Annotated in this window: 51 protein-coding genes and 2 tRNA genes (1 of these 53 running past the window's edge); 20 read left to right on the top strand and 33 right to left on the bottom strand. The window is 58.4% G+C overall.

What is annotated here, in order from left to right:
* The coding region (locus FIV39_RS33215) for a hypothetical protein (protein WP_261385468.1) at positions 1–413 on the top strand (413 nt) is incomplete at its 5' end.
* Between the two features lie 114 nt (positions 414–527).
* On the opposite strand, the gene msrQ is transcribed toward FIV39_RS33215, so the two are convergent.
* From msrQ to mrcB, 9 genes are all read right to left on the bottom strand, one after another.
* Entirely contained in the window at positions 528–1148 is a 621-nt protein-coding gene (gene msrQ, locus FIV39_RS23740; protein ID WP_090399809.1) for a protein-methionine-sulfoxide reductase heme-binding subunit MsrQ, read from the bottom strand.
* Positions 1148–2161 (bottom strand): protein-methionine-sulfoxide reductase catalytic subunit MsrP, encoded by a 1014-nt coding sequence (msrP, locus tag FIV39_RS23745; protein ID WP_090399807.1) that lies wholly within the window; start codon positions 2159–2161, stop codon positions 1148–1150. The genes msrQ and msrP overlap by 1 nt, the downstream gene beginning before the upstream one ends.
* A gap of 63 nt (positions 2162–2224) precedes the next feature.
* Positions 2225–3082, bottom strand: a complete 858-nt coding sequence (gene pssA, locus FIV39_RS23750) for a CDP-diacylglycerol--serine O-phosphatidyltransferase (RefSeq protein ID WP_027605398.1) — start codon at positions 3080–3082, stop codon at positions 2225–2227.
* 145 nt (positions 3083–3227) lie between these two features.
* The gene (gene ilvC, locus FIV39_RS23755; protein ID WP_003176099.1) at positions 3228–4244 is read right to left on the bottom strand and encodes a ketol-acid reductoisomerase; all 1017 of its coding nucleotides are present in this window, start codon (positions 4242–4244) and stop codon (positions 3228–3230) included.
* Positions 4245–4291: 47 nt separating this feature from the next.
* Positions 4292–4783 (bottom strand): acetolactate synthase small subunit, encoded by a 492-nt coding sequence (ilvN, locus tag FIV39_RS23760; protein WP_003176102.1) that lies wholly within the window; start codon positions 4781–4783, stop codon positions 4292–4294.
* A gap of 2 nt (positions 4784–4785) precedes the next feature.
* Positions 4786–6510, bottom strand: a complete 1725-nt coding sequence (locus tag FIV39_RS23765; RefSeq protein ID WP_090399826.1) for an acetolactate synthase 3 large subunit — start codon at positions 6508–6510, stop codon at positions 4786–4788.
* Positions 6511–6941: 431 nt separating this feature from the next.
* Positions 6942–7271: a YqcC family protein gene (locus FIV39_RS23770; protein WP_090399804.1), complete on the bottom strand. Its 330-nt coding sequence runs from the start codon at positions 7269–7271 to the stop codon at positions 6942–6944.
* Positions 7271–8005 carry a tetratricopeptide repeat protein gene (locus tag FIV39_RS23775; protein WP_090399802.1) on the bottom strand — a complete coding sequence of 245 codons (735 nt, stop codon included), beginning with the start codon at positions 8003–8005 and terminating at the stop codon, positions 7271–7273. Before FIV39_RS23775 ends, FIV39_RS23770 begins: the two co-directional genes overlap by 1 nt.
* 16 nt (positions 8006–8021) lie before the next feature.
* A complete protein-coding gene (mrcB, locus tag FIV39_RS23780) occupies positions 8022–10346 on the bottom strand; it encodes a penicillin-binding protein 1B (protein WP_090399800.1) in 2325 nt (774 codons plus the stop codon).
* Positions 10347–10464: 118 nt separating this feature from the next.
* Here mrcB and FIV39_RS23785 point away from each other — a divergent pair, with 118 nt between their 5' ends.
* From FIV39_RS23785 to FIV39_RS23795, 3 genes are all read left to right on the top strand, one after another.
* A complete protein-coding gene (locus tag FIV39_RS23785; RefSeq protein WP_090399798.1) occupies positions 10465–12021 on the top strand; it encodes a bifunctional aminoglycoside phosphotransferase/ATP-binding protein in 1557 nt (518 codons plus the stop codon).
* Positions 12022–12114: 93 nt separating this feature from the next.
* On the top strand, positions 12115–12459 hold the full coding sequence (locus FIV39_RS23790; RefSeq protein WP_090399796.1) for a pentapeptide repeat-containing protein: 345 nt from the start codon (positions 12115–12117) through the stop codon (positions 12457–12459).
* A 203-nt stretch (positions 12460–12662) separates the two neighbouring features.
* Positions 12663–12935, top strand: a complete 273-nt coding sequence (locus tag FIV39_RS23795; RefSeq protein ID WP_032884753.1) for a TfoX/Sxy family protein — start codon at positions 12663–12665, stop codon at positions 12933–12935.
* A 245-nt stretch (positions 12936–13180) separates the two neighbouring features.
* Here the strand turns inward: FIV39_RS23795 and FIV39_RS23800 are convergent, their stop codons facing one another.
* Genes FIV39_RS23800 through FIV39_RS23810 form a run of 3 tightly spaced genes read right to left on the bottom strand, consistent with a single transcriptional unit; the run spans position 13181 to position 15860 of the window.
* Positions 13181–13948 carry a heme ABC transporter ATP-binding protein gene (locus tag FIV39_RS23800; protein WP_090399793.1) on the bottom strand — a complete coding sequence of 256 codons (768 nt, stop codon included), beginning with the start codon at positions 13946–13948 and terminating at the stop codon, positions 13181–13183.
* Positions 13948–14931: a FecCD family ABC transporter permease gene (locus tag FIV39_RS23805; protein ID WP_186731552.1), complete on the bottom strand. Its 984-nt coding sequence runs from the start codon at positions 14929–14931 to the stop codon at positions 13948–13950. The genes FIV39_RS23800 and FIV39_RS23805 overlap by 1 nt, the downstream gene beginning before the upstream one ends.
* A gap of 50 nt (positions 14932–14981) precedes the next feature.
* On the bottom strand, positions 14982–15860 hold the full coding sequence (locus tag FIV39_RS23810) for a heme/hemin ABC transporter substrate-binding protein (RefSeq protein ID WP_090399789.1): 879 nt from the start codon (positions 15858–15860) through the stop codon (positions 14982–14984).
* Between the two features lie 156 nt (positions 15861–16016).
* Here FIV39_RS23810 and FIV39_RS23815 point away from each other — a divergent pair, with 156 nt between their 5' ends.
* The gene (locus FIV39_RS23815) at positions 16017–16334 is read left to right on the top strand and encodes a Rieske (2Fe-2S) protein (protein ID WP_090399788.1); all 318 of its coding nucleotides are present in this window, start codon (positions 16017–16019) and stop codon (positions 16332–16334) included.
* Here the strand turns inward: FIV39_RS23815 and sfsA are convergent.
* Positions 16331–17041, bottom strand: coding sequence for a DNA/RNA nuclease SfsA (gene sfsA, locus FIV39_RS23820; RefSeq protein WP_090399786.1), 711 nt, complete (start codon positions 17039–17041; stop codon positions 16331–16333). The genes FIV39_RS23815 and sfsA overlap by 4 nt on opposite strands.
* Positions 17041–18213 (bottom strand): pyridoxal phosphate-dependent aminotransferase, encoded by a 1173-nt coding sequence (locus FIV39_RS23825; protein ID WP_090399785.1) that lies wholly within the window; start codon positions 18211–18213, stop codon positions 17041–17043. The genes sfsA and FIV39_RS23825 overlap by 1 nt, the downstream gene beginning before the upstream one ends.
* A 321-nt stretch (positions 18214–18534) precedes the next feature.
* On the opposite strand from FIV39_RS23825, the gene dksA reads away from it, so the two are divergent.
* The 14 genes from dksA (at position 18535) to FIV39_RS23895 (ending at position 37962) form a co-directional block, all read left to right on the top strand.
* The gene (gene dksA / locus FIV39_RS23830) at positions 18535–18966 is read left to right on the top strand and encodes an RNA polymerase-binding protein DksA (RefSeq protein ID WP_053137742.1); all 432 of its coding nucleotides are present in this window, start codon (positions 18535–18537) and stop codon (positions 18964–18966) included.
* 83 nt (positions 18967–19049) lie between these two features.
* The gene (gene gluQRS / locus FIV39_RS23835; protein ID WP_090399783.1) at positions 19050–19937 is read left to right on the top strand and encodes a tRNA glutamyl-Q(34) synthetase GluQRS; all 888 of its coding nucleotides are present in this window, start codon (positions 19050–19052) and stop codon (positions 19935–19937) included.
* A gap of 62 nt (positions 19938–19999) precedes the next feature.
* Entirely contained in the window at positions 20000–20176 is a 177-nt protein-coding gene (locus FIV39_RS23840) for a hypothetical protein (protein ID WP_003176118.1), read from the top strand.
* Complete coding sequence (locus FIV39_RS23845; protein ID WP_167361081.1) at positions 20160–23114, top strand: sensor histidine kinase; 2955 nt, start codon at positions 20160–20162, stop codon at positions 23112–23114. Before FIV39_RS23840 ends, FIV39_RS23845 begins: the two co-directional genes overlap by 17 nt.
* Before the next feature lie 22 nt (positions 23115–23136).
* On the top strand, positions 23137–24576 hold the full coding sequence (locus tag FIV39_RS23850) for a sigma-54-dependent transcriptional regulator (protein WP_090399777.1): 1440 nt from the start codon (positions 23137–23139) through the stop codon (positions 24574–24576).
* 697 nt (positions 24577–25273) lie between these two features.
* Entirely contained in the window at positions 25274–26677 is a 1404-nt protein-coding gene (locus tag FIV39_RS23855) for a polynucleotide adenylyltransferase PcnB (RefSeq protein ID WP_090399776.1), read from the top strand.
* A gap of 2 nt (positions 26678–26679) precedes the next feature.
* Entirely contained in the window at positions 26680–27177 is a 498-nt protein-coding gene (gene folK / locus FIV39_RS23860; RefSeq protein WP_090399774.1) for a 2-amino-4-hydroxy-6-hydroxymethyldihydropteridine diphosphokinase, read from the top strand.
* Positions 27178–27391: 214 nt separating this feature from the next.
* Entirely contained in the window at positions 27392–28192 is an 801-nt protein-coding gene (gene panB, locus FIV39_RS23865; protein WP_090399772.1) for a 3-methyl-2-oxobutanoate hydroxymethyltransferase, read from the top strand.
* Positions 28189–29040 carry a pantoate--beta-alanine ligase gene (gene panC, locus FIV39_RS23870; protein WP_090399770.1) on the top strand — a complete coding sequence of 284 codons (852 nt, stop codon included), beginning with the start codon at positions 28189–28191 and terminating at the stop codon, positions 29038–29040. Before panB ends, panC begins: the two co-directional genes overlap by 4 nt.
* 223 nt (positions 29041–29263) lie before the next feature.
* Positions 29264–30928, top strand: a complete 1665-nt coding sequence (gene pgi / locus FIV39_RS23875) for a glucose-6-phosphate isomerase (protein WP_090399768.1) — start codon at positions 29264–29266, stop codon at positions 30926–30928.
* A 105-nt stretch (positions 30929–31033) separates the two neighbouring features.
* Positions 31034–32971, top strand: a complete 1938-nt coding sequence (acs, locus tag FIV39_RS23880) for an acetate--CoA ligase (protein WP_090399765.1) — start codon at positions 31034–31036, stop codon at positions 32969–32971.
* A gap of 16 nt (positions 32972–32987) precedes the next feature.
* Positions 32988–33857, top strand: a complete 870-nt coding sequence (locus tag FIV39_RS23885; RefSeq protein ID WP_090399763.1) for an oxygenase MpaB family protein — start codon at positions 32988–32990, stop codon at positions 33855–33857.
* 67 nt (positions 33858–33924) lie between these two features.
* The gene (locus FIV39_RS23890) at positions 33925–34941 is read left to right on the top strand and encodes a class I SAM-dependent rRNA methyltransferase (RefSeq protein ID WP_090399761.1); all 1017 of its coding nucleotides are present in this window, start codon (positions 33925–33927) and stop codon (positions 34939–34941) included.
* Between the two features lie 87 nt (positions 34942–35028).
* On the top strand, positions 35029–37962 hold the full coding sequence (locus FIV39_RS23895; protein WP_090399759.1) for a DUF748 domain-containing protein: 2934 nt from the start codon (positions 35029–35031) through the stop codon (positions 37960–37962).
* 180 nt (positions 37963–38142) lie between these two features.
* Here the strand turns inward: FIV39_RS23895 and FIV39_RS23900 are convergent, their stop codons facing one another.
* The 16 genes from FIV39_RS23900 to rlmE form a co-directional block, all read right to left on the bottom strand.
* Complete coding sequence (locus FIV39_RS23900; RefSeq protein ID WP_090399757.1) at positions 38143–38763, bottom strand: BON domain-containing protein; 621 nt, start codon at positions 38761–38763, stop codon at positions 38143–38145.
* A gap of 295 nt (positions 38764–39058) precedes the next feature.
* Positions 39059–41164, bottom strand: a complete 2106-nt coding sequence (gene pnp, locus FIV39_RS23905) for a polyribonucleotide nucleotidyltransferase (protein WP_090399755.1) — start codon at positions 41162–41164, stop codon at positions 39059–39061.
* Positions 41165–41359: 195 nt separating this feature from the next.
* Positions 41360–41629 (bottom strand): 30S ribosomal protein S15, encoded by a 270-nt coding sequence (gene rpsO, locus FIV39_RS23910; protein ID WP_003176135.1) that lies wholly within the window; start codon positions 41627–41629, stop codon positions 41360–41362.
* Between the two features lie 115 nt (positions 41630–41744).
* Positions 41745–42662, bottom strand: coding sequence for a tRNA pseudouridine(55) synthase TruB (truB, locus tag FIV39_RS23915; protein WP_014719950.1), 918 nt, complete (start codon positions 42660–42662; stop codon positions 41745–41747).
* Positions 42663–42665: 3 nt separating this feature from the next.
* Positions 42666–43061, bottom strand: a complete 396-nt coding sequence (gene rbfA, locus FIV39_RS23920) for a 30S ribosome-binding factor RbfA (RefSeq protein WP_003176137.1) — start codon at positions 43059–43061, stop codon at positions 42666–42668.
* A 159-nt stretch (positions 43062–43220) separates the two neighbouring features.
* Positions 43221–45746, bottom strand: coding sequence for a translation initiation factor IF-2 (infB, locus tag FIV39_RS23925; protein ID WP_146371620.1), 2526 nt, complete (start codon positions 45744–45746; stop codon positions 43221–43223).
* Positions 45747–45773: 27 nt separating this feature from the next.
* Positions 45774–47255, bottom strand: coding sequence for a transcription termination factor NusA (gene nusA / locus FIV39_RS23930; RefSeq protein ID WP_003212187.1), 1482 nt, complete (start codon positions 47253–47255; stop codon positions 45774–45776).
* Positions 47256–47302: 47 nt separating this feature from the next.
* Positions 47303–47761, bottom strand: a complete 459-nt coding sequence (rimP, locus tag FIV39_RS23935; RefSeq protein WP_003235029.1) for a ribosome maturation factor RimP — start codon at positions 47759–47761, stop codon at positions 47303–47305.
* Positions 47762–47901: 140 nt separating this feature from the next.
* A tRNA-Met gene (locus FIV39_RS23940) sits at positions 47902–47978 on the bottom strand.
* Between the two features lie 96 nt (positions 47979–48074).
* Positions 48075–48160: transfer RNA gene (locus tag FIV39_RS23945), tRNA-Leu, on the bottom strand.
* 22 nt (positions 48161–48182) lie between these two features.
* Positions 48183–48566, bottom strand: a complete 384-nt coding sequence (gene secG / locus FIV39_RS23950; protein WP_010206600.1) for a preprotein translocase subunit SecG — start codon at positions 48564–48566, stop codon at positions 48183–48185.
* Between the two features lie 4 nt (positions 48567–48570).
* A complete protein-coding gene (gene tpiA, locus FIV39_RS23955) occupies positions 48571–49326 on the bottom strand; it encodes a triose-phosphate isomerase (protein ID WP_015885920.1) in 756 nt (251 codons plus the stop codon).
* Between the two features lie 66 nt (positions 49327–49392).
* A complete protein-coding gene (gene glmM / locus FIV39_RS23960; protein ID WP_090399751.1) occupies positions 49393–50730 on the bottom strand; it encodes a phosphoglucosamine mutase in 1338 nt (445 codons plus the stop codon).
* A 16-nt stretch (positions 50731–50746) separates the two neighbouring features.
* Positions 50747–51598: a dihydropteroate synthase gene (gene folP / locus FIV39_RS23965; protein ID WP_090399749.1), complete on the bottom strand. Its 852-nt coding sequence runs from the start codon at positions 51596–51598 to the stop codon at positions 50747–50749.
* An 8-nt stretch (positions 51599–51606) separates the two neighbouring features.
* Positions 51607–53517 (bottom strand): ATP-dependent zinc metalloprotease FtsH, encoded by a 1911-nt coding sequence (gene ftsH / locus FIV39_RS23970; protein ID WP_010562674.1) that lies wholly within the window; start codon positions 53515–53517, stop codon positions 51607–51609.
* A 200-nt stretch (positions 53518–53717) separates the two neighbouring features.
* The gene (gene rlmE, locus FIV39_RS23975; protein ID WP_015885924.1) at positions 53718–54368 is read right to left on the bottom strand and encodes a 23S rRNA (uridine(2552)-2'-O)-methyltransferase RlmE; all 651 of its coding nucleotides are present in this window, start codon (positions 54366–54368) and stop codon (positions 53718–53720) included.
* Positions 54369–54473: 105 nt separating this feature from the next.
* Between rlmE and FIV39_RS23980 the strand changes: the two genes are divergently transcribed.
* Positions 54474–54782, top strand: coding sequence for a YhbY family RNA-binding protein (locus tag FIV39_RS23980; protein WP_017139256.1), 309 nt, complete (start codon positions 54474–54476; stop codon positions 54780–54782).
* Between the two features lie 9 nt (positions 54783–54791).
* Here FIV39_RS23980 and FIV39_RS23985 read toward each other — a convergent pair whose 3' ends face one another.
* The 3 genes in view from FIV39_RS23985 to carB are tightly spaced (at most 28 nt apart) and all read right to left on the bottom strand, a layout consistent with a single transcriptional unit that may run on beyond the window.
* Positions 54792–55196 (bottom strand): MFS transporter, encoded by a 405-nt coding sequence (locus tag FIV39_RS23985; RefSeq protein ID WP_090399747.1) that lies wholly within the window; start codon positions 55194–55196, stop codon positions 54792–54794.
* A 28-nt stretch (positions 55197–55224) separates the two neighbouring features.
* Complete coding sequence (gene greA / locus FIV39_RS23990) at positions 55225–55701, bottom strand: transcription elongation factor GreA (RefSeq protein WP_090399746.1); 477 nt, start codon at positions 55699–55701, stop codon at positions 55225–55227.
* On the bottom strand, positions 55698–57671 hold the 3' portion of the coding sequence (gene carB / locus FIV39_RS23995; RefSeq protein ID WP_090399744.1) for a carbamoyl-phosphate synthase large subunit. Its footprint extends 1248 nt past the window's final position; the window shows 1974 of its 3222 coding nt (coding positions 1249–3222); its start codon lies beyond the right edge, outside the window — the gene reads right to left on this strand; the stop codon is at positions 55698–55700. The genes greA and carB overlap by 4 nt, the downstream gene beginning before the upstream one ends.

The following is a 57671-nucleotide window of genomic DNA, read 5'->3' on the forward strand; positions in this document are numbered from 1 at the left end:
TAAGAAACCCTAAACTTGGCTCAGCAATCGTTGGTTATTCTTTGATTTCTCGCGGAGTAACTTGTGATGCTGATAATCTTGTTGACTATCAGTCTGACTCCACAAGCACCCACACGAATTGCTTGATTCAGTTGTTAAAGAGCGGTTGGTTAAGATCTTTCGTCTCAACCGAGGCGCGCATTCTACAGCAGCCTCATTTGCTGTCAAGTGATTATTTTCAGAAGCTTTCGAAGATTTCTTCAACAACTTCAACCACTTGCGCTTCCGATCTCTCGTTAGCGGGAGGCGAATTCTACAGCGTTACACGCTGCTGTCAACACCTCTTTTTCTGCGCTTTCGACCGAGAAGATCGAATCGTTAATAGCGTCAAACAACACGACCCCATCAACTTCTTCTGGGCTTCGATGAACTGAAGCAAGTCACTGTCTAATCCTGAATAACTCTTTGTTTACCAAGGAGTTTTACGTTTCGACTGCGCCGGAAGTGGGGCGAATTATAGACTTCCAGAATCTGCGGTCAAGCGTTAATTACGCTTTTGTTGCAGAGGGTGCTTTTTTAGTAATAAGTCGGGGGATTCGGCGCGCTACTGGCGGTACACGCAACACCAGAAGCAGTGCACCTATAGAAGCATAGATAGCCCATTCCTTCAGATCAGCCCGCACGATCCACAACATATGCAGCAGTCCAAGCCCGAGAATCACATACACCAGGCGATGCAGCTTCTTCCAACGACTACCCAGTCGGCGCTGGCTATAGCGATTAGACGTAACCGCCAACACCAACAAAGACAAGAACCCTAGCGCCCCCACAAGAATGTAAGGCCGCTTACGCAACTCTACCCCCAACTGCGTCCAATCCAACCCCAGGACAAACACACAATAGGCCGCCAAATGCAGCACTACATAAGCAAAGCACCACAATCCAAGCTGCCGGCGCACCGCGATCCACCCCGCCCAACCGCTCAGTTTCTGCAACGGCGTCATTCCGAGGGTAATCAGCAAGAGGATCAAAGTACCCAGGCCAAGCCGATCAACCAACACCTTGCCTGGATCTGGCCCCAAGGCAAAACTCCACGCCTCATATAGCCATAACAGTGGCCACACTGCCGCAGCTATAAAAACGCCAATGCGCCAGACGGGGTAACGCATCAGTAGTTCTTCCGCAGGTCGAGGCCTGTATATAAAGAGGCAACCTCATCCGAGTAGCCATTAAACATCTGCGTCTCACGCACATTGGGACTGAACAGGCCACTTGGCAGACGGCGCTCCCGCGCCTGGGTCCAGCGGGGATGATCCACCGTAGGGTTCACATTCGCATAGAAGCCATACTCATCCGCCGCGATACTCTGCCAAGTGGTTTTTGGCTGCTCGCTCACAAGACTGATACGCACGATGGATTTCACACTCTTGAAACCGTACTTCCAAGGCACGACCAGACGTAACGGTGCACCGTTCTGATTGGGCAACTCGCGCCCATACATGCCAACGGCAAGAATCGCCAAAGGGTTCATCGCTTCATCCAGGCGCAAGCCTTCTACATAAGGCCAGTCGATCAAGCCAAAACTCGAACGCTGCCCAGGCATGCTCTTGGCATCCTGGAGGGTTTCAAAGCGGATGTATTTGGCCTTGGAGGTCGGCTCAACCTGCTTGAGCAAGGCCGAGATCGGAAAACCCATCCACGGAATGACCATCGACCACGCCTCGACACAGCGCAAACGATAGATCCGCTCTTCTAATTGATAGGGCTTCATGAAGTCTTCAAGGGCATAACGCCCCGGCTTTGCAACCTCACCATCAATCACCACACTCCAGGGCTCGGTCTGCAGCGAGCCTGCATTTTTCGCAGGATCACCCTTGTCTGTACCGAACTCATAGAAGTTGTTGTAGTGGGTTGCGTCCTTGAACGGGGTGATGGACTCATCCTTGACCGTCACCGCCTGCCATTTCGTTGCCGGCAATTTTTCGGCAAACCAATTGGGCGCCTTGCCAGGCTCAACATCGGGATAACGCGCGACCTCGTCGGCACCGGCCCAACGCGGCAAGCTGCTGGCAGCAATGCCGGCAAGCGCACCACCGAGCAAGCTACGGCGAGAAAGATAGAAGGATTCAGGCGTGACATCCGACTCTTGGCAATCGGACGCTTTGGGCAATTTGATTAACATGGCAACTCCGCAGCATTGGAGAACTGATGCACCAATAGACTGCGGAGTATGGGGGAAATTACATTAAGGCAACGTTTTGTCCCGACGCATATGCAGCAAGTACTGAATCGGCCCCGAAGCGGCGTAGACCAGGAAGGCCAATAGCAGAATCCGAGGAGGGTCACTGAAGACCACTGCAAACACCAACACCACTGCCAGGATCGCCACGAAAGGCACACGCCCTTTGAGATCAAGCTCCTTGAAGCTGTTGTACTTGATGTTGCTGACCATCAGCATACCGGCCGCAGCAACCATCAACGCCACCAGGAACGACATTTTCGAACCCTGGATGCCGTAGTCACTGAACGCCCAGACGATACCCGCCACCACGCCCGCTGCCGCCGGACTGGCCAGACCAATGAAGTAACGTTTGTCAGCAGTACCCACCTGGGTATTGAAGCGCGCCAGACGCAACGCCGCACCCGCGACATAGATGAAGGCGACCATCCAGCCAACCTTGCCCATATCACCCAGCGCCCAGGCGAAGGCCAGCAGTGCAGGCGCAACACCGAAGGCAACCATGTCCGATAGTGAGTCATACTCGGCACCGAAGGCGCTTTGGGTGTTGGTCATGCGCGCCACGCGACCATCAAGGCCGTCCAGCACCATGGCCACGAAGATTGCGATGGCAGCAAAGCCGAAATACTTGCTGGCGCTCGCCGCATCACCCGCCGCCAGGGCGCTTTGGGCACTCATTGAGTTGATGATGGAATAGAACCCGGCAAACAAGTTTGCCGTAGTGAACAGATTGGGCAGCAAATAGATGCCACGATGCCGGACCTTGCGGCCTTCAGCGTCATGCCCTTCTTCGACATGTTCATCGATCGGTAGCAGGCTTTCGGCGTCAGAAGCCTGGCTTGGCTCTTCGGGACGTTCGCTCATGGACTTTACCTTGCAACGGTGTGAAAAAAATTCGACCAATACTTGCGGCGAGTGTTCGCCCGCAAACGATGCAGCTTTATACCAGAACCCGCCCCTCAAACGAAAAAACGCGGCCTAAGCCGCGTTTTTTGTTGATACGTACGACTTAGTTTTTGGCTTTGTCGACGATCTTGTTGGCACCGATCCACGGCATCATGGAGCGCAGTTGCTCGCCGATGACTTCGATACCGTGAGCAGCGTTGTTACGACGCTTGGCGGTCATCGAAGGGTAGCCGGTAGCACCTTCGCTGATGAACATCTTCGCGTACTCGCCATCCTGAATACGTTTCAGGGCGTTGCGCATAGCCTGGCGGGACTCGGCGTTGATGACTTCCGGACCAGTCACGTACTCGCCGTATTCGGCGTTGTTGGAGATCGAGTAGTTCATGTTGGCGATACCGCCTTCGTACATGAGATCAACGATCAACTTCAGTTCGTGCAGGCATTCGAAGTAGGCCATTTCCGGCGCGTAGCCAGCTTCAACCAGGGTTTCGAAACCGGCTTTAACCAGCTCAACGGTACCGCCGCACAGAACGGCTTGCTCGCCGAACAGGTCAGTTTCGGTCTCGTCCTTGAAGGTGGTTTCGATGATGCCGGTACGACCACCACCAACGCCTGCGGCGTAGGACAGTGCAACGTTCTTGGCGTTGCCCGAAGCGTCCTGGTAGATCGCGATCAGGTCAGGGATGCCGCCGCCTTTGACGAACTCGGAACGTACGGTGTGGCCCGGTGCTTTCGGCGCGATCATGATCACGTCGAGGTCAGCGCGCGGCACAACCTGGTTGTAGTGGATCGCGAAGCCGTGGGAGAAGGCCAGGGTGGCGCCCTTCTTGATGTTCGGTTCGATTTCGTTCTTGTACAGCGCGGACTGGAACTCGTCCGGGGTCAGGATCATGACCAGGTCGGCAGCAGCAACGGCGGAAGCAACGTCAGTCACTTTCAGGCCGTGGGCTTCGGCTTTGGCAACGGTGGCCGAGCCTTTACGCAGGCCAACAGTCACGTCAACGCCGGAGTCTTTCAGGTTGCAAGCTTGCGCGTGACCCTGGGAGCCGTAGCCGATGATGGCGACTTTCTTGCCCTGGATGATCGACAGGTCACAATCTTTATCGTAATAAACTTTCATGAGGTTCCTCTATATATCCAGGCCGTAAGGCCATTCACTAATTTGGTTTAGATGCTGAGTACTTTGTCGCCACGGGCAATCCCGGTGACACCACTGCGTACCGTTTCCAGAATCGAGGCCGTCCCGATCGACTGGATGAAGCTGTCCAGCTTGTCGCTCGTACCGGTCAGTTGAACGGTATAAACGCTGGCGCTCACATCAACGATCTGCCCGCGATAAATATCGGTAGTGCGCTTGATCTCGGCACGCTGGGCACCCGTTGCCTTGACTTTAACCAACATCAGCTCGCGCTCGATGTGGGCACTCTCCGACAGATCGACCAGCTTGACCACTTCGATCAGCTTGTTGAGGTTCTTGGTGATTTGCTCGATCACCTCATCGTGACCCACGGTGGTCAACGTCAGGCGCGACAAAGTCGGGTCTTCGGTCGGTGCCACGGTCAGGCTTTCGATATTGTAGTTGCGTTGCGAAAACAAGCCGACAACACGAGACAGAGCGCCGGGTTCGTTCTCCAGAAGCAGGGAGATAATGTGCCGCATGATTAAGTACGCTCCGTCTTGTTCAGCCACATATCGCGCATGGAGCCGTCTTTGATCTGCATCGGGTAGACGTGCTCGCTGGTATCCACCTGAATATCGAGGAACACCAGGCGGTCCTTCATGGCGAACGCTTCTTCCATCTTCGGCTTCAGATCTTTCAGATCAGTGATGCGAATGCCAACGTGGCCATAGGCTTCAACCAACTTGATGAAATCCGGCAACGATTCCATGTAGGAATGGGAGTGACGGCTACCGTAGCTCATGTCCTGCCACTGACGAACCATGCCCAGCACACCGTTGTTCAAGCAGACAATCTTCACGGGAAGACCGTACTGCAGGCACGTCGACAGTTCCTGGATATTCATCTGAATGCTGCCTTCACCGGTGACGCACGCGACGTCAGAGTCCGGGAAACTCAGTTTCACACCCATGGCTGCTGGGAAACCAAAGCCCATCGTGCCCAGGCCACCGGAGTTGATCCAGCGGTTAGGCTTGTCGAACTTGTAGTACTGCGCGGCGAACATCTGGTGTTGGCCCACATCGGAGGTCACAAAGGCGTCACCCTTGGTCACTTCGCAAAGGGTCTCGATCACGGTTTGTGGCTTGATGATGCTGCCGTCGCCCTTGTCGTAAGGGAACAGGCCACGGTCACCACGCCATTCGTCGATCTGCTTCCACCAGCTGGCAACGGATTCCTTGTTCGGCGTCTGCCCGATGTCCTTGAGCGCAGCGACCATTTCGGTCAATACACTTTCCACAGGACCTACGATCGGCACATCGGCCTTGATGGTCTTGGAGATGGACGCCGGGTCGATGTCGATATGGATAATCTTGGCATTCGGGCAGAACTTGCTCGCGCCGTTGATCACACGGTCATCAAAACGCGCGCCCACTGCCAGGATCACATCGGCGTGGTGCATGGTCAGGTTGGCGGTGTAGCTACCGTGCATGCCCAGCATGCCCACGAACTGACGGTCCGTACCCGGAAATGCGCCAAGGCCCATCAGGGTGTTGGTTACCGGCAGGTTGAGCAGCTTGGCCAGTTCGGTCAGCGGTGCGGAACCACCGCCCAGAATCACGCCACCACCCGAGTACAACACAGGCCGCTTGGCTGCCAGGAGCATTTCTGCCGCCTTGCGGATTTGCCCCGAGTGCCCGCGAACAGCCGGGCTGTAGGAGCGCAGCTTGGCTTTTTTAGGGAAGACGTATTCGAACTTCTCAGCCGGGTTGGTCATGTCTTTCGGGATATCGACCACGACAGGGCCCGGGCGACCGGACTGCGCGAGGTAGAAGGCCTTTTTCATAACGTCCGGGATCTCCGACGCATGCTTGATCATGAAGCTGTGTTTCACGATCGGCCTGGAGATACCGATCATGTCGGTTTCCTGGAACGCATCGGTCCCCACCATGGTGCTTGGCACCTGGCCGGAAATGATCACCATCGGGATGGAGTCCATATAAGCAGTCGCGATGCCAGTAATGGCATTGGTTGCGCCTGGGCCGGACGTTACCAGTACCACACCGGCTTTACCGGTGGCACGGGCATAACCGTCAGCCATATGGGTCGCGGCTTGTTCGTGGCGAACCAGGATGTGGGTAACAGCCGGTTCCTTGAACAGTGCGTCGTAAACATGCAGCAGAGCACCACCTGGGTACCCGTAGATATAGTCGACGCCTTCGTCACGCAAAAAGCGGACGAGCATCTCACCGCCAGATAAAAGCTCCACGTTGTTCACCTCTAAAACGCCAGAATACCGTCCGTTGAAAACCGACGGGTCTTAATAGGTTTACTTCTCAACAGAGCATGAGCGACGGTGGTCGCCGACTACGTCAGCACTGACTGAGCAAGTATTGGGATCGTCCCAAGTGTTGCGGGCTTTTCCCACCCAGCGCGAGGTAACGCGTTGCGGGTGTAACAGGTCGGCGCGGATGTGCGCCTCATGATCTGCTGAGCGGGCCTGCTTCTGGCAGTCCCGATACAGCGGACTTTGGATTCTTCTGTTTCAGGCCTCTCAAGTCAAGCAATAATTGCGCTTTTTTCCAACTAAGCGCATGAGAACGTAGAAGAAAGGGCTTTGATGAGGGATAAAACTCGCCTGAATGTCGTCAAGCGGTAGAAATGTGCGCAAGACTGCCGGAAAAACCGGCAGCCAGGCAATTAACGAGCGTCGACGATCAGTTGATCGAACTTTTTCAGCGCATTACGCAAGCCAAGGCTCTCTCGCGGCCGATCGGCATAGACCATCTCGGCCATTTCGAGAATGCCTGAAGCATTGGGCAACGGCAGGTCCTGTTCGAGGATCTGTTTCATGCGCACCAGGAAGATCCATTGCAACCACTGGTGGAAGTCCAGTGTGTCGACCGCAAACGGCTCGACGCTGCTGAGCGCCTCGGTGCTGGGGGACACCTCATCCCACCAGCCCTGCACGCGCAATTCGCGCTCGATCAACAATAACTGTTCGGCAATCGCTGGAAACCGTGCATCCATCAGAGGCTGACCTTGGCTTTTTGCCGAGCCTGGGCAGCGCCGGCCGCGTCACCTTGTGCGGCGCGCGCATCACCAATCAAGGCCCACAGACTGGCTTGCAGATCAGGACGACCGTTGGCCAGGGTCAGGCCACGACGGGCAAATTGCTCAGCCTGCGGCGCATCGCCCTGGGCCATACGAACTTGTGCCAGGCGATACAGCACTTGCGGTTCACGTGGCGCAACACGCTGGGCCCGCTCAAGGCTCGACGACGCACCATTCAAGTCACCACCCGCCTGCTGTTGCTGGGCAGTGGTCAGCAACGCCAGCACCGGGCCATCCAATTGCTCGTCAGCTGACAAACCGCCAGCACTGGAGGACGATGGAATGCCACTCGGTGTCGACGGCATGTTGTAGGTGCCCTGGTTGATCGGCGCGGTCTGCATCGGCGCGGAATCGATCGGCCCTGAGGTGCTTGGCCCAGGCGTCCAAGGTTCGGCACTGATTGGCGCCGCGGTAGCAGCACCGCCACCCGGCACCATCACGACCACACCCGAATCCTGCGGCACGGCCTGAGGCTTGGCCTGGGCCGGACGGTTGGTCACGGTTTGGCGGAAACCGCCATTGGCCGAGATCCGGTCATTATTGGAGACAGCTGTACTCGAATCCACCACAGGAATAGAGCCGCGCTGTACGCTGGAGCAACCGCCGAGCAAAGCCAGAGCTGTAATAGCTGGAATCCACCACTTGTTCACTTGAAACCCTCTTTGCTTAATTCATCCAGCCCTTGACCCAATCCATCACCGATTCCGCATCTGCAGGGGCACCGCCACCGCACGCAGCACCGGGTGGTGGTTCGCTGCCGCGAATATACGGCATCTGCACCGCGCCCGGACAGTTGGCATCGGAGCCCTGGCCGGTATGCGGATCAATCCAGGCCTGCACGATGTTATCCGGCTGCGGCATGTTCAACGGCAGCGGGTCGGCCTTGCGCATGAAACTGGTCCAGACCTGCAATGCGCCGGTGGCACCGGTAAACGGCGTCTTGCCATTATCGTCACGACCCAGCCACACCACTGCGAGCACATCCTGGCCGAAACCTGCGAACCAGCTGTCACGCGAGTCGTTACTGGTACCGGTCTTACCCGCCAGTGTCAGGTTGGAAGGCAAAACCTTATAGACCGAGCTACCGGTACCTTCACGCATCACACGCTGCATGGCGTTCTGGATCAGATAGATGGAGCCCGCATCGAAACGTTGCTGAATCTGGAACGGATAGCGCTTGAGCGGCTCACCCTCTGCAGTCAGTACACTGCGGATCCCGCGCATCGGGGTGTTGAAGCCACCGTTGGCGAGGGTCTGGTACATGGTCGCCACTTCAATCGGCGTCATGGCGCCAGCACCCAGCAGAATCGAGGGAAAGGCCGGGAATTCGCGGGTGATGCCCAGGCGAGCCAGTGTCTTGAGGACATTCGGCACGCCAACCTCCAAGCCGAGCCGAGACGTGGAAATGTTGTAGGAATGGGCCAAACCCTGATACAGGAACACCGTGCCGTGGGAGCGGCGATCAAAGTTCTGCGGCGTCCAAACCTGGCCGTCGCCCCCTTTGACCGACAGCGGGTCATCCGACAGCCAACTGGTGAGGGTGTATTTGCTCGGCTTTTCCAATGCCGTCAGATAGACCGCCGGCTTGACCAGCGAGCCGATCGGCCGCACGGCATCCAGTGCGCGGTTGAAACCGGCGAAACTGGCCTGGCGACTGCCGATCATGGCCTGGACTTCACCGGTTTCCGGGTTGGTCACCACCATTGCGGCTTCTACTTCATCGGAGCCCTTACGGCCCGTCAGGCGCTTGAACGTGTCGTTGACCGACGCTTCTGCCTTCATCTGCAGAATCGGGTCGAAGCTGGTGAAGATCCGCAGGCCTTCTTCGGTCAAGTCTTCGTCGCGATAGTCTTCACGCAACTGGCGCTTTACCAGATCGATAAAGCCTGGGAACGAACTGTCCGCCAACTTCCCGCGGGTTGTCACACCCAGTGGCATTTTCTTCGCCGCAGCAACTTGTTCCGCCGTGGCGACACCTTGCTGTTCAAGCACATCGAGCACCAGGTTACGCCGCTCCAGCGCCCGCTCCGGATTGCGACGCGGGTTGTAGTAGGAAGGCCCCTTGACCATGCCCACCAACAAGGCCACTTGATGCAGCTTCAACTCGGACAGCGGTTGACCGAAGAAGAACTGGCTGGCCAAGCCGAAGCCGTGCACCGCGCGCTGGCCATCCTGGCCGACGAAGACCTCGTTGAGGTACGCCTCAAGGATCTCCTGCTTGCTGTAGTGCAGTTCAAGCAGCATCGCCATCATGGCTTCGGTGAGCTTACGGGTCAGGCTGCGCTCGTTGGTCAGGTAGAAGTTCTTCACCAACTGCTGGGTCAGCGTACTGCCGCCCTGGGTCATCTTGCCGCCGGACGTATTTACCCAGATGGCACGGGCAATCGACTTCGGCGAAACGCCCCAGTGACTATAAAAGTCACGGTCCTCTACAGCCACCAACGTTTCCAGTAGATACGGCGGCACCTGATCAAGCTTGATCAGGATGCGATCTTCAAGGTTCTTCGGATAAATCCCGCCGATCATCAGCGGTTCAAGGCGCACTACCGGCAACTTCGAGCCGTTGAGGGAGGACAGTTCGGCCACATAGTCGCCGGAGAAGCGCACGCGCACAGGCTGGGCTTTCTCCAGCCCTTCATAGAACTGAAAGCCGCGGGTATTGAGGTCGACGGTGTTGCCGCTGACCGCAGCGGCCCCCGGACCATTGCTCACGGGTTCGCGTCGATAACCCAGGGCGTCGAGTTCGGTGAGGAAGTCGTCCTTGCTCAGCTTCTGGCCAGTGAACAATTCCAGCGGGCGTGCATACACCTTGGCCGGGATAGTCCAGCGCTTGCCAGAGAACTTTTCCTGGACCACAGCATCGAGGTACACCGCAAAGCCAGCGAGCACCACAAGGCCTACCAGGCCGAGCTTGAGCGCCCAGCCAAGCCACGGGCGCAGGCCGCGGGAAGGGGGTTTTTTACGGGAACGGGGAGATCGGGTTCGAGTCATGGCGGCGGATTATACGCACTTTATTGATGATCAACATGAGCCGGACAGCGGTTTGCATGACCGCCCGTAGCAGCCATAATGCGCGCCATGATTTCCCCCCGACTCTGAAGGATCGCCCGTGAGCCAGTCACTGATCGCAGCCCTGCAAAATCCGGCCTTGTACCCTCATCCGGTTGAAGCGTTCCAGGTCATCGAAACGCATATTTCCTGGGTCGTATTGACCGGCCCCTACGCCTATAAGTTGAAAAAACCGATGAACTTCGGGTTCCTGGACTTCACCGACCTGGAGAAACGCGGGCACTTCTGCAACGAAGAACTGCGCCTCAACCAACGCCTGACAACAGATCTGTATCTGGAAGTGTTGCCGATTACTGGCACTGCCGAAGCCCCGCAATTGGGTGGCGACGGCCCGGTGATCGAATACGCACTGAAGATGCGTCAGTTCCCGCAAAGCCAACTGCTCAGCACCCTGCAAGCCAATGGCGAACTGACCGCCACGCACATTGATGAAATGGCCAGGCAGATCGCTCACTTTCACCTCACCGCACCAAAAGTGCCGCAAGACCACGCAGCCGGCACCCCGGACGAAGTGATGGCGCCGGTACGGCAGAACTTCGAGCAGATCCGTCCATTCCTCAGCGACAAGGCCGACCTGACTCAACTGGAAGCCCTGCAAGCCTGGGCCGAAAGCAGTTTCGAGCGCCTGAAACCGCTGCTGGCACAGCGTAAGCTCGACGGTTTCACTCGCGAGTGCCACGGTGACATCCACCTCGGCAATGCCACCTTGATCGACGGCAACGTGGTGATCTTCGACTGTATCGAGTTCAACGAACCGTTTCGCTTCACCGATGTGTACGCCGACACCGCTTTCCTGGCCATGGACCTGGAAGACCGCGGCCTCAAGTCCCTGGCTCGCCGTTTTATCAGCCAGTACCTGGAACTGACCGGTGATTATCAGGGCCTTGAAGTGCTGAACTTCTACAAAGCCTACCGCGCCCTGGTACGTGCCAAGGTGGCGCTGTTCAGCATGCCGAGCGAAGCAAGCCCGGTGCAACGCGCCACGACCCTGCGCCAATACCGCAACTACGCCAACCTGGCGGAAAGCTACAGCACCATTCCATCGCGTTTCCTGGCAATTACCCACGGTGTCTCGGCAGTCGGCAAAAGCCACGTTGCCATGCGCCTGGTGGAAGCATTGGGCGCTGTGCGCCTGCGCTCGGACGTGGAGCGCAAGCGCATGTTCGGCGAACAGCAGGTCGAAAACACGCCACAGGCCGGTATCTATGCATCCGACGCCAGCGCCAAGACCTACGCGCGCTTGAATGAGATCGCTGATACCGTGCTGCGCGCCGGCTTCCCGGTAGTACTGGACGCCACCTTCCTGAAACGCGAACAACGCGACGCAGCGGCCAAGGTTGCCGAAGCCACCGGTGCGCCGTTCCTGATCCTGGACTGCAACGCGCCACAAGCCGTTATCACCAGTTGGTTGGCACAACGTCAGGCCGACAAAAACGATCCGTCCGACGCGACGCTGACCGTTATCGAAGAACAGCAGGCCAACCGCGACCCATTGACTGCCGAAGAACTGTTACTGAGTAAACGCGTCGAGACCAATCAAAGCGGGACCCTCGATGCGTTGGTCGCACAAATTCGCCAGCGCCTGCCAGGCCTGTAAGAAAAATTTCTTGGGCGTGTCATCTACTTTGGACGCACGCCCAAGAAATAGTGGCACTATAATGGCGTCATAAATCCAACAGGAGTCGTTTTCATGAGTCAGCCCAAGCTTCTAGATACACCGCTCTACGCACTCCTGCATAAAGACGATATTCGTGGCTTCAATCAGGCACGCCCAGCAGACGGCATTATCGACATGCGCGGCGGCGACTTCCGTGGGCTGGACTTGCGCGACCTGAACGCCACCGGCGTGGACTTCACCGACGCGTATTTTCGCTCCGCCGACTTGCGCGGCCTGGATTTGCGCGACTGCTCGCTGGAAGGCGCCAGCCTCGCCCATGCGCAGATTTCGGGCACCTACTTCCCGCCTGAATTGACTGCCGATGAGATCCTCATGTCGGTCAATTTCGGCACGCGACTGCGCTACCGCACCAAGTAACACTCGACCCAAGCCCGCCTACGCGCAACGCGTAGCGGGCGCTTCACCCCAGCCCCGCCGTCAAAATCCCCGCGTCATTCTTATAAGCTTTTGGGCCGTTTCGGACCAAAGAACTACGCTTTTCCTACTGAGCGCTACACTCCTGTTCAGGCTTGCCTGGTCACGATACCCACCGCACCATTCGGCCGTCGCAAGGAGGCTTGATGAACGATGAGCTGCAACACCTGAAAAACCTCGGCAAGACGTCAGCGCAGTGGCTGCATGCGGTGGGCATCCACAGTGCATCCGACTTGCGTCGCCTGGGAGCGGTCGATGCGTATCGAGCCGTAAGGACTCGTGGGTTCCGCGCATCAAAGGTTTTGCTTTATGCGATCGAAGGGGCACTGATGGACGTGCACTGGAACGACATTCCAGTCGAGCGCAAGGAAGCGTTGAACCGCCAACTGGATGCTATTTCAACGCGCCAGAAGAATTAGATCGTCCTGCAAGACCCAATGTTCATGGACACTTCGAACGGGCGTTTGAGGAAAACCGGAGATCGTTCAAAAACAATTGTTGACTCTCAAATGAGAATCGTTATGATTATCACAACTGGTCGCGAGATCAGCCGATAACTGAAAGACCATTGGTTCGGACTCTCAGATTATCTCCTCATCAGGCTAATCACGGTTATTTGACCCGGCTTTTGCCGGGTCTTTTTTTGCCTGTGAAAAAGCACACCTCAGCGTGCAATGATTAACGGATGCCCACGCTCCGGGTGCGGCTGTACCAATACGTCCAAACCAAACACCGCCTTAAGCGGCTCGGGCCGCAGCACCTGCGCCGGTGTATCCAACGCGTGGGGACGGCCCTGCTCCAGCAGCAAAATGCGATCACAGTAGCGCGCTGCCAGGTTCAGGTCATGGAGGATCACCAGCACCGCCGCACCACGATCGGCAAAGGTGCGAATCGCTTGCAGGGTCGTGTGTTGATGCAGGGGATCCAGCATCGATGTCGGTTCATCCAGCAGCAACGTCTGCCCCGCCTCACCAGGCCATAGTTGCGCCAGCACCCGCGCCAAGTGCACACGTTGACGCTCGCCACCAGAAAGCGCCAAGTAACTGCGACCACTCAAGTGTGCGACATCCGCCGCCTGCAAGGCTGCGTGGATAATTTCATCATCGCGCACGCGCCCCGTCTGATGGGGCAAACGGCCCATGCCGACCACCTCTTCGACACGGAACGCGAAGTCCAGGGTCGAGGTTTGTGGCAACACCGCCAGCCGCTGCGCGCGCTGCGGACCGCTCCAGTCTTTCAACGCCTGCTGCCCCAGCCACACCTTGCCCTGATCGGGATGTAACTCACCGCACAACGCGCCCAGCAACGTACTCTTACCCGCGCCATTGGGGCCCAGCACACCGAGCACTTCACCCGGCAGCAGCTCCAGGGTGACCTCCGCCAGCACGACCTTGCGGCCACGCCGGATCTGTAGGTCTTCAACACGCAGCATCAGGCACGCCCCCGTAACAACAGGTAAAGAAAAAACGGCGCACCAATAAACGCAGTCACGATACCAATCGGCAATTCAGCCGGCGCCAAGGCCAGTCGCGCGACCAAATCGGCAAACAGCAACAAACTCGCGCCCGCCAATATCGAAGCCGGCAACAGCACGCGGTGATCAGGCCCAGCCAGCAACCTGACCAGATGCGGCACCACCAGCCCGACAAAACCAATCATGCCCGCCGCCGCCACCGCAGCGCCTACACCTAATGCGGTACAGAACACCAACTCGCGCTTGAGCCCTTCAACATCAATCCCCAGGTGACTGGCCTCGGACTCGCCGAGCAACAGCGCATTCAGCGCCTTGGCCCGGCGCGGCAACCAGAGCGCCACACCGGCACTGACCAGCAATAAGGGCCATAACCGCGAATAGCTCGCGCCGTTGAGACTGCCAAGGTTCCAGAACGTCAAGGTACGCAGGGTGGTGTCGTCCGCCAGGTAGGTGAACAGACCCACCGCCGAGCTTGCCAGTGCAGTGAGCGCAATGCCGGCGAGCAGCATCGTCGCCACATTGGTCTGACCGTTACGACGCCCCAGTCGGTAGACCAGCGCAGTCACGCCCAGTCCGCCAAGAAACGCGCATAGCGACAGCAGATAAGGCCCGAATGCATCCGGCAACCCGCCGAAAAACGAACCGCCGACAATCGCAATTGCCGCCCCCAATGCCGCCCCGCTGGAAACCCCGACCAACCCCGGATCGGCCAACGGGTTGCGAAACAACCCTTGCATGGCCACGCCCGACAACGCCAATACGCCGCCAACCGCCAAACCGAGCAACGTACGCGGTAAACGAATCTGCCCCAGGATCAACTCAGCCTGTTCCAGGCCTTGCGCCTCTATCGGCACGCCCATCAGGCGCAATGCCGCCTTGAGCGTATCCAGCAACGGCAAGCTCACCGGCCCCAATGCCAATGAGAGCCAGGTCGCCAACAGGCATAACAGCGCCAGGCCGATGAACAGCGTTTTCGGTTTAACCAAAGTGGTCATGGGGCGGATTTAGCCTGTGGCGGAAAAAAGCCGGCCGATAGTTTCACAAGACTTTGCGGCAGACGAGGCCCGAGCCCGCCAACCAGCAGGGTCGGGTCAAGCTCGAACACGCGGCCACCCTTGGCCGCCGGCGTCGAAGCCAGGATCGGATTCTCCTTGAACAACGCCGCGCGCGCCGCGTCCCCCGTAAGGGCGCGGTCGGCAAACACCAGCACATCCGGGCTCAGCCCTGCCAACGACTCCACCGAAAACGGCTTGTAACCGCTGTGCGTGGCCAGGTTATGCCCGCCCGCCTGCTGCAACACCCAATCGCCCGCCGTGTCCTTACCGGCAATCAGCGGCTTGCCGCCAGCATGACCGATCAGCAGCAACACGCCAGGTGCCTTCTGCGAGGCCCGCGCCTTGGCGACCCAGTTTTTCTGCTGATCAAGCGCCTGTTCATATCCGGCAAACAATTCACTGGCCTTAGCCTCATCTCCCAGCAACTTACCCAAGTGCTGAAGATTACCCTTCAAGGTCGGTAAATCCGGCTGCGCCGAGAACATCTCCACCTGGACCCCCGCGCTGCGAATCTGCGCCAGCACCGGCGGCGGCCCCATCTCTTCAGTACCCACCAGCACCTGTGGGCGCAGGCTGAGAATGCCTTCGGCCGACAATTGCCGCTGATAGCCAATAGTTGGTAACGCCTTGAGCGATTCAGGATGCTGACTGGTGGTATCCACGCCAACCAACTTCGGCTCACCGCCCAACGCCGAGACCCATTCCGACAGCGCCCCACCGGCACTCACCCAACGTTGTGGCAGTTCAGAGGCTTGCGCCCCATGGTTGACCAGCAGTCCGACAACAAGCGCAATAGCGCTGGCACTCAGGCGCATAACAGGGTTTCCTTCCAAGGGCAGGGCCTTTCGAGCACTCATCGATGTGACAGATAACCCCTGCCGGGCATCGAACTGAGCACCCAGTCAGCTAACGGGCGAAGCCGGCATTTGATAATTGTTTGCATTTGAACGTCAAGGCACTTAAGGATTGAAATGAAGTTTCTCTGCCTCTCGGACACGCTCGCGCCCAACAGCAGCCTCGGTTTTACGATTGATGGCACCCCATTGCTGGCGGTTCGCCGGGACGGCATTGCCTACTTCTATATCAACCGCTGCCCCCATCGCGGCATCCCGTTGGAATGGCAACCCGATCAGTTCCTTGACGACAGCGCCAGCCTGATCCAGTGCGCCACCCACGGCGCGCTGTTCCTGATCGAAAGCGGCGAGTGCATTGCCGGCCCATGCGCAGGTAAAAGCCTCAAGACCCTGCGCGGTCGCGAAGACGAGCAGGGCCTGTGGGTGGAGCTCTAGTCGAGCAGCACGTCTAATCGACGATCCACGCAAATCTCCTCGGACGTCACGCGTACCCCATACGCCAACACTTCTACCCCGGCAGCTTTAGCCTCGCGCAAGGCCGCACCATAAGCGGCATCGATTTCCAGCGCTGGGCGCACAGCGTCAATCCCCGAGAGGTTGACGCAATACAACTGCACCGCCCGCACCCCTTCACGCGCCAGATGCGCCAACTCCCGCAGGTGCTTGGCACCACGTTGGGTCACTGCATCGGGGAAGGCGGCAACCCTGGTGCCATCAAACCCCAACGTGACGCTTTTGACTTCTACATAAGCCGCGCCGTGTGGATATTCCAGGCGAAAGTCGATACGGCTTTTCTCCTGGCCGTAAGGCACCTCACGCTTCAACGCGGTGAAACCGTTGAGTTCGGTGATCACACCAGCGCCTAAAGCCTCCTCGACCAACTGGTTGGCGCGCGCCGTGTTAACGCACGCCAAGCGGCCTTGGGGCGTTTCGGCAATTTCCCAGGTGCCGGGCAACTTGCGCTTAGGGTCATTGGAGCGACTGAACCAGACCTGCCCGCCCTCCACCATGCAATTGAGCATCGAACCGGTGTTTGGGCAGTGAATAGTCAACAACTCGCCGGTAACGGTTTCGATATCGGTGAGAAAGCGCTTATAGCGGCGAATCAGTCGGCCTTCTTCGAGGGGAGGATAAAAGCGCATCAGCCTTGCCAGCTCCGTAGGCCACGCTGGATTCGTTCCACCGCCTCCTGTAGTCGATCAAGGTTTTGCGTGTAGGCAAAGCGCACATGATGGCCCGCTTGATAGCGACCAAAATCCAGACCGGGTGTAAATGCAACATGCTCGGTTTCGAGGAAATGGCGACAAAACGCGAAGGCATCTCCGCCGAACGCACTGATATCGGCATACAAATAGAACGCCCCTTCCGGTTCTACGGCAATCCCGAAGCCCAACTCGCGCAAGGCGGGCAACAGGAAGTCGCGACGACGGCCAAATTCGGCACGGCGCTCCTCCAGGATGCTCAGGGTTTGCGGGGTAAAGCAGGCGAGCGCCGCATACTGGGCCATGCTGGGCGCGCTGATATAGAGGTTTTGCGCCAGCTTCTCCAGTTCGCCGACCGCAGCGGGCGGGGCGACCAGCCACCCCAGGCGCCAGCCGGTCATGCCGAAATACTTCGAAAAACTATTCAGGACGAAGGCCTCATCGTCGACCTCCAGCACGCTGGCGGCGTCCGTGCCGTAGGTCAGGCCGTGATAGATCTCATCCACCACCAGATGGCCGTTACGCACCTTGATTGCGTCGGAAAGCCCGGCTAATTCATCGCGCGTGAGGATCGTACCGGTGGGATTCGCTGGAGAGGCAACCAAAGCGCCTACGCTGTCCTGACCCCAGTGCTTGGCTACAAGGTCAGCGGTCAGTTGATAACGCACTTCAGGGCCCACCGGCACCAGTTGCGCGGCGCCTTCCACCAGTCGCAGGAAGTGCCGGTTACACGGGTAACCCGGGTCTGCCAGCAGCCAATGCTTGCCTGGATCCACCAGCAGGCTGCTGGCCAACAACAATGCGCCGGAGCCACCAGGGGTGATCAGAATACGTTCGGGATCTACGCTCAATCCGTAGCGTTGCTGGTAGAAACCGCTGATGGCTTCACGCAATTCCGGCAGGCCACGAGCCGCGGTATAACGGGTTTTGCCATTGGCCAACGCCGCCTGGCCGGCCTGGATTATCGGCTCGGCGGTGGTGAAATCAGGCTCGCCGATTTCCAAGTGGATCACATCATGGCCCGCCGCTTGCAGCTCATTGGCTCGCGCCAGCAACGCCATGACATGAAAAGGTTCGATGGCGCGACTGCGCGCACTGTAGGGCTGAGCCATTAGCCTTCCTTCAACGGTGAGGACAAAATCAGGATTCTACCGAACCCTCGCGGTAAAACATGCTCTATTGCCTGCCTGGCCGTCCAAGATGAACCCGGCAAGCGCTTGCAAAACGACTAAAATCAACATTCGAGACGATACATACCCAGCAACAACGGGCGACTGCAGTTTGCAACCCCTGCGTGACGGGCCTCGACAACCGGGAGTGGCGCACCCTGAATCTATCTGGTAAGTTCGCCCGCTTGCAGCCGCAGGGCCGGCAGGTGTCGGTGAAGTTGCAATCCTGCGCAATGGATTAGAAGAGTGAGAGGCGGTCTATTCATGTCCACCCAAGCAAAGCAGAACATCAGCGGCTTCCAACCCTACGTTGAATCGAAGGGTGAGGAATACATGGGCAAGCCCATGCGCGAGCACTTCTCCAAAATCCTGAAGCAGTGGAAGCAGGACTTGATGCAGGAAGTCGACCGCACGGTTGACCATATGAAGGACGAAGCAGCCAACTTCCCGGACCCGGCAGACCGTGCCAGCCAGGAAGAAGAATTCGCCCTCGAACTGCGCGCCCGTGATCGCGAGCGCAAGCTGATCAAGAAAATCGACAAGACATTGCAACTGATCGAAGACGAAGAATACGGCTGGTGCGAATCCTGCGGCGTCGAGATCGGTATTCGTCGCCTGGAAGCCCGCCCTACTGCGGACCTGTGCGTAGACTGCAAGACCTTGGCTGAAATCAAGGAAAAACAGGTCGGCAAGTAATCAAGCCGAGCTGAACGAATGGGGCGTGCAAACGCCCCATTTTTGTTTCTGGGATTTACCGATTTTCCAGTAGTATCCGGCCCATGACTGCCTCTACCTATATCGGGCGTTTCGCCCCCACGCCCAGCGGCCATTTGCACTTTGGTTCCCTGGTCGCCGCCCTCGCCTCCTACCTCGACGCCCGCGCCAATCAAGGCCGCTGGCTGATGCGCATGGAAGACCTCGACCCTCCCCGCGAAGAGCCCGGCGCCCAGGCGGCAATCCTGCACGCCCTGGAGAGCTACGGCTTTGAGTGGGATGGCGAACGGGTCCGACAAAGCGAGCGGCATGACGCCTACGCCAAAGTACTGAACGATATGTTCAACCACGGCCTGGCCTACGCCTGCACCTGTTCACGTAAACAATTGGAGCCCTACGACGGGATTTACCCAGGCGCGTGCCGAAATGCCGGTCACGACCAGCAGGACGCCGCCATCCGCCTGCGTGTTCCCGAGCTGGAGTACCACTTTACTGACCGTGTACAGGGAGAGTTCCGGCAACACCTTGGCCGTGATGTCGGCGACTTCGTCATCCGTCGCCGCGATGGCCTCTACGCCTACCAACTGGCGGTGGTGCTCGACGACGCCTGGCAAGGGGTTACCGATATCGTGCGCGGCGCCGACCTGCTCGACTCCACGCCACGCCAGTTGTACCTGCAAGAGTTACTGGGCCTGCGCCAACCGCGCTATCTGCACGTACCGTTGATCGTCCAGCCGGACGGTAACAAGCTGGGCAAATCCTATCGCTCCCCGCCGCTGAATCCCGACCAGGCCACGCCGTTGCTATTGAGAGCCCTGCGCGCCCTTGGCCAGCAGCCTGGCGACGAACTGCTTCACGCCAGCCCACGGGAGTTGCTGGATTGGGGCATTGCGCACTGGGATGCCAGCAAGATCCCGCGCACACTGACGCTGGCCGAAGCGCAATTAAGCTGAAGGCGCTTGCAGCCTGCCAGCCATCCGTTACCATCGCCGCAGTTTTTTAATCAGAGGCCAACATGTACATCTATCGATTGGTCCTGCTGCTGGTCGTCGGGATCTACCTGTTTTCCCCCGCCATCATGGATTGGTGGATCGACGCCACGGGCGCCTGGTATCGCCCCTATCTGCTGTGGCTGATCCTGATCGTCGTGACCTTCATCCTGCAGAGCCAAAAAGATGCCGATGAGCTTTAGCCTCACCCAGATGCTGCTGATCAGCGCCGCCTACCTGGCAGCACTGTTCGGCGTCGCCTGGATCAGTGAGCGCGGAATGATTCCGCGGGCGATCATTCGCCATCCGTTGACCTACACCTTGTCCCTCGGCGTGTACGCCAGCGCCTGGGCCTTCTATGGCACCGTTGGCCTGGCCTATCAATACGGCTACGGCTTTCTCTCCAGTTACCTGGGTGTGTCCGGCGCGTTCCTGCTGGCACCGGTGCTGCTGTACCCGATCCTGAAAATTACCCGCACCTATCAGCTGTCGTCCCTGGCCGACCTGTTCGCCTTCCGCTTCCGCAGCACGTGGGCCGGGGCATTGACCACGGTATTCATGCTGATCGGCGTGCTGCCCTTGCTGGCCCTGCAAATCCAGGCGGTGGCCGACTCCATCAGCATTCTCACCCGCGAGCCGGTGCAACACCGGGTCGCCCTGGCCTTCTGCGCGCTGATCAGCCTGTTTACGATTTTCTTCGGCTCACGCCACATCGCCACCCGCGAGAAACACGAAGGGCTGGTATTTGCGATCGCGTTCGAATCGGTGATCAAGCTGATCGCCATCGGCGGCGTCGGCCTCTACGCGCTCTATGGCGTGTTCGACGGCCCGCAACAGCTGGAACTGTGGCTGTTGCAAAACCAGACCGCCCTCGCCGCCCTGCACACCCCGTTGCAGGAAGGCCCATGGCGCACGCTGTTGCTGGTGTTCTTCGCCTCGGCGATCGTCATGCCGCACATGTACCACATGACCTTCACCGAGAACCTCAACCCGCGCTCTCTGGTCAGCGCCAGCTGGGGCTTGCCGCTGTTCCTGCTGTTGATGAGCCTCGCGGTGCCGCTGATCCTGTGGGCCGGCCTGAAACTGGGAGCCACCACCAACCCCGAGTATTTCACCCTGGGTATCGGTATCGCCGCCAATAGCCCGGCGTTGGCGCTGCTGGCTTACGTCGGCGGTTTGTCTGCTGCCAGCGGGCTGATTATCGTCACGACGCTGGCCCTTTCGGGCATGGCCCTCAATCACCTGGTGCTGCCGCTGTACCAGCCGCCCGCCGAGGGCAATATCTACCGCTGGCTGAAATGGACACGCCGCGCGCTGATCGTCGCAATCATCATGGCCGGCTACGGGTTCTACCTGTTGCTCGGCGCCGGGCAAGACCTGGCCAACCTGGGCATCGTCGCATTTGTCGCCACCTTGCAATTCCTGCCGGGGGTGCTGTCGGTGCTGTACTGGCCGACCGCCAATCGCCGTGGCTTTATCGCCGGGCTGCTGGCCGGGATCCTGGTATGGATCGTCACGATGCTGCTGCCATTGGTCGGTAACCTGCAGGGTTTCTACATTCCGCTGCTGAACATGATCTACGTGCTGGACGACACCAGTTGGCACATGGCGGCGATTGCCTCGCTGGCCGCCAACGTACTGATGTTCACCCTGATCTCGCTGTTCACCAATGCCAGCCCGGAAGAGACCAGCGCCGCCGAGGCGTGCGCGGTGGATAACGTGCGTCGCCCGCAACGCCGCGAGCTGCACGCGGCCTCGCCCCAGGAGTTCGCCACGCAACTGGCCAAGCCCCTCGGCGCCAAGGCGGCTCAGAAGGAAGTCGAGCAGGCGTTGCGCGACCTGTACCTGCCCTTTGACGAGCGCCGCCCGTACGCGCTGCGTCGTCTGCGTGACCGCATCGAAGCCAACCTGTCCGGCCTGATGGGCCCCAGCGTGTCCCAGGACATGGTGGAAACCTTTCTGCCCTACAAGGCCGGCGGCGAAAACTACGTGACAGAGGACATCCATTTCATCGAAAGCCGGCTGGAGGATTACCACTCACGCCTCACCGGCCTGGCGGCCGAACTCGACGCCTTGCGCCGCTACCACCGCCAGACCCTGCAGGAACTGCCGATGGGCGTGTGTTCGCTGGCCAAGGATCAGGAGATCCTGATGTGGAACAAGGCCATGGAAGAACTCACCGGCATCGCTGCGCAACGGGTGGTGGGCTCGCGCCTGAATACCCTGGGCGATCCGTGGAAAGAACTGCTCCAGGGCTTTATCAATTTGCCCGACGAGCATTTGCACAAGCAGCACCTGGCGCTCGACGGCCAGACGCGCTGGCTCAACCTGCACAAAGCCGCGATCGATGAACCGCTGGCACCCGGTAACAGCGGCCTGGTGCTGCTGGTCGAAGACCTGACTGAAACCCAGATGCTGGAAGACAAGCTGGTGCACTCCGAGCGCCTGGCCAGCATTGGTCGCCTGGCAGCGGGCGTGACCCACGAAATCGGCAACCCGATCACCGGTATCGCCTGCCTCGCGCAAAACCTGCGGGAAGAGCGTGAGGAGGACGGCGAAATCATCGAAATCAGCGGGCAGATCCTCGAACAGACCAAGCGCGTCTCGCGCATCGTGCAGTCGCTGATGAGCTTCGCCCATGCCGGCGGCCATCAGAATCTGGATGAGGCGGTGTGCCTGGCCGAAGTGGCCCAGGATGCCATTGGGCTGCTCGCCTTGAACCGGCGCAATTTCGAAGTACAGTTTTTCAACTTGTGCGACCCCGACCATTGGGTCGACGGCGACTCACAACGCCTGGCGCAAGTGCTGATCAACCTGCTGTCCAACGCCCGCGATGCAACCCCTGCCGGTGGTGCGGTACGCGTCAAGACCGAGGCTTTCGAACATACCGTCGATCTGATCGTCGAAGATGAAGGCAGCGGCATTCCACAGAACATCATGGACCGATTGTTCGAACCCTTCTTCACTACCAAGGACCCAGGTGAAGGTACCGGTCTGGGCCTTGCACTGGTCTATTCCATCGTTGAAGAGCATTATGGACAAATCACCATCGACAGCCCGGCTGACACCGAAAGCCAACGCGGCACCCGTATTCGGGTGACCTTGCCGCGTCATGTCGAAGCGACGTCCGCTGTGAACTGAGACCGTCGAGAGAATTGAATCAATGCCGCACATTTTGATCGTCGAAGACGAAACAATTATCCGCTCTGCCTTGCGTCGCCTGCTTGAACGTAATCAGTACCAAGTCAGCGAAGCCGGCTCGGTGCAGGAAGCACAAGAGCGTTTCAGCATCCCCACGTTCGACCTGATTGTCAGTGACCTGCGCCTGCCGGGCGCGCCGGGCACCGAGTTGATCAAGCTTGGCCAGGGCACTCCGGTGCTGATCATGACCAGCTACGCCAGCCTGCGCTCGGCGGTTGATTCCATGAAGATGGGCGCGGTGGACTACATCGCCAAGCCGTTTGACCACGATGAAATGCTCCAGGCCGTGGCCCGCATCCTGCGTGACCGCCAGTCAGCCAGCAGCGCGCCTGCCGAACAACGCCCCGCCGGCAAAGCGACCAACGGCGCCGACAAACCGGGCGTCGACAATAGCAACGGCGAGATCGGCATCATTGGCTCCTGCCCACCGATGCAGGACCTGTACAGCAAGATCCGTAAAGTCGCGCCGACCGACTCCAATGTATTGATCCAGGGCGAGTCAGGCACCGGCAAAGAACTGGTGGCCCGTGCCCTGCACAACCTGTCCAAGCGCGCCAAGGCGCCGATGATTTCGGTGAACTGTGCAGCGATCCCCGAATCCCTGATCGAGTCCGAACTGTTCGGCCACGAGAAAGGCGCATTTACCGGCGCCAGTGCCGGGCGTGCGGGCCTGGTGGAAGCGGCGGACGGCGGTACGCTGTTCCTTGATGAAATCGGCGAGTTGCCGCTGGAAGCCCAAGCGCGACTGCTGCGTGTGCTGCAGGAAGGTGAGATTCGCCGTGTAGGCTCGGTGCAATCGCAGAAGGTTGATGTACGCCTGATCGCAGCCACCCACCGCGACCTGAAGAGCCTGGCCAAGATCGGTCAGTTCCGTGAAGACTTGTATTACCGCCTGCACGTGATCGCGCTCAAATTGCCGGCCCTGCGTGAGCGCGGCGCCGACGTCAATGAGATCGCCAGCGCGTTCCTGCTGCGCCAGAGTGCGCGCATCAACCGTACCGACCTGAAGTTCGCGCCGGACGCCGAGCAAGCGATTCGGCATTACTCGTGGCCGGGTAACGTGCGGGAGCTGGAGAATGCGGTCGAACGTGCGGTGATCCTGTCGGAAAGCCCGGAAATTTCCGCCGAGCTGCTGGGTATCGATATTGAACTCAGTGACTTGGAGGATGACGACTTCATCGGCCTGGCCCCGACACAGGGCGGCGGTAGCAATACCAGCCATGAGCCAACGGAAGATTTGTCACTGGAAGACTACTTCCAGCATTTCGTCCTTGAGCATCAGGACCACATGACCGAGACCGAGCTGGCACGCAAACTGGGCGTGAGCCGTAAGTGCCTGTGGGAACGGCGCCAGCGCCTGGGCATTCCACGGCGCAAGACCGGTGTGGCCAGCGAAAGCTGAGGGTGCGCCCCCACAGGTAACACCCACCGATGTGAAAAAACTGTTACCGCTGATTTGTCACGTAACAAAAGCCGGGGCTTACGGTAACGAAGCCCCGGCTTTTTTTGGCCCGTCAAAAACCCAAAACGACCTCAACCCCCCGGTTTTGCTGGGCGGCGAAAAAGTTGGCACGCACCCTGCTATATGCTTAGTACAAAAACAATAACAAGCTTTGTACAAGACAATAAAAATAAGACGAATCGACTCACGCATAACAAAAACAACACGGCGGAGGCGCAGCTAACTGATTCTTTTGGAGAGGCGTTGCATTTGGGGCTTGCCCCGCAACCAGGCCGAGAACAACAAAAACTGCCCTAAGGCAGAGCCTGAACTGGTTGGATCGTAGATCAGCAACACAGCGACCAAAGCAATCCGTTTGCTCTTGACTCCCGATTGGGAGTGTCATGAAGGTGAAGCTTCATGGCGAGGGCGATCAACAAAAACAAGAAGCCCGAAACCAATAATAAAAATAGAGCACGCAACTACTTCTGGGGGAGCTTCGGCTCCCCTTGTAGTTTCTGGAATTTGACGTTCAAACGCTTATGGCGCAATGCCTGTAGCTTGTTCCTACACCATCCCCTGACTAAATGCTAGAATCCCGGCCCATCATGCGGTCATTCTTCGTTATGGCCGAACATTCCTTCAAACAGTGCATCCCATGCTGAAGAAGTTGTTCCAGTCATTCCGTTCTCCCTTGCGTCGTACGCAACACAAACGCAGCACGCCTGAAGTGCTCAACAGCAGCCAGCATTCGCTGCAACGCGCCCAGTTCAGCCGTTATGCGGTGAATATCGTCGAACGTTTGCAGAACGCCGGTTACCAGGCTTATCTGGTGGGCGGTTGTGTACGCGACATGCTGCTCAATATCACGCCGAAGGATTTCGACGTCGCCACCAGCGCCACGCCTGAGCAAGTGCGTGCCGAATTTCGCAATGCGCGAATCATCGGCCGCCGCTTCAAGCTGGTGCATATCCACTTTGGTCGCGAAATCATCGAGGTCGCGACCTTCCGTGCCGGCCACCCGCAAAACGATGAAGAGGAAGACACTAATCAGTCTTCCCGCAACGAGAGCGGGCGCATCCTGCGCGACAATGTCTACGGCACCCTGGAAGAGGACGCGCAGCGCCGCGACTTCACCATCAATGCCCTCTATTACGATCCGGTCAGCGAACGCATCCTCGATTACGCCAATGGCGTACACGACATCCGCAATAACCTGATCCGCCTGATCGGCGACCCCACGCAGCGCTATCAGGAAGACCCGGTACGCATGCTGCGGGCCGTGCGCTTCGCCGCCAAGCTCAACTTCGGTATCGAGAAACACACCGCCGCACCGATACGCGAGCTGGCACCTATGCTGCAGGAAATCCCGTCCGCGCGCCTGTTCGAAGAAGTGCTCAAGCTGTTCCTCTCGGGCTACGCCGCCGACACCTTCGAAATGCTGGTCGACCTGCAATTGTTCGACCCACTGTTCCCGGCCAGCGCCGAAGCACTGGAACACAACCCGACCTATACCCACACGCTGATCAGCGAAGCGTTGATCAACACCGACCTGCGCATCAAGCAGAACAAACCGGTAACACCGGCGTTCCTGTTTGCCGCCCTGTTGTGGCCGGCCCTGCCCAAGCGCGTACTGCGCCTGCAGGACCGTGGCATGCCGCCGATCCCGGCCATGCAGGAAGCCGCTCACGAGCTGATCGCCGAACAGTGCCAGCGCATCGCTATCCCGAAACGTTTCACCCTGCCGATCCGCGAGATCTGGGACATGCAGGAACGCCTGCCCCGCCGCAGCGGCAAGCGCGCCGACCTGCTGCTGGACAACCCACGCTTCCGCGCCGGCTACGATTTCCTGCTGCTGCGCGAAAGCGCCGGTGAACAGACCGACGGCCTCGGCGAATGGTGGACCGACTATCAGGATGCCAATGACAGCCAGCGCCGCGACATGATTCGCGACCTCGGCAGCAAGGGTGATGCTGAAGGCGCTGGGCCGAAGAAGCGTCGTCGTAGTGGCACCAAGCGTAAACGCAGTGCTGCCGATGCCTCGGGCGCTGCGGGCGAATAAACGTGGAACGCATCTACATCGGCATGGGCAGCAACTTGGCCGCCCCGGACCAGCAATTGCGCAGCGCTATCGAAGCGCTGGCGCAATTGCCAGGCACTTGCGTCGCGGGTGTGTCCGCCTTTTACCAAAGTGACTCCCTGCTCCCGGGCCAACCGCGCTACACCAACGCGGTTGCCGCCCTGGACAGCAGCCTTGCGCCACTAGATCTGCTGGATGCGCTGCAAGCCATCGAAAACGACCAAGGCCGCGAGCGCCTGGAGCGTTGGGGCCCGCGCACGCTTGACCTGGACATTCTGCTGTTTGGCGATCGCCTGATCGACGAACCGCGCCTGAAGGTGCCCCACTACCAGATGCACCTGCGTGCGTTTGTGTTGTACCCACTGGCCGAACTGGCGCCTGCCGCCTTGCAATTGCCGGATGGCAAACGCCTCAGCACCCTGCTTGAAGCCTGCCCGTTTGTCGGCCTGGAACGGCTCCCCGTTGCTGAATCGCGTCAGTAACAGCGGTAACACCGCCATCGTAACAATGCGGTAACACATCCAATTGACTTCCCGTGTCCTCCTCACGACTATAGGCGTCCCGCTGCCGCCAACCCGGCGCTGAAGGGCGCAATCCAGGCCTTATAAGCACTGCTCTCAAGACAGTGCGCCTGTATAAACGAAGACTCACGCGCGTAACTCGCTGTTTCCAAGCGCCTGAACGAGGACCCTTTTCATGCCAGACATTACCCTGACCACCTTGCAGAGCCTCAAGCTCAAAGGTGAAAAAATCACCATGCTGACCTGCTATGACGCCACCTTCGCCCACGCCAGCTGCCAGGCCGGGGTTGAAGTGTTACTGGTAGGTGACTCCCTGGGCATGGTCCTTCAAGGGAATGACAGCACCCTGCCCGTCACCACCGATGAACTGGCCTACCACACCGCCAGCGTCAAGCGCGGTAATGACGGCGCATTCATCATCGCCGACCTGCCGTTCATGGATTACGCCACGGTCGAGCAGACCTTCCTGAACGCCGGGAAACTGATGCGTGCCGGTGCACACATGGTCAAAGTCGAGGGCGCCGTGTGGCTCGCCGAGTCGATTCGCCTGCTGGCTGAGCGCGGGGTGCCAGTCTGTGCACATATGGGCCTTACGCCACAGTCCGTGAACATCCTCGGCGGCTATAAGGTACAAGGCCGCAACGAAGCCCAGGCGCGCCAGATGCGTGCCGATGCCATCGCCCTGGAACAGGCGGGCGTTGCGATGATCCTGCTCGAATGCGTGCCCAGCGAACTCGCAGCAGAAATCACCCAGGCCGTTAAAGTGCCGGTGATCGGTATTGGCGCGGGCTCGGCCACCGACGGCCAGGTGCTGGTGCTGCACGACATGCTCGGCCTGTCGATGACCGGCCGCGTGCCGAAGTTCGTGAAGAATTTCATGACTGGCCAGGACAGCATCCACGCCGCATTGAGTGCTTACGTGGCCGAAGTCAAAGGCGTGACCTTCCCAGGCGCCGAACACGGATTCTCTGCATGAACACCGTAAAAACCGTACGCGAACTAAGAGCCGCCGTCGCCCACGCCCGCAAGGCAGGCAAACGCATCGGCTTCGTGCCCACCATGGGTAACCTGCACAGCGGGCATGCCAGCCTGGTCAGCAAGGCTGTGCAGCAGGCGGACTTTGTCGTTGCGAGTATTTTCGTCAACCCGCTGCAATTTGGCGCCGGCGAAGACCTGGACAAGTACCCTCGCACCTTGGCCGCCGACCAGGAAAAACTCCTGCAGGCCGGCTGCAACCTGCTGTTCGCTCCGACCGTCGAGGAGATGTACCCCGGCGGCATGACCGGCCAGACCCGCGTCAGCGTCCCGCAATTGTCCGAAGGTTTGTGCGGCGCCAGCCGTCCCGGGCATTTCGAAGGTGTGGCGACCGTGGTCAGCAAATTGTTCAACATGGTCCAGCCGGACATTGCCGTATTTGGCCAGAAGGACTACCAGCAACTGGCCGTGATTCGCGCCATGGTCCATGACCTGAACATGCCGATCCAGATCATTGGCGAGCCCACCGTGCGCGCCGATGATGGCCTGGCGCTGTCGTCGCGTAATGGCTTTCTCAGCGAAGAAGAACGTGCGATCGCACCGGTGCTGTACCGCAGCCTCAACCAGATTGCCGCAGCCATCAAAAGCGGTGATCACGACTTCGCCAGACTGCGCGCCGAACAGGTGCAGCAGATAGAGGCCGCCGGGTTGCGCCTGGATTACCTCGAAGTGCGCCAGGGCGTGCACCTGCGGACCGCCACGGCTGAGGATCGGGATATTGTGATTCTGGTGGCCGCCTTTCTAGGCACGACCCGCCTGATCGACAACCTGCATCTGAACCTCAACTGACCTCTCTGAACACCCCGCCGATTGCCCTGATCGCTGTGCCGGTATAAAAAAGTACCGGCCACAGCGCAGACAAAGCCAAGACATATCGACACGCTAGGTTTAATGTAATCGCCCTGCGCTATGGTTAGCGCTGTCTGGAACCCAATCCTTGAGATAAGACTGGATGTTCCGGACTTTGAAGTGTCCTAAAGGCAGTCCCCGTAATAAAAGGAAACCCGCAGCGATGGCGTACTACCGCACCCCTCATGACGTTACCGCTCTGCCCGCCTGGCAAGCGCTCAATCAACATCGCCAAGCCATGCAGGATTTCAGCATGCGCGAAGCGTTCAATGCCGATCCCCAGCGCTTTTCCCAGTTCACCTTGAGCAGCTGCGGACTTTTCCTCGATTACTCGAAAAACCTGATCACCAGCGAAACCCGTGACCTGCTGGTGGGCCTTGCCAAGGAAGTGAACCTCAAAGGCGCGATCGACGCACTGTACGCCGGCGAGCCGGTCAACTCCTCCGAAGGCCGCCCTGCCCTGCACACCGCACTGCGCCGCCCGGTGGGCGACAAGCTGTCGGTAAACGGTGTGAATATCATGCCGGACGTACACAAGGTGCTGAACCAGATCACCGACCTGGTCGGTCGCATCCACGACGGCCTGTGGCGTGGCTACACCGAGAAGCCGATCACCGACGTGGTGAACATCGGCATCGGTGGCTCGTTCCTCGGCCCGGAGCTGGTCTCTGAAGCGCTGTTGTCCTACGCCCATAAAGGCGTGCGCTGCCACTACCTGGCGAACATTGATGGCAGCGAGTTCCACGAGCTGACCATGAAGCTGCGCGCCGAGACCACGCTGTTTATTGTCTCGTCGAAATCCTTCAACACCCTGGAAACCCTGAAAAACGCCCAGGCCGCCCGCGCCTGGTACCTGGCCCAGGGTGGCTCGGAAGCTGAGCTGTATCGCCACTTCATCGCCGTGTCGAGCAACAACGCGGCAGCGGTGGCCTTCGGTATCCGCGAAGAAAACATCTTCCCGATGTGGGACTGGGTCGGCGGCCGTTATTCGTTGTGGTCGGCCATCGGCTTGCCAATCGCCCTGGCCATCGGCATGTCCAACTTCAAGGAACTGCTGTCCGGTGCCTACACCATGGACCAGCATTTCCAGAACGCGCCGTTCGAACAGAACATGCCGGTGCTGCTGGGCCTGCTGGGCGTTTGGTACGGCAACTTCTGGGGTGCGCAGAGCCATGCAATCCTGCCGTATGACCACTACCTGCGTAACATCACCAAGCACTTGCAACAGCTGGACATGGAGTCCAATGGCAAGAGCGTTCGCCAGGACGGCAAGCCGGTGTCCACCGATACAGGCCCGGTGATCTGGGGTGGCGTCGGCTGCAACGGTCAACATGCTTACCACCAGTTGCTGCACCAGGGCACCCAACTGATCCCCGCCGACTTCATCGTGCCGATCGTCAGCTTCAACCCGGTGTCCGACCACCATCAGTGGCTGTACGCCAACTGCCTGTCCCAGAGCCAGGCTCTGATGCTCGGCAAGACCCGCAGCGAAGCCGAAGCCGAGCTGCGCGACAAGGGCATCCCGGAAGACGAAGTGCAGAAGCTGGCACCGCACAAGGTGATCCCGGGCAACCGTCCGAGCAACACCCTGGTGGTTGAACGCATCAGCCCGCGTCGCTTGGGCGCCCTGGTTGCCATGTATGAACATAAAGTGTTCGTGCAAAGCGTGATCTGGGGCATCAACGCCTTTGACCAATGGGGCGTGGAGCTGGGCAAGGAGCTGGGCAAGGGCGTTTACAATCGCCTCACCGGTGCCGAAGAAACCTTGGCCGAAGACGCTTCGACCCAGGGCCTGATCAACTACTTCCGCGGTCGTCACCGCGGCTGATGCAGGTACCGCAAGGCCAACGTCCGTTTGGACGTTGGCCTTGAACCCTCTCCATACAGGGTGCATCTTTATGACTTGTCGCAAAAACAAGAATAAGGATCGCTCATGTTCGATATCAGCACGTTTCCCACCGCCGATGCCGTCCGCCGGGCTGCGCAACTCAGTCAAGAGGACTACCAGCGCCTCTATCGCCAATCCATCGAACAGCCGGACACGTTCTGGGCCGAACAGGCCAAGGGCTTTCTCGACTGGATAACACCGTGGCACACCGTCCAGCAGTCAGACATCAAGACCGGTGCCGCCCAATGGTTTGCCGGTGGCCAGTTAAACGTCAGCTACAACTGCATCGACCGTCACCTCGCGCAACGCGCCGATCAGCCGGCCTTCATCTGGGAAGGTGATGATCCTGCAAAATCTTCCAAAATCACCTACCGCCAACTGCACCAAAACGTCTGCCGCCTGGCCAATGTGCTGAAAAGCCGTGGTGTGAAAAAAGGCGATCGGGTGTGTATCTACATGCCGATGATCCCGGAAGCGGCCTACGCAATGCTGGCTTGCACGCGGATTGGCGCGGTGCACTCGGTGGTCTTTGGCGGGTTCTCACCGGACGCCCTGCGCGACCGCATTCTAGACGCCGACTGCCGCACCGTGATCACTGCCGATGAAGGCGTGCGCGGTGGTAAGCCGGTGGCGTTGAAACAGAATGTCGACAAGGCCCTGGCCAGTTGCCCCAACGTCAGCACGGTGCTGGTCGTACAACGCACCGGCGCCCAAGTGAATTGGAGCGAAGGCCGCGACCTCAGGTATCAACAGGTACTGGATGCGGCGAGCGACGATTGCCCTCCCGAACCGATGGATGCCGAAGACCCGCTGTTTATCCTCTACACCTCCGGCAGCACCGGTAAACCCAAGGGCGTGCTGCACACCACGGGCGGCTACCTGCTCCAGGCGGCAATGACCTTCAAGTACGTACTCGATTACCGCGACGGTGAGGTGTTCTGGTGCACCGCCGATGTGGGTTGGGTCACCGGCCATAGTTACATCGTGTACGGGCCGCTGGCCAATGGCGCCACTTCGCTGATGTTCGAAGGTGTGCCGAGCTACCCGGACAGTTCGCGCTTCTGGCAGGTCATCGATAAACATCAGGTGAATATCTTCTACACCGCCCCTACCGCCTTGCGCGCATTGATGCGCGAGGGCCACGGCCCGCTGGAGACGACCTCCCGCGCCAGCCTGCGCCTGCTGGGCAGCGTCGGTGAGCCGATCAACCCGGAAGCCTGGGACTGGTACTTCAACGCGGTGGGCGAACAGCGTTGCCCTATTGTCGATACCTGGTGGCAGACCGAGACCGGCGGCATCATGCTCAGCCCGTTGGTCAGCGCGCAGCGCATCAAACCGGGTTGCGCCACCCAGCCGATGTTTGGTGTACAGCCCGTGCTGCTGGATGAACAAGGCAAGGTCATCAGCGGTGCCGGCAGCGGCGTACTGGCGATCAAGGCCAGCTGGCCGGGGCAGATTCGCAGCGTCTACGGCGACCCGCAGCGCATGGTCGACACCTATTTCAAACCCTACCCCGGCTACTATTTCACCGGTGACGGCGCGCGCCGCGATGAGGACGGCGACTACTGGATCACCGGGCGTATCGACGATGTGATCAACGTGTCCGGCCACCGTATCGGCACCGCCGAGGTAGAGAGTGCGCTGGTACTGCATGACCAGGTGGCCGAAGCCGCCGTGGTGGGCTACCCCCACGACGTCAAGGGCCAGGGCATCTACGCCTTCGTCACCCCCATGAATGGCGTCGAACCCAGCGATGCGCTGAAAAAACACCTGCTGGAACTGGTCAGCAAGGAAATCGGCAGCTTTGCCAAGCCGGAACTGATCCAATGGGCACCGGCCCTGCCGAAAACCCGATCCGGCAAGATCATGCGCCGGATTTTGCGCAAGATCGCCTGCAATGAACTGGACAGCCTGGGTGATACCTCGACCCTGGCCGACCCCAGCGTCGTCGACGGCCTGATCGACAAACGCCTGAACCGATAGGAAAACCCGAGTCGCCATGGAATTTATCCGTACCCGTATCGAAACCCAGCTGATGAGCCTCACCGGCTTGTCACTGGGCCAACTGGACCTGGAAAACCCCAAGGGCGATCCTGGCCTGTTCGGACCGGACTCGGTCAGTTGGCAAGTCCATGGCGACTTCAGCAGCATGCTCATCGGCGGCATCAGTGCCTTGATGCTGCAAGCCTTGCACCCACTGGCACTGGCCGGCGTGTGGGACCATTCGAATTTTCGCCAGGACATGCTTGGGCGCCTGCGCCGTACCTCGCAGTTTATTTCCGGTACGACGTTCGGCTCGCGCAAGGACGCCGATTGGTTGATCGAAAAAGTGCGCACCATTCACCTGCAGGTGGTTGGCCATGCCCCGGACGGGCGGCCTTACGCGGCCAGCGATCCAGAGTTGCTGACCTGGGTACATGTGGCAGAGGTGAGCAACTTTCTTGCTGCCCACTTGCGCTATTGCAACCCGCACCTCTCTGGCCGTGACCAGGATCGTTACTACAGCGAGATCGCAGTCGTCGCAGAACGGCTGGGCGCGCAGCATGTGCCGCATTCACGGCAGGAAATTTCCGATTACCTTGAGAATATCCGCCCGCAATTACTGTGCGACGAGCGCAGCCGCGAAGTGCTGCGCCTGTTGCTGAACGCGCCCTCCCCCAGCACGTTGGCCAAACCTTTTGGCGCCTTGATGATGCAAGCCGGGATCGACCTGCTGCCAGACTGGGCCAGCACCCTGCTCGATCAGCACCAGAGCCCGCTGCAACGCCGGATGATCCGCGCTGGGGTCAAGCGCAGCGCGCCGTTGTTGCGCTGGGCGATGCGCAATGGTTCGGTGCAGCGTGCACACCGGCGGATGGGGTTGATGTAGGCAAGGCGCCATAGCTGTTAAACTCCGCGCCCTTATTTCCCCCATTTACCTAAGCAAGGCGCGCTCCATGTTTCCCTTGAATCAGGCGCTGCGCGCCGCCCTCGATCATCGCCAAGACCTGATCAGCGAGCTGCACGCCCAGGGCACCGACTGCTATCGGCTGTTCCATGGCAGCCAGGAAGGCGCCGGCGGCCTGACCATCGACCGCTATGGCCCGCAGTTACTGGTGCAAAGCTTCCATCAGTCGCTGGAAACCGCCGACCTGCTGGAACTGCACCAACTGATCAACCAGTACATGGGCCTGGAGTTGCTGCTGGTTTACAACGACCGCTCCCGCGGCAACTCGCGGGTCGATCGCGAAGATTCTGTATACCGCGCCGAACCTGCCGCGCTGGAAGACCTTGTGGGCCACGAATGGGGCCTCAACTACCGTTTACGCGGGCGCCACGCCGGCCAGGACCCGCTGCTGTTCCTTGACCTGCGCAATACGCGCGGCTGGGTCAAGGACCACAGCGCCGGCAAAAGCGTACTGAACCTGTTTGCCTACACCTGTGGGGTGGGCCTGAGCGCTGCTGCCGGTGGCGCGCGCGAGGTATGCAACCTGGACTTCGCCGAGGGCAACCTGGCGGTCGGGCGTGAAAACGGCCTGCTCAATCCACAGCTTCCACCCATGGAGTTCGTGCAATCGGACTACTTCCCGGCGATTCGCCAACTGGCCGGGCTGCCGATCACCCAGCGTCGCGGGCAGAAACTGCCGAGCTATCCGCGCCTGGAGCCGCGTCAATATGACTTGGTGTTGCTCGACCCGCCGGCCTGGGCCAAGAGTGCCTTCGGTACGGTCGACCTGTTGCGTGACTATCAGAGCCTGCTCAAGCCTGCACTGCTCGCTACTGCCGACAATGGCGTGCTGATCTGCTGTAACAACCTGGCAAAAGTCAGCATGGAGGATTGGCGTGAACAGGTGCTGCGTTGTGCACAAAAGGCTGGGCGTGCGGTGCGGGACTGGAAAATCATGACGCCAGGTGCGGACTTTCCCTCACAAGATCAACAGCCACCGCTGAAGACTCTGATACTGCAACTGTAAGAAGCATCCTAAAGGCCCGGTTCTTCGGAACCGAAAACCCGTGCCATACTCCAAGGCACTCCTGTTTGACATAGATGGCGCCGCCCCATGCCCAAAGGATTGATTCGCGCCGCTGGCGCCTTGTTGACTGCCCTTGCGTTGTACAGCTTGCTGGGTTTTCTGATTTTGCCTGGCATCGCTCTTCGCGTTGCCAACCAACAGTTGGCCAATTACGCCACGGTGCCAGCACGCATCGAACGGATCGAACTTAACCCGTTCAGCCTGGAAGTAACGGTATGGGGCTTGAAGATCGGCGAACCCGGTAAGGAACAGGTAGGTTTCGAACGGCTTTACGCCAACCTGCAGGTCGATAGCCTGTGGACCCGCGCCCTGCACCTGGCGGATGTGCAACTGGACAAGCCCAAGACCGAGTTGTTGTTCGACAAGTCAGGCGAGTTGAATCTGGCGCAGTTGTTCAAGTTGCCACCAAGCGAGCCTACCCCTGCCGACCCCGACTCCAAGCCGTTCCCGCTGCGTGTCGACAGCATCAAGCTGGCCGGCGGTTACGTGCATTTTCAAGACTTGCGCCCCAGCGAACCTATCGAATTCCTCTACGACACACTCGACTTCGAGCTGAAGAACCTCAGCACCCTGCCGGAAGACAATGCGGACATGACCTTGGTGGCCGCCGGCCCTGAAGGTGGGCAGATCGACTGGAAAGGCAACTTCAGCCTGGTGCCGATCACCTCCGAAGGTACGCTCAAAGTCACCGGTGGCAAGATGAAAGCCTGGTGGCCTTATGTGCGTGACGCCTTACCCCTGGTACTTGAAGACGGCGTGCTCAACTTCAGTACCGAGTACAGGTTCAGCCTGGCCAAAGAAACCGAGCTGAACCTGACCAACACCGCCGCCAGCATCGCACCATTCGCCATCAAGGCCCCGGATGGCCGGCCGTTGGTGCGCCTGGAGCGTTTGGACGTCAGCGAGACCACGGTGGACCTGGCCAAACAGCAGGTGGTGGTCGGCAAGATCCGCAGCAATAAGCTCGAAACCTGGGCGGCTCGCGAAGCGGATGGGCAACTGGACTGGCAAAAACTGTTCGCCGGCCAGCCGAACAAACCGGCCAAGGCGCCGGAGCCTGCCACAGCACCCGCCACGGCTGATTCGCCAAAGCCTGCGCCCGTTGCCCCGAGCAAGCCATGGCAAGTGCTGCTCAAGGACGTCCAACTGCGCAACTACCAAGTGCATTTGGCCGACCGTCAGGCTAAGCCTGCGGTAGCGCTGGAGCTGGGCCCGTTGAACGTCGACGTGCAGAACTTCGACAGCCTCAACCAGAGCCCCTTTACCCTGAAGGTCGACACCGGCCTGGGCAAGCAGGGCAAGATCCAGGCAACCGGCACGGTCAACCTCAACCCGGTCAGCGCCAAGTTGAAGGTCAATACCAAGGACATCGACCTGCGGGTCGCCCAGTCCTATATCAGCCCGTTTATCCGTCTGGAATTGCGTAGCGGCATGCTTGGCAGCGACCTGGACGTGAACCTGAAAAGCACCGATCCCCTGGCGCTGCAGATCACCGGCCGCGCGCAGGTCGACCAGTTGCATACCCTCGACACCCTCAAGACCCGCGACTTCCTCAAATGGCAGCGCCTGGTGCTCGAAGGCGTGAACTACCAACACGGCGACAGCCTGTCGATCGACAAGGTCAACCTGCTGCAACCGTATGCGCGCTTCATGATCAACGATGATCGCACCACCAACGTCGACGACTTACTGATCCCACAGCCGGCCGACAGTGGCGCCAAATCGTCAGCCAAACCCGCCGCTAGCAAAGACAAGCCGCTGGGTATCCATATCGGGCAGATTGCGATCAACGACGGTTCGGCCAACTTCGCTGACTTCAGCCTCACCCCCAACTTCGCCACTGCGATCCAACAGCTCAACGGGCAGATCGGCACCATCGACAGTCGCCAGGCCAAGCCGGCGAGCGTTGACATCAAGGGCAAGGTGGACCGTTATGCACCGGTCACCATCAAAGGCAGCGTGAACCCGTTTGACCCGATGGCGGCGCTGGACATCGCCACCAGCTTCAAACGTGTCGAGTTGACCACGCTGACGCCTTACTCGGGCAAGTTCGCCGGCTTCCGCATCCGCAAGGGCCGCCTCAACCTTGACCTGCACTACGTGATCACCAAGGGCCAGTTGAAGGCTGAGAACAAAGTGGTGGTCGAGCAATTGCAACTGGGCGAAAAAGTCGACAGTGCCGATGCCGTGGACTTGCCGATTCGCCTGGCAATCGCCTTGCTCAAGGACAGCGACGGCAAGATCTCCATCGAACTGCCCGTATCCGGCGACCTGAATAACCCGCAATTCAGCGTGATGCCAATTGTGTGGCAAACCCTGCGCAATCTGGTGGTACGAGCGGCCACTGCGCCGTTCAAGTTTATTGGCGGGTTGGTCACCGGAGGTGGAGCGGAGGACCTGGGCAGCGTGTCGTTTGCGGCGGGTTCCAGCGAATTGAACAAAGACGCCGAAGGCGCCCTGAACACCTTGGCCAAGGCGCTGAAAGAACGCCCTGCCCTCCGCCTGGAAATCGAAGGCACGGCCGCAGCCAGCAGCGACGGTCCATTCCTGGCGGCCCAGCGCCTGGAGCGGGAATACCAATACAACTACTACAAAATGCTGCAGCGCCGTGGCGATAAAGTGCCAGCCCAAGCTTCCTTGCTGGAAGTTCCTGAGAGCGAAAAGGCCCCCTTGCTCGAAGGCATTTACCGCACCCGCTTGAAACAACAGCCTCCAGCAGAATGGAAGGACCTGAGCAGCAATGAGCGCTCCGCCAAGCTGAAAGACGGCGTCATCAAGTTCTGGAGTGGCAGTGACGTGCTGCTGCGCCAGTTGGGCCAGGACCGTGCGAGCACGATCAAGGACTACTTGGTGGATAAGGCGCAGCTGGAGGACGACCGTGTCTACTTCATTGACGCGCAACTGGGCCAGGCAGAGAAAGATGGTCGCGTGATAACACCGATGCATCTGGACGCCGAATAGGCGCCCACGACAAGCCGCTGTCGCATTACTTTCCCGCCACAATAGAACAGGCCCCGACACAGAAGTGCCGGGGCCTGTAATGACCACATCCGTGTGGTCGGTCGCATGAAACTTAGAGGTGCATTGAGTGGATATCTAACTCACGCGCCGCCGCCGCTAGTTCAGACGAGCTATTGAGCGTTACTCTGCTTTCAGGCCATCGGCCGATACAGCTTTAACGCCTTTGATTTTCTTGGTGATGTTCACCGCGGTAGTTTTCTGTGCTTCGGTCACAGCGACCGAAGAGGACAGGGATACTACGCCCTTGTTGGTTTCGACTTTGATGTCGGTGCCAGGAATGCCTTTCTCGGTTACCAGATCAGCTTTGACTTTGGTGGTGATCCAGGTATCGGAGGTTGCGCCTTTGGCGTCAGCAGCTGCGCCTTTGGTTTTGTCTACGTTGTCTGCCTTGGTAGCGCCGCCAGCCATCAGGCCGTCAGCAGAAACTGCGGTTACACCTTTGATTTTCTTGGTGATCGCTACGGCAGTTTCTTTCTGGGCATCCGAAATGGCTACGGTCGAAGACAGGGAAACCACACCTTTGTTGGTTTCAACCTTGATATCCGAACCAGGAATGCCTTTTTCGGTCAGCAGATCGGATTTAACTTTGGTAGTGATCCAAGTATCCGAAACGCTTTCTTTTGCCTTGGTAGCTTCACCGGCCGCCAGGGTCATTGGAGCTTGGGAAGTCTGAGCAAAGGCCACGTTAGCACCCATGGCCAGGGTCAGAGCGGTAGCAGTAGCGAGAGCGAACTTCTTCATACGAGTAACTCCTGTTTTATTAAAAGTCTGCAGTGTGTGAACCTTGATGCTGCAGCGTTAACAGGGTTGTTGCAGGCAGTGTGCCAAGTCTCGAATGAGGATTAAATCCTTATAAATCATATAGTTGTAAAAACAGCCAAATTTCGAAATCGTGCAACTTGCATGAACGCGATCCTGCCTGCGTGCAACTTGCGGCTTTTGGGATTTACTAAGCGTCTGATTTTTCGGCACTTTCCCGCAGGCGTAAAAAAGGACTCCGAAGAGTCCTCTTTTTCAGCGTGAAGCCTGGGGGTAATTAAACGCCCGAAGCCTTGGCTGCTGCTACGTCCTTGATGGACAGCTTGATACGGCCGCGGTTGTCCACGTCCAGTACCAGCACTTCCACTTCCTGGCCTTCTTTCAGAATGTCGGTCACTTTCTCAACGCGAGCGTCGCTCAGCATGGAGATGTGAACCAGACCGTCTTTGCCTGGCAGGATGTTGACGAATGCGCCGAAGTCGACGATGCGCTCAACCTTACCGACGTAGATCTTGCCGATCTCAGCTTCAGCGGTGATGCCCAGGACGCGCTGACGTGCAGCTTCTGCAGCTTCCTTGGTTTCGCCGAAAATCTTGATCGAGCCGTCGTCTTCGATGTCGATCGACGCCTTGGTCTCTTCACAGATCGCACGAATGGTCGCGCCGCCTTTACCGATAACATCACGGATTTTATCGGTGTCGATTTTCATCGCGATCATGGTCGGAGCATTTTCCGACAGTTCGGTACGGGACTGACCAATGATCTGGTTCATCTGACCGAGGATGTTCAGGCGCGCTTCCAGGGCTTGGCCCAGAGCGATTTCCATGATCTCTTCGGTGATGCCCTTGATCTTGATGTCCATCTGCAGCGCGGTAACACCTTTGGCGGTACCGGCTACTTTGAAGTCCATGTCGCCCAGGTGGTCTTCGTCACCCAGGATGTCGGTCAGGATGGCGAACTTCTCGCCTTCTTTAACCAGGCCCATGGCGATACCGGCAACCGGCGCCTTCATCGGCACACCAGCGTCCATCAGAGCCAGGGAAGCACCGCAGACCGAAGCCATGGAGCTGGAACCGTTGGACTCGGTGATTTCCGACACCACACGGATGGTGTACGGGAACACCTCAGCAGCAGGCAGCATGGCCTGGACCGAACGACGGGCCAGACGGCCGTGACCGATTTCGCGACGACCAGCGCCGCCCATGCGACCACACTCGCCCACCGAGAACGGAGGGAAGTTGTAGTGCAGCATGAAGGGGTCTTTTTTCTCGCCTTCCAGGGTGTCCAGCAGCTGTGCGTCACGGGCAGTACCCAGGGTCGCAACTACCAGTGCCTGGGTTTCACCACGGGTGAACAGTGCCGAGCCGTGAGTCTTCGGCAGAACGCCGACTTCGATGTTCAGCGGACGAACGGTGCGAGTGTCGCGGCCGTCGATACGTGGCTTGCCGTTAACGATGTTTTCGCGAACGGTGCGGTATTCGATTTCACCGAAGGCTGCTTTGACTTCGCTGGAAGAAGGCTGGCCTTCTTCGCCGGACAGCTTGGCAACAACCTGGTCCTTCAGCTCACCCAGGCGAGCGTAACGGTCGGCCTTGACGGTGATGGTGTAGGCGTCGGAGATCGCTGTGCCGAACTCGGAGCGGATAGCGCCCAGCAGTTCGGTAGCTTCGGCTTGCGGAGCCCAGGCCCAGGTAGGCTTGGCAGCTTCGGCAGCCAGTTCTTTAACAGCGTTGATCACAACCTGGAACTCGTCGTGAGCAAACAGTACTGCGCCCAGCATCTGGTCTTCGGTCAGCTCTTTGGCTTCCGATTCAACCATCAATACGGCTTCCGAAGTACCTGCAACGACCATGTCCAGGCTCGACGCTTTCAGTTGCTCGTAAGTCGGGTTCAGCAGGTAACCGGTGCTTTCGTGGAAAGCAACGCGGGCTGCGCCGATCGGACCATCGAAAGGAATGCCGGAGATGGCCAGGGCAGCCGAAGTACCGATCATCGCAGCAACGTCAGGATCGGTTTTCTTGCTGGTGGAAACGACGGTGCAGACAACCTGCACTTCGTTCATGAAGCCTTCTGGGAACAGCGGACGGATCGGACGGTCGATCAGTCGGGAAGTCAGGGTTTCTTTCTCGGAAGGACGGCCTTCGCGCTTGAAGAAACCGCCAGGGATCTTACCGGCAGCGTAAGTCTTTTCCTGGTAGTGAACAGAAAGAGGGAAGAAGCCTTTGCTTGGGTCAGCGTGCTTGGCGCCAACAACGGTCACCAATACGGTAACGTCGTCGTCAACGGTAACCAGCACTGCGCCGGAGGCTTGACGGGCGATACGGCCTGTCTCGAGGGTAACGGTCGACTGACCGAACTGGAATTTTTTGATAACCGGGTTCACGGTGTCCTACCTTCTTTGTGGCTCTTGGGGAACTTGTCTTCTTGCGAAATTCTTGGGCAATGTCGGGAATCGGCCCAACCCTTGTCCAGGGGTAAAACGTGTATCCAGATAAAACTTGAGGCTGGGAGCCTACCATGGGCCAGCGGGAATCCCACTGACACACGGCAGACAACCAACCTCTAGCGCAATCGCTGATTAGCGACGCAGACCCAGGCGACCGATCAGAGCCTGATAACGACCCAGATCCTTGCCTTTCAGGTAGTCCAGCAGCTTACGGCGCTGGTTTACCATGCGGATCAGACCACGACGGGAGTGGTGATCTTTACCGTTGGCCTTGAAGTGACCTTGCAGCTTGTTGATGTTGTGGGTCAGCAGTGCAACTTGCACTTCTGGCGAACCAGTGTCACCAACAGCTTGCTGGTAGTCAGCTACGATTTGTGCTTTTTCTTGAACGTCGAGAGCCATGAGGCAATCCTTTTTTCAGGAAACCACCCAAAGGGCAGTTTCAACAGGCCAGGGACAAATCCCTGTATCTAAAAATGAGTGTTGACCGTGCCTGTTAACAGCCACACTCGTTCGGTCATTCTGACCGAATCAGTCGACGCGGCGCGATGCGCCCGTCTTCGCTCACTTCACCGATACCGATAAAGCGACCGTTATGATCCTGTACCCGCACCATGCCGAACTTCGGCGCATCCGGGGCGCGTACCGGCTGGCCGTTAAGCCAGTAGAACGCGCTGTGTTCCGAAAAATGCAGTAATGGCCAATCCAGCAAACCACTGTCCGACGGCATCAGGAAGCGATCAACCGCTTCGTTGCCGCCTTCTGCGTGTACCGCTTCCAACTCTTCCAGCGTGACCGTCTGGGCCAGGCTGAAAGGTCCGGCCTGGGTACGTCGCAGCTCTGCAACGTACGCGCCGCAACCGAGCTTTTCACCAATATCTTCCACCAGGGTACGGATATAAGTGCCTTTGCTGCAGTCCACGGCCAACCGGGCGGTGTCACCTTCACAGGCGAGCAATTCCAAGCGCGCAATAGTAACAGAACGCGGTTCGCGCTCCACTACTTCGCCCGCACGTGCCAGCTTGTAAAGGGGCTGTCCATCACGCTTGAGAGCCGAGTACATCGGCGGTATCTGACTGATTTGCCCACGAAAAGCAGGTAAGGCAGCTTCAATATCAGCACGACCAACGGTCACGTCGCGAACCTGCAAAACATCACCTTCGGCGTCTGCCGTGGTGGTGGTCTTGCCCAGTTGCATCAGGGTTTCGTAACCCTTGTCGGAATCGAGCAGGTATTGCGAGAACTTGGTGGCCTCGCCAAAGCACAACGGCAGTACGCCGGTGGCCAGGGGATCGAGGCTGCCGGTGTGTCCGGCTTTCTCGGCATTGAGCAACCAGCGGACCTTCTGCAACGCGGCATTGGAGGTAAAGCCAATCGGCTTGTCGAGCAGAATGATGCCGCTGACGTTGCGACGGATACGTTTGACCTGAGCCACCGCTTACTCCTTGGCGTCTTCAGGTGTGGATGGGTGCTGGCTGTCTTCAGCCACGGCGCGCTCGATCAGTGCCGACAGGTGCGCGCCACGCACGACACTTTCGTCGTAGTGGAAGTGCAACTGGGGCACGCTGCGCAGCTTCATTTCACGGGCCAACTGCATGCGCAGGAAGCCTGCGGCAGAGTTGAGCACCTTGATGCTTTGCGCGATTTCTTCGCTGTTGTCCTGCCCCATCACGGTGATGAAGATCTTCGCGTGACCCACGTCACGGCTCACTTCAACAGCGGTGATGGTGACCAGGCCAACGCGAGGGTCTTTGACTTCGCGACGGATCAGTTGGGCCAGCTCACGCTGCATCTGATCGCCGATACGCTGGGTACGGCTGTATTCTTTTGCCATGTCTTGTTACCTGTTACTGCCACACGGTGAAACCCATGGGGTCTGAAAGCGGCAAACGCCCGGCCTGACAAAAGCCAGACCGGGCGTTGCGTTTAGAGTCCGCACGCTGTGCGGGGCATTTGCATGCCCACACGCGACGTGGCTCCTGAAGTGCGCGAGTTAGAGGCTGCGAGCAACCTGAACCTTCTCGTAGACTTCGATCTTGTCGCCAGCCTTGACGTCGTTGTAGCTCTTGACGCCGATACCGCATTCCATGCCGGCACGTACTTCGGAAGCGTCATCCTTGAAGCGGCGCAGGGATTCCAGCTCGCCTTCGAAGATAACGATGTCTTCACGCAGTACACGGATTGGACGGTTACGGTACACGGTACCTTCGATAACCATGCAACCGGCGATCGCACCGAATTTCGGCGAGCGGAACACGTCACGTACTTCGGCAATACCCAGGATATTCTCCCGGACGTCGCTGCCAAGCATGCCGGTGAGGGCTTTCTTGACGTCTTCGATGATGTCGTAGATGACGTTGTAGTAACGCATGTCCAGGCCTTCCTGCTCGACGATCTTGCGAGCGCCAGCATCGGCACGCACGTTGAAGCCGAACAGTACAGCGTTGGAAGCCAGTGCCAGGTTGGCGTCGGACTCGGTGATACCACCGACACCACCACCCACAACACGCACTTGCACTTCGTCGTTACCCAGGCCATTCAAGGCGCCGTTCAACGCTTCGAGGGAACCACGAACGTCAGACTTGAGGACGATGTTAAGCGTCTTCTTCTCTGCCTGCCCCATGTTCTCGAAGATGTTTTCCAGCTTGCCGGCGTGAGCGCGAGCCAGTTTGACTTCGCGGAACTTGCCTTGACGGAACAGAGCCACTTCACGGGCTTTCTTCTCGTCAGACAGCACGCTCATCTCGTCGCCAGCGTCCGGAGTACCGTCCAGGCCGAGGATCTCGACCGGGATGGAAGGACCCGCTTCCTTGATTGGCTTGCCGTTCTCGTCGAGCATGGCACGTACACGGCCATAGTTCGAACCGACCAGTACCATGTCGCCTTGACGCAGGGTACCGTCTTGAACCAGCACGGTTGCCACCGGGCCACGACCTTTGTCGAGACGCGATTCAACCACAACACCACGACCTGGGGCCGATGGGGTTGCTTTCAGTTCGAGGACTTCAGCTTGCAGCAGGACAGCTTCGAGCAACTCGTCCACGCCGGTACCGACTTTCGCCGAAACCGAAACGAACGGCGTATCACCGCCCCACTCTTCAGACGTCACGCCGTGAACCGACAGTTCGCTACGGATGCGATCGAGATCTGCGCCCGGCTTGTCGATCTTGTTCACGGCAACAACCAGTGGAACACCAGCGGCCTTGGCGTGCTGGACAGCTTCAATGGTCTGCGGCATCACGCCGTCGTCCGCTGCAACTACCAGGATCACGATGTCAGTCGCCTTGGCACCACGGGCACGCATTGCGGTAAACGCGGCGTGACCAGGGGTGTCGAGGAAGGTGACCATGCCGCGCTCGGTTTCAGCGTGGTACGCACCGATGTGCTGGGTGATACCACCGGCTTCGCCAGCAGCTACCTTGGCACGACGGATGTAGTCGAGCAGCGAAGTCTTACCATGGTCAACGTGGCCCATTACGGTCACGACTGGCGCACGGGAGAAGGTCTCACCTTCAAACTTCAGGGACTCTGCCAGGGAATCTTCCAGGGCGGTGTCGCTGACCAGGGTCACTTTGTGGCCCAGTTCTTCGGCTACCAGTTGAGCAGTTTCCTGATCAAGCACCTGGTTGATGGTGGCTGGAGTACCCAGTTTGAACATGAACTTGATGATTTCAGCAGCCTTGACCGACATCTGATTGGCAAGATCGCCAACAGTGATGGTCTCGCCGATCTGCACATCACGCACGACAGGGCCGGTTGGGCTCTGGAAACCGTGGGCATTGCGTTTCTTCAGCTTGGCCTTGCCGCGACCACCACGACGGAAGCCATCGCTTTCTTCGTCGGTAGTACGTGGGGCAACACGTGGAGCAGGCGCTTTCTCTTTGACCGAAGCACGATGCGGAGCGTTTTTGCGCTCGCCATCGCCACCACCACCGCGACGACTGTTATCGTCGGCACGCGGTTTATCCGGACGACGAGGTTCGTCGCGCTTACGGGCATCAGCAGCAGGTGCTGGTGCAGCGGCCGCCGGAGCAGCCTCACGCACAGCTTCTGCAGGCGCGCTAGGTGCGGCGACCGCTTCAGTGGAAGCAGTTTGCGCAGCAGCAGGCTGGCGACGCGCTTCTTCTTCGGCGCGACGCTTGGCTTCTTCTTCAGCCTTCTGACGTGCAGCATTTTCTACTGCGCGACGTTCTTCCAGTTCGCGTTTGCGCTCGGCTTCAATTTCTTCCGGGCTGCGCTGTACGAAGACTTTCTTCTTACGTACTTCAACGCTGATGCTCTTGCTACCCGCAACACGCAGGGTGCTGGTGGTTTTGCGCTGCAATGTAATCTTGCGCGGTTCTTCCACTTTCGCCTTGTGGCTGCTCTTCAAGTGAGTCAGCAAAGACTGCTTCTCACTATCGCTCACACCTTCATCGGCGGCGGTGTGCGGCAGACCTGCCTCACGCATCTGCTGCAACAGGCGCTCTACCGGTGTTTTGACCTCATCGGCCAGTTGTTTCACCGTGACTTGCGTCATGCACTTCTCTCCTCAGGCCGCGCCTAATTACTCGAACCAATGGGCTCGGGCGGCCATGATCAACTTGCCGGCACGATCATCGTCAATGCCGTCGATGTCGAGCAGATCGTCAATAGACTGCTCGGCCAGGTCTTCGCGGGTAATTACGCCGCGCACCGCCAGTTCCATCGCCAAATCCTTGTCCATACCCTCAAGCGAGAGCAGGTCTTCGGCCGGATGGGCGTCTGCCAGCTTTTCCTCAGTAGCGATGGCTTTAGTCAACAAACGATCCTTGGCCCGAGCGCGAAGCTCGTTGACGGTGTCTTCGTCAAAGCCGTCGATGTTGAGCATTTCTTCCAACGGTACGTAGGCAATCTCTTCCAGGCTGGTAAAGCCTTCATCCACCAGCACCTGTGCCAGGTCTTCGTCGACTTCCAACTCGTCGATGAAGTTGCGCAGGATGTCACCGGTTTCAGCTTGCTGCTTAGCCTGGATGTCCGATTCGGTCATCACGTTCAGGGTCCAGCCGGTCAATTGGCTGGCCAGACGCACGTTCTGACCACCACGACCAATGGCCTGAGCCAGATTGTCTGCGCCAACGGCGATGTCCATTGCATGGGCATCTTCGTCAACGATAATTGCCGCCACTTCAGCCGGCGACATGGCGTTGATCACGAACTGCGCCGGGTTATCGTCCCACAGGACGATGTCCACACGCTCACCGCCCAATTCGCCCGACACTGCCTGGACACGCGAACCGCGCATACCGATGCAAGCGCCTTGCGGGTCGATGCGTTTGTCCTTGGAACGGACCGCGATCTTGGCGCGCGAACCCGGGTCGCGGGACGCAGCCATGACTTCGATCAGACCTTCGGCGATTTCCGGCACCTCGATACGGAACAGCTCAATCAGCATTTCCGGCGCGGTACGCGACAGGATCAACTGAGGGCCGCGGTTCTCGGTGCGGATTTCCTTGAGCAGCGCACGCAAACGCACGCCAACGCGGAAGGTTTCGCGAGAGATGATGTCTTCGCGGGCCAGCAACGCTTCGGCGTTATTGCCCAGGTCGACGATCACATTGTCACGCGTAACTTTTTTCACAGTGCCGGAGATGATTTCACCCAGGCGCTCGCGATAGGCGTCAACGACTTGAGCGCGCTCGGCTTCGCGAACCTTCTGCACGATGACCTGCTTGGCGGTCTGTGCAGCAATACGGCCGAACTCGATGGATTCGATCTTTTCTTCGACGACGTCACCGACCTGGGCGCCTGGGTGCGTTTCAGCAACCTTGCTCGGCCAGGTTTCGATGGCCGGATCATCCAGATCGGCTTCTTCGACGACCGTCCAGCGACGGAAAGTCTCATAGGCACCGGTGTGGCGGTTGATTTCCACACGCAGATCAACTTCGTCTTCAAAACGCTTTTTGGTAGCAGTGGCCAATGCCAGCTCCAACGCTTCAAAAATCACGTTTGCCGGTACGCCCTTTTCATTGGATACCGACTCAACAACCAGCAGTACTTCTTTGCTCATCGTACGCCTCGCCTTTCGCAAGCCATTGGATCCGCGGGATCCGCGTCTCAGTCAAAACTGGGAATAATGTTGGCCTTGTCGATCATATCGATCGGCAACAGGAACTCATGGTCTTCTACCTGCACCACGACATCCTGTTCTTCTACACCGCGCAGAAGGCCCTGAAAGTTACGACGCCCTTCGAACGGGGATCGCAGCTTGATCTTCACTTGTTCACCGGCAAATTTTGCAAACTGATCAATAGTGAACAGTGGGCGTTCCATGCCTGGCGAGGAAACTTCGAGGGTGTACTCAACGGAGATAGGATCTTCAACATCCAGAACACCGCTGATCTGACGGCTGACAATGGCACAATCGTCCACCAGCACGCCGCCCTCTTTATCGATATAAACGCGCAACATTGAGTGGCGACCTTGAGCCGAAAACTCAATACCCCAGCATTCATAGCCTAGGGCCACGACCACCGGGGCCAACAAGGCCTGCAACTCTTCTAGCTTGCTCGACACCTGAACCCCCTCGTGCATGTATGTGCATGCTGTGCAAAATAAAAAAATGGGCGAAACGCCCATCCTTGAAACGCCGTCGAACAGCGGCGTTGAAAGTGTCCAGCTAACAAAAAGCCCCTTAAAAGGGGCTCCGCTAAAACTGGTTGCGGGGGCCGGATTTGAACCGACGACCTTCGGGTTATGAGCCCGACGAGCTACCAGACTGCTCCACCCCGCGACAAAGCTGGGGCGGAAGTATACGACCGATCCCTTACAGGGTCAATGTAACCTTCCACCTACAAGAAAGCCCGCAACAGCGGGCTCTCCTGATAATTGGTACCGAGAAGGGGACTCGAACCCCTACACCCTATGGGCACAACCACCTCAAGGTTGCGTGTCTACCAATTCCACCACCTCGGCAATACAGCGTTTACAACCCTTCTTACTTCTGCTCTTGAGCTGGAGGTACGTCAGTCGCTGGAGTAGCCGACTTTTGCTCTTGAAGCACCGGGACATCATCAGAAGCCGGCTTTGCTTTTGGTACTTCCAACACTGCTGGGTTTGGCAAACCTACTTGAGTCAGCACATGAGCTTTCTCTTTAGCAAAGTAACCTAACCCTAAGCTGGTTATGAAGAAACCGGCGGCAAGTATAGCAGTAAACTTACTAAGAAAGGTAGAGGAACCTTGGCTTCCGAATACAGTATTTGAAGCACCTGCACCGAAAGACGCACCAGCATCCGCACCTTTACCCTGTTGCAACAAAACCAGGGCAACTACGCCCAGGGCAGCCAACAGATGAAAAACGACTACGACTGTTTCCAGCATTTTTTCAGTTTCCCGCGGCGCGACAAATCGCACCGAACTCATCTGCATTCAGGGAAGCTCCACCAATGAGCCCCCCATCGATATCCGGCATGCCGAACAGTTCGACCGCATTGGCCGCCTTCACGCTGCCGCCGTATAGAAGCCGCACACCTTGTGCGACTTCAGAATTCTCTGCCGCCAACTGCGCACGGATGGCTGCGTGCACATCCTGCGCCTGCTGCGGTGTAGCAGTCAGCCCGGTACCAATGGCCCAGACCGGCTCGTAAGCAATTACCGCCTTTGCGAACGCACCAACACCCAGCTCCTCGATGATGCTGCCAAGCTGACGCGAGACAACTTCAAGAGTCTTGCCCGATTCGCGCTGCTCAAGGGTCTCCCCAATACACAACACCGGAATCAAGCCACAAGCCTGTGCTGCTGCGAACTTGCGATTGAGTGTCCCATCACGCTCGCCCATCATCTGACGGCGCTCGGAGTGCCCGACAAGCACATAGGAACAACCCGCATCAACCAGCTGACTCGGTGCAATCTCACCGGTCAACGCACCTTGCATGGCTTCCACTGCAGAATTCTGCGCGCCAACCTGAATCGACTTACCTTTCAAGCCATCAACCACTTGGGTGATATGCAAGCAAGGCGGGAACACCGCGATATCAACACCGCTAGGCAAGGCCAAGTGACGAAGGCCATTGATCAGCTCAGCGACACTGGCGCGGGTACCGTGCATCTTCCAGTTACCAGCTACCATAGTGCGACGCATGCTGTACCTCGTCGGTCAAAGTGGGCGCAGATGTTACCCAACCACATCATTACTGGCAAGCCGAATTCAGGCGCAAACTTCAGTTACCAGTTTTGCCAGGTCCTCGGCATGGCCGCGAACCTGTATTTCGTCGTCACCTTCGACCATAACGCGCACCAAAGGCTCTGTGCCGGACTTGCGAAGCAATACCCGTCCGCGACCAGCCATTGCTAGAGTCGCGCGCTCGCAGGCCTCTTTGACAGCAGGGTGCTCGATCGGGTTTTCCCCACCTGCGAAACGCACGTTAAGCAATACTTGTGGGCATTTACGCAAGGCCTGACGCGCCTGAGCCAGGCTCTCTTCGCGGCGACGCAAAGCCAACAGCACCTGCAACGCCGCAATAATCGCGTCACCGGTGGTAGTGTGCTGGAAGCACACGATGTGCCCGGAGTTCTCACCACCTACCTGCCAGTTACGCTCCAGCAGCTCGGCGATCACATACCGGTCACCGACGTTGGCGCGAACAAAAGGAATACCCAGGTCCGCCAACGCCAGTTCAAGCCCCAGGTTACTCATCAGCGTACCGACGACACCGCCTTGCAGCTTGTTACGCTCATGCAGGTCGCGGGCAATGATGAACAACAGGTCATCACCATCCACCACGGCACCCGTGTGATCAACCATCAGCACGCGGTCGCCATCACCGTCGAAGGCAATCCCGAGGTCGGCATGCTCGGCCAGGACAGCGGCTTGCAACTGCTCCATATGGGTGGAGCCGCAGTTTTCGTTGATGTTCAATCCGTTGGGTTGAGCAGAAAGCACTGTCACATCTGCGCCCAACTCCTTGAATACGCTTGGTGCGACTTTGTAGGTCGCACCATGGGCGCAGTCGACAACAATCTTCAGGCCGGCAAAGTTGGTACTGGTTGGCACACTGCTCTTGCAGAACTCGATATAACGACCGGACGCGTCATTGATACGCGACACCTTGCCCAGCTTACTGGACTCGACCACCGTCATCGGCGCATCCAGCAGCTCTTCTATCATCAGCTCAATCTCGTCTGGCAACTTGGTGCCCTGACCGGAGAAGAACTTGATGCCGTTGTCGTCATGGGGATTGTGCGAAGCACTGATCACAATACCGGCCTCAGCGTGAAAGGTACGCGTCAGGTATGCAATCGCCGGCGTCGGCATTGGCCCCAGCAACATCACATCAGCGCCTGCGGCGGATAAGCCGGCCTCAAGTGCTGATTCAAACATGTACCCCGAAATTCGGGTGTCCTTGCCCACCAGGATGCGGCACGCTCCCATGCTGCGGAACGCCATACCCGCCGCCCATCCAAGCTTGAGCATGAAATCAGGAGTAATCGGAAACTCGCCGACCCGACCACGGATACCGTCGGTGCCAAAGTATTTTTTAGTCATAAGTGCTCCATCATTCTTATTCGGCTGATTCCACAGCTGCAATCATGCGTACCACATCCACGGTCTCAGCAACGTCATGCACACGCAAGATGCGCGCACCCTTGGTCACCGCGAGCGCCGCCAGTGCAAGACCGCCATACAACCGCTCACCCACCGGACGGCTCAATGCCAGCCCTATCATGCTCTTGCGCGAAACACCGACCAACAGGGGCCGACCAAGGGCATGCAAGGACTCCATGTGTTTGAACAAACTCAAATTGTGTTGCAGGGTCTTGGCGAAACCAAACCCCGGATCAAGGATGATCCTTTCCGGCGCAATACCTACCGCAGCGCACTGAGCAACCCGCTCGGAGAGAAAACCGCTCACCTCCCCAACCAGGTCATCATAGTGTGGGCTGTCCTGCATATTGCCGGGCTCACCCAGCATATGCATCAGACACACCGGCAAGCCGGTAGCTGCAGCCGCATCCAGGGCACCGTCGCGTCGCAGGGACCGCACATCGTTGATCAAACCGGCACCTAATCGCGCAGTCTCACGCATCACGGCCGGGGTGGAGGTATCAACCGAAATGATCACATCCAGCTCTCGAGCAATGCACTCAACAATCGGCGCCACGCGCTCCAACTCTTCCAGAGGAGAAACAACGCGAGCACCAGGCCGAGTCGATTCACCACCGACATCAATCAAGGTCGCGCCGGCCACCACCATGGCTTCTGCGTGACGCAACGCAGCATCAAGCTGGCTGAAACGGCCACCATCGGAAAAGGAGTCAGGGGTTACATTAAGAATGCCCATAACATGCGTATGGGCCAAATCAAGAACCCGGTTGCCGCAAGGCAACCGGGGGGAGGACGAAGCAAAAGTCATTTCAAACCTTAATGGTCAGCTGCCGGGCCACCGATTGGGGTTTCAGGGCGTTCATTCTGAACGACAGGCGGGGTGCCCGAAGTACCTGAACCACCTTCCCAATCACGAGGCTCACGAGGCGTTCGACCAGCCATAATGTCGTCGATCTGGTCTGCATCGATCGTCTCGTACTTCATCAGTGCATCAGCCATTGCATCAAGCTTGTCGCGATTATCAGTCAGGATCTGCTTGGCAGTGCCATAGCACTGGTCAATGATACTGCGCACTTCAGAGTCGATCAGCTTGGCGGTCTCACCGGAGAAACTGGCGTTTTGACCACCGCCACCACGACCCAGGAATACTTCACCTTCTTCCTCGGCGTACATCAAAGGACCGAGTTTTTCCGACAAGCCCCACTTGGTCACCATGTTTCGCGCAATCTGGCTGGCGCGCATGATGTCGTTGGAAGCCCCTGTGGTCACACCGTCGAAGCCCAAGGTCATTTCTTCAGCGATTCGACCGCCGTACAGCGAGCAGATCTGACTGATCAGCGCACGCTTGGAAAGGCTGTAACGATCCTCTTCCGGCAGGAACATGGTGACACCCAAGGCGCGACCCCGAGGAATGATCGAGACTTTGTACACCGGATCATGCTCAGGCACGACACGCCCCACAATGGCGTGACCAGCTTCGTGATAAGCAGTGTTCTGCTTCTCTTTTTCGGACATGACCATGGATTTGCGCTCAGCGCCCATCATGATCTTGTCTTTCGCCAGCTCGAACTCTTTCATTTCAACGATGCGCTTGCCGGTACGGGCTGCAAACAGCGAAGCCTCGTTCACCAGGTTAGCCAAGTCAGCACCCGAAAAACCCGGGGTACCACGAGCAATCACAGCCGGCGCAACGTCGTCACCCATCGGCACTTTGCGCATGTGCACTTTCAGGATTTGTTCGCGCCCACGAATGTCCGGCAAGCCAACCACAACCTGACGGTCAAAGCGGCCTGGACGCAACAGCGCAGGATCCAGCACGTCCGGACGGTTGGTTGCCGCGATGACGATGATGCCGTCATTCATCTCGAAACCGTCCATCTCGACCAGCAACTGGTTGAGGGTCTGCTCACGCTCATCATGACCACCGCCCATGCCAGCACCACGATGGCGACCAACGGCGTCGATTTCATCGATGAAGATGATGCATGGCGCATGCTTCTTGGCCTGCTCGAACATGTCGCGAACGCGGCTCGCACCGACACCGACGAACATTTCAACGAAGTCAGAACCGGAAATGGTGAAGAACGGCACCTTGGCTTCGCCGGCAATCGCCTTGGCCAGCAAGGTTTTACCGGTGCCTGGAGGGCCGACCATCAGCACGCCGCGAGGAATACGGCCACCCAGGCGCTGGAATTTGCCTGGATCGCGCAAGAACTCAACCAACTCGCCGACTTCTTCCTTGGCTTCATCGCAACCCGCCACGTCAGCCAGGGTGGTCTTCACCTGATCTTCAGAGAGCAGGCGCGCCTTGCTCTTGCCGAAACTCATCGGCCCACCCTTGCCTCCCGCACCGCCTTGCATCTGGCGCATGAAGAACATGAACACGGCAATGATCACCAGGATCGGGAAGCTTGCCACCAGGAGTTGAGTCCAGATGCTCTGCTGCTCAGGCTGCTTGCCTTCGACAACCACGTGGTTATCCACCAGGTCACCGATCAGACCGTTGTCCTGGATTGCCGGACGAATGGTCTTGAAGCTGTCGCCGTCGTTGCGTTTACCGGTGATCACGTAGCCATCAACCGCTACGCGCTCGACCTTGCCATCCTTAACTTGCTGGATGAAGTCGGAATAGTTGAGGGTCTGCGGCTCGTTAGGGCTGGAGAAGTTGTTCATCACCGTCACGAGGACAGCCGCGATGATCAACCACAGGATCAGATTCTTTGCCATATCGTTCAATTAACTACCCTCTGAAGCAAGCTCCGCTACTGGCGCGCGCTTCGCATGATATTCACCGGCCTAACTTACTACATTACCTACAACTCTGGCAGGCGCCGTCTGTAACCCTTTGTGAAACTTTGACTACACAATATTCGTAAAGCTTCGTGACGAAAGCGATATAAAAAAACCTATCGCCCTCCTCGAATTTCTCAAAAACGCTCTTCACTCGCCGCGCCTTCGACGCCACGGAAGCCGCGGCACAGCAGGTATTGCTCCCTGGATCTGTCTCGGGAAGAGTCAGGCTTACGCGTCTGCACCTTGTCGAACAATTTGCGGATGTTCTTGTGGTACTCGTCAAAACCCTCTCCCTGGAACACCTTCACCAGGAAATCGCCACCGGGACGCAACACCCGACCCGCCAAATCCAGCGCCAATTCGCAGAGGAACATGGCCCGCGGCATATCAACGGCCGGTAATCCACTCATATTGGGGGCCATGTCGGAAATCACAAGGTCTACCTGCGAATTTCCCACAGCCTCAAGGATCTGGGCGAGCACCGTGTCCTGGGTAAAGTCACCATGAACAAAGGTCACGTCCGGGATGCTGTCCATTTCCAGGATGTCGGAAGCGATCAGGCGACCTTGCCCGCCAATCAGACGACTGGTCACCTGGGACCAGCCACCAGGGGCTGCACCTAGATCGATGACGCTCATGCCTGGACGAATCAACTTGTCCTTATCCTGGATCTCCAACAGCTTGTAGCTGGCCCGGGAACGATACCCATCCTTTTGCGCCTTTTTGACGTAAGGATCGTTGAAATGCTCTTGCAGCCACTTAAGGCTAGTTTTGGAACGGGCCACGGGCCACCTCGAAAATAAAACGGGTCGTGATTAACTGGGCGGTCCCGGACTCGCTCGGGTAAACTGGCCGCCGCTTTTTACAAGATCAGACGCAGGGGTCAGATTATGCCGCTCACTCAAGAGCAGAAGAAACAGTACAAATCCATTGGCCACCATCTGAAACCAGTTCTGATTGTGGCAGACAACGGTTTGACTGAAGGTGTGTTAGCCGAACTTGAACGCGCATTGGGCGATCACGAACTGATCAAGATCAAGGTCAACATCCTTGACCGCGAAGCGCGCCTGGCCGCCATTGCAGAACTGTGCAAGGTTGGCAAAGCGGACCTGGTTCAGGTCATCGGCAAGATGGCGCTGCTGTATCGCAAGAACTTCAGCGTCAACAAGCAACTGTCGAACGTACACCGCTTCAAGTAATACAAAGGGTCACGGGCGTGCTTCGCGCGCCCCGCCACTCCATCCCGGAGCAGGCTGTATAACCAGCACCAGGCCGGAGAACCCTAGCACAAGATAGCTGAATAGCTGCCAGCGCAACGCTTCCGGCAGCCAGACATGCACAATGCAATACATTGCACACGCATACAGCGCCATCAACAGCAGTTGGCCGCGAATATCCCGCCACAAACTCTCCAAGCCTTCAGCCTTGACCAGCACCAACGCCTGAAGCGCTACGCACGCCGCTGCGAAACCCACCAGCAGCGCACTCAATAATCCATCGATTTCATCGATCAGCAACGGAGCCAGGCCAATCAGGCCCAGCGCCGGCAATACACCAATATGTAACAACCACAGGCCACCCACCCAAAGCATCTGGGCAAGCTGCCAAAGCATGGCGCCCGCACGAAGCGGGCGCCGCCTTTCAGACGTGACGAACTTCAACAATCTCGTACTCGATCACACCGCCGGGCGTTTTGACAGACACCACATCACCCTCTTCCTTGGCGATCAAGGCACGGGCCAGTGGTGAGCCGACGGAGATTTTTCCGAGCTTGAAGTCAGCCTCGTCTTCTCCCACGATGTGGTAGACCACGCTCTCGTCGGTCTCGACGTTGGCGATCTCCACGGTGGTACCGAAAATCACCTTGCCGGTGTGCGGAATAGTCGTGACATCGATGATCACCGCATTCTGCATACGGCCTTCGATGTCACGGATCCGCGCCTCGACCATACCCTGCTGCTCACGAGCTGCGTGGTATTCAGCGTTTTCCTTCAAGTCACCCAGCTCGCGGGCCGTACCGATGTCCTGGCTCAGCTTTGGACGTACGACCTTGGTCAGATGGGCGTGCTCCTCTTCCAGGGCCTTGGCGCCCTGGACGGTCATTGGGTATTTGATCATGCCTTCAATCCTGCGTGTAGATCCTGCAAGCGGCGCACGGTCTTTTCCGGACCGAACTTGAGCGCTTCGCAGATAGCTTCGCCAGCAGCAATGGTGGTAGTGCAGTAGATCTTGTGCTGCAAGGCATTACGGCGAATGGAGTAGGAGTCCGCGATCGACTGGCGACCTTCGGTGGTGTTGATGATCAGCGTGACTTCGTCATTCTTGATCATGTCGACCACATGCGGACGGCCTTCCGTCACCTTGTTCACGCGGCGCACTTTCAGACCAGCCGCCTCGATCAGCTTGGCGGTCCCGGCAGTGGCCACGACTTCAAAGCCCAAGTTGATCAGATCACGGGCCACACCTGCAACCAGTGGCTTGTCGTCATCACGCACGCTGATAAACGCAGTACCGCCAGTCGGCAGCACTTCGCTGGCGCCCATCTGGGCCTTGGCGAACGCTTCGCCGAAGGTATCGCCCACACCCATCACTTCACCGGTGGACTTCATCTCTGGGCCCAGGATCGGGTCCACGCCAGGGAATTTGGCAAATGGGAACACCGCCTCTTTCACACTGTAGAAGTTCGGAATGATTTCCTTGGTGAAGCCAATTTCCTTCAGGGTTTTACCCGCCATCACACGCGCAGCGATCATGGCCAGGGACACGCCGATACACTTGGAAACGAACGGCACGGTACGCGAAGCACGCGGGTTGACTTCAATGACGTAGATGTCTTCGCCTTGCAGCGCCAACTGTACGTTCATCAGGCCGACAACACCCAACTCCAAGGCCATTTTCTTGACCTGTTCGCGCATCTCGTCCTGGATATGTGCAGGCAACGAGTACGGCGGCAGCGAGCACGCGGAGTCACCTGAGTGAACGCCCGCCTGTTCGATGTGCTGCATGATCGCGCCGATGACCACGTCGGTACCGTCGCAAACCGCATCCACGTCCATTTCGATGGCGCAGTTGAGGAAGTGATCCAGCAGCACCGGGCTGTCGTTGGACACTTTCACCGCATCACGCAGGTAACGCTTGAGCTCTTCTTCTTCGTAGACGATTTCCATCGCCCGGCCACCCAGCACGTAGGACGGACGCACCACCAGCGGGTAGCCGATCTTGCTGGCTGCACGAATGGCTTCATCTTCGCTGCGCACGGTAGCGTTTGGCGGCTGACGCAGGTTCAGGCGCTCAACCATTTGCTGGAAGCGCTCACGGTCTTCGGCACGGTCGATGGCGTCAGGGCTGGTGCCGATAATTGGCACGCCTGCGGCTTCCAAGGCACGCGCCAGTTTCAGCGGAGTTTGGCCGCCATACTGGACGATCACGCCTTTTGGCTTCTCGACGCGGCAGATTTCCAGCACGTCTTCGAGGGTTACCGGCTCGAAGTACAGACGGTCGGAAGTGTCGTAGTCAGTGGAAACAGTTTCCGGGTTGCAGTTGACCATGATGGTCTCGTACCCGTCTTCGCGCAGCGCAAGGGCGGCGTGTACACAGCAATAGTCGAATTCGATGCCCTGGCCGATACGGTTAGGACCGCCGCCCAGGATGATAATCTTGTCGCGACCCGACGGCGCGGCTTCGCACTCTTCCTCGTAGGTGGAGTACATGTATGCAGTGTCGGTGGCGAACTCGGCGGCGCAAGTGTCAACGCGCTTGTAGACCGGGAAGATATCCAGCTTGTGGCGATGCGTGCGCAGGTTCTTCTCGGTCACACCCAGCAGCTTGGCCAGACGCTGGTCAGAGAAGCCTTTGCGCTTGAGGCGGAACATCAGGTCGCGATCGATAGACGACAGACCGAGGGTCTTGACCTTCTCTTCCTCCTTGATCAGATCTTCGATCTGCACCAGGAACCACGGATCGATCATGTTCATGCCGAAGATCTCTTCGACGGTCATGCCGGCACGGAAAGCATCGGCCACGTACCAGATGCGCTCGGCACCCGGCACGGTCAGCTCGCGCTTGAGGATGCTCATGCTTTCCGGGTT

The organism is Pseudomonas grimontii, from assembly GCF_007858185.1.
GTDB classification, from domain to species: Bacteria; Pseudomonadota; Gammaproteobacteria; order Pseudomonadales; family Pseudomonadaceae; genus Aquipseudomonas; species Aquipseudomonas grimontii.

Bases quoted from the DNA above. Each gene is read 5' to 3' on its own strand.
- FIV39_RS23895 (WP_090399759.1), top strand. From the start codon at position 35,029: ATGCCCAAAGGATTGATTCGCGCCGCTGGCGCCTTGTTGACTGCCCTT.
- folP (WP_090399749.1), bottom strand. From the start codon at position 51,598: ATGACTTTTGCTTCGTCCTCCCCCCGGTTGCCTTGCGGCAACCGGGTT.
- FIV39_RS23800 (WP_090399793.1), bottom strand. From the start codon at position 13,948: ATGCTGCGTGTTGAAGACCTACAGATCCGGCGTGGCCGCAAGGTCGTG.
- acs (WP_090399765.1), top strand. From the start codon at position 31,034: ATGTTCGATATCAGCACGTTTCCCACCGCCGATGCCGTCCGCCGGGCT.
- ftsH (WP_010562674.1), bottom strand. From the start codon at position 53,517: ATGGCAAAGAATCTGATCCTGTGGTTGATCATCGCGGCTGTCCTCGTG.
- pssA (WP_027605398.1), bottom strand. From the start codon at position 3,082: ATGAGCGAACGTCCCGAAGAGCCAAGCCAGGCTTCTGACGCCGAAAGC.
- dksA (WP_053137742.1), top strand. From the start codon at position 18,535: ATGTCCACCCAAGCAAAGCAGAACATCAGCGGCTTCCAACCCTACGTT.
- tpiA (WP_015885920.1), bottom strand. From the start codon at position 49,326: ATGCGTCGCACTATGGTAGCTGGTAACTGGAAGATGCACGGTACCCGC.
- panB (WP_090399772.1), top strand. From the start codon at position 27,392: ATGCCAGACATTACCCTGACCACCTTGCAGAGCCTCAAGCTCAAAGGT.
- rbfA (WP_003176137.1), bottom strand. From the start codon at position 43,061: ATGGCAAAAGAATACAGCCGTACCCAGCGTATCGGCGATCAGATGCAG.
- msrP (WP_090399807.1), bottom strand. From the start codon at position 2,161: ATGTTAATCAAATTGCCCAAAGCGTCCGATTGCCAAGAGTCGGATGTC.
- FIV39_RS23890 (WP_090399761.1), top strand. From the start codon at position 33,925: ATGTTTCCCTTGAATCAGGCGCTGCGCGCCGCCCTCGATCATCGCCAA.
- FIV39_RS23855 (WP_090399776.1), top strand. From the start codon at position 25,274: ATGCTGAAGAAGTTGTTCCAGTCATTCCGTTCTCCCTTGCGTCGTACG.
- FIV39_RS23825 (WP_090399785.1), bottom strand. From the start codon at position 18,213: ATGGCTCAGCCCTACAGTGCGCGCAGTCGCGCCATCGAACCTTTTCAT.
- FIV39_RS23885 (WP_090399763.1), top strand. From the start codon at position 32,988: ATGGAATTTATCCGTACCCGTATCGAAACCCAGCTGATGAGCCTCACC.
- FIV39_RS23985 (WP_090399747.1), bottom strand. From the start codon at position 55,196: ATGCTTTGGCAGCTTGCCCAGATGCTTTGGGTGGGTGGCCTGTGGTTG.
- sfsA (WP_090399786.1), bottom strand. From the start codon at position 17,041: ATGCGCTTTTATCCTCCCCTCGAAGAAGGCCGACTGATTCGCCGCTAT.
- ilvN (WP_003176102.1), bottom strand. From the start codon at position 4,783: ATGCGGCACATTATCTCCCTGCTTCTGGAGAACGAACCCGGCGCTCTG.
- FIV39_RS23845 (WP_167361081.1), top strand. From the start codon at position 20,160: ATGCCGATGAGCTTTAGCCTCACCCAGATGCTGCTGATCAGCGCCGCC.
- mrcB (WP_090399800.1), bottom strand. From the start codon at position 10,346: ATGACTCGAACCCGATCTCCCCGTTCCCGTAAAAAACCCCCTTCCCGC.
- infB (WP_146371620.1), bottom strand. From the start codon at position 45,746: ATGACGCAAGTCACGGTGAAACAACTGGCCGATGAGGTCAAAACACCG.
- FIV39_RS23900 (WP_090399757.1), bottom strand. From the start codon at position 38,763: ATGAAGAAGTTCGCTCTCGCTACTGCTACCGCTCTGACCCTGGCCATG.
- msrQ (WP_090399809.1), bottom strand. From the start codon at position 1,148: ATGCGTTACCCCGTCTGGCGCATTGGCGTTTTTATAGCTGCGGCAGTG.
- FIV39_RS23850 (WP_090399777.1), top strand. From the start codon at position 23,137: ATGCCGCACATTTTGATCGTCGAAGACGAAACAATTATCCGCTCTGCC.
- FIV39_RS23790 (WP_090399796.1), top strand. From the start codon at position 12,115: ATGAGTCAGCCCAAGCTTCTAGATACACCGCTCTACGCACTCCTGCAT.
- panC (WP_090399770.1), top strand. From the start codon at position 28,189: ATGAACACCGTAAAAACCGTACGCGAACTAAGAGCCGCCGTCGCCCAC.
- ilvC (WP_003176099.1), bottom strand. From the start codon at position 4,244: ATGAAAGTTTATTACGATAAAGATTGTGACCTGTCGATCATCCAGGGC.
- greA (WP_090399746.1), bottom strand. From the start codon at position 55,701: ATGATCAAATACCCAATGACCGTCCAGGGCGCCAAGGCCCTGGAAGAG.
- FIV39_RS23815 (WP_090399788.1), top strand. From the start codon at position 16,017: ATGAAGTTTCTCTGCCTCTCGGACACGCTCGCGCCCAACAGCAGCCTC.
- FIV39_RS23980 (WP_017139256.1), top strand. From the start codon at position 54,474: ATGCCGCTCACTCAAGAGCAGAAGAAACAGTACAAATCCATTGGCCAC.
- FIV39_RS23810 (WP_090399789.1), bottom strand. From the start codon at position 15,860: ATGCGCCTGAGTGCCAGCGCTATTGCGCTTGTTGTCGGACTGCTGGTC.
- nusA (WP_003212187.1), bottom strand. From the start codon at position 47,255: ATGAGCAAAGAAGTACTGCTGGTTGTTGAGTCGGTATCCAATGAAAAG.
- glmM (WP_090399751.1), bottom strand. From the start codon at position 50,730: ATGACTAAAAAATACTTTGGCACCGACGGTATCCGTGGTCGGGTCGGC.
- rpsO (WP_003176135.1), bottom strand. From the start codon at position 41,629: ATGGCTCTCGACGTTCAAGAAAAAGCACAAATCGTAGCTGACTACCAG.
- FIV39_RS23840 (WP_003176118.1), top strand. From the start codon at position 20,000: ATGTACATCTATCGATTGGTCCTGCTGCTGGTCGTCGGGATCTACCTG.
- gluQRS (WP_090399783.1), top strand. From the start codon at position 19,050: ATGACTGCCTCTACCTATATCGGGCGTTTCGCCCCCACGCCCAGCGGC.
- FIV39_RS23770 (WP_090399804.1), bottom strand. From the start codon at position 7,271: ATGGATGCACGGTTTCCAGCGATTGCCGAACAGTTATTGTTGATCGAG.
- FIV39_RS23795 (WP_032884753.1), top strand. From the start codon at position 12,663: ATGAACGATGAGCTGCAACACCTGAAAAACCTCGGCAAGACGTCAGCG.
- pgi (WP_090399768.1), top strand. From the start codon at position 29,264: ATGGCGTACTACCGCACCCCTCATGACGTTACCGCTCTGCCCGCCTGG.
- secG (WP_010206600.1), bottom strand. From the start codon at position 48,566: ATGCTGGAAACAGTCGTAGTCGTTTTTCATCTGTTGGCTGCCCTGGGC.